Raw genomic sequence first — 57671 nt, forward strand, 5'->3', positions numbered from 1 at the left:
CCCGCGACATTCTCCCCGTCGAGAATGACCTCGGTGGAATCCGGATCATCGGAGATCTCTAACGGAAGGTCGCGTGTGGCGGCGACGACGGCAGCGGTATCCGCCGGGTCAATGCCCGCGCGCAGCACAGCGAGCGTGGCCACACGGTACATTGCGCCAGTGTCGACGTATTTCGCGTCGAGCTGCTTGGCCAAAGCACGGCACGTCGTCGACTTGCCGGTGCCGGATGGCCCGTCGACCGCGAGGATCAGTCCGCCGTCAGGCATATTCACAAGCTTCGCGCTCATTACATATCCACCGCCTTGTAGAGAGCCGTCAGCTCCGAGTCGTTGAGTGCACGCATCGCTCCCGGTTTCAGCTCGCCGAGCTGGACCGTGTGGATCTTCGTCCGCACGAGACGCTGGACCGGGAAGCCCGCTGCTTTGAGCATCCGGCGGACCACGTGCTTGCGGCCTTCGTGGATCTCTAGGCGCACCAACGACTGACCCTGGTAGGTATCCACAATCTGGGCGTAGTCGGCCTTGGCGATGCCGTCGTCAAGCTCTACGCCCTTCTTGAGCTCGCGGACTAGCGGGGGTTTTGCCTCGCCGAGAACAGTGGCGAGGTAGGTCTTGGACACCTCGTACTTCGGGTGCATGAGGCGGTTAGCCAACTCGCCGTCGTTGGTGAGCAGCAACAGACCTTCCGTATCGGCGTCCAGGCGGCCGACGTGGAACAGGCGCTGACCCGACACGATACGGTCTGCGACGAGATCGCCAACGCAAGGACGGCCGAGGTCGTCCTCCATCGTGGTGTGCATGCCGCGCGGCTTGTTCAGTGCGAAGTATTGGTGCTCTTCGTTGACGTTCACGCGCACGCCGTCGACGCGGATGATGTCCACGTTCGGGTCCACGCGCACGCCCTGTTTGCGGATGATCTTGCCGTTGACCTCAATGCGGCCCTCGTCGATCATCACCTCGGAGTGGCGGCGCGATGCCACGCCCGCTTGGGCGAGGACCTTTTGCAGACGGATACCCTCGCTTGTTTTGCGCTTCGGGGTGCTGCTGGGAGCGTCATCGCCGTCGTCGATCGCTTTGCCAAGCGGCGCGACGGGGTCTTCGCGCTCGTCCCACCAGTTATCGGCGAGCGGGTGCGGTTCCTGGCTCTGGTCAGCGTTCTTCGCGGCGTTTTCACGCCTCTTGCTCAAGCTGACATTCTGGTGCTTAGCGGGCTTGGCGTTGGAGAGAAAGAACTTCTCGTCCTTGCTGTTGTCCGGTGTGCCTTCTCGGCGAGCGGGTGGGGTCATGGCTCCCCAAACTACCAGGCCTCTTCGATGGAATCGACTTCCGGAAGAAGCGGCGCCAAGTCGGGCAAGCGGTCGAGCGAATCGATGCCGAGCTGCTCGAGAAACAGTTCGGTAGTGACGTAGCGGTGCGCGCCCGTCGCCTCGTCCGGGTCGACTTCAGCGATGAGTCCGCGGAGAGTCAGTGTTCGGATCACCCCGTCGACGTTGACGCCGCGCACTGCAGCGACCTGCGCGCGGGTGACTGGCTGGCGGTAGGCCACCACGGCGAGTGTTTCCATCGCCGCGCGTGACAGCTTCGTGTGCGCGCCGTCGACGAGAAATGCCTCGACAGCGTCGGCATTCTCCGTCCGCGTGTAAAGGCGCCAGCCTTCTGATGTCTCGCGCACGTCCATGCCTGAACCGCGTTGTTCGAGTTCGTCTGCCCACTGAGTGAGGCACGCCGTGACGTCTGACTCCGCGGCACCTAACGCGCCGGCGATATCCGCGGCGAGCGCGGGAGTGTCAATGACGAGCAGGATCGACTCGACCTGAGAGCGCAACTGACTCACCATCGGCATGGATCCGGATTCAGTCATGATGAAAGCCGTCCTTCCCTACTCCCAGTTCGCGGCGGCGACCACAGCCGGATCGACGTCCTTGCCTGTCCAGGAAATATCGAGCTGCCCCAATGCTTCTTCTTGCTGCGCATCAATAGCGTGCGCTTTGTAGAGTTCCAGCACCGCGAGGAAACGCCCGACCACTTCCATCGAACGCGTGCAATCACGCGTGAGAGCAGTGAACGTCAGCCAGTGCTGCGGCCCAGCGAGCTTGAGCGTGTCCAACAGCTTTCCCGCCTGCTCCGGCACGGAGACCGGCTGGATGTGAAGGTGATCGACTCGGACTTCCTCCGGCGGCTTCGGACGGAACACCGATGCCGCGAGTTCGGCGAAAGAACCAGGCGTGTGCCCCAGCGCGACGGGCGGGAGCACATCAGAGAAGGCCTCTTCCATGCCTACGGCACGCGGATAACGCCGGCGAGCACTCGCCTGCCAACGTTCGAACTGGTCCGCCACTTGCTGGTAGGCGCGGTACTGCAAAAGGCGCGCGAAAAGCAGGTCGCGCGACGACAGGAACTCGAGGTCCTCCTCCTCGTCGTCTCCGTTGCGCGGAAGCAGCCGCTGTGCTTTCAAATTGAGCAGCGTCGCCGCGGTGACGAGGAACTCAGTGATCTCGTCCAGCTCGGCGGTCTCACCCAATTGCTTGACGTAGGCGATGAACTCATCGGTCACTTCCGCCAACGCCACCTCGGTGACATCGAGCTTGTGGGAGCTGATCAAATTCAGCAAGAGATCGTACGGCCCCTCGAAATTATTCAGCACGAGGGTGAACCCGGTGATCTCCGGCTGATACCCCTCGCCCGCAAAGGCGGGGTCGCGCGGATCGATCTTTTCAGCTGTCGTCATACGGTCAGGAGGTGCGCTCGATGACTTCAAGGGCGAGGTTGCGGTACTGTTCCGCGCCGGGCGAATTCGGAGCCCAGGTGATGATGGGCTCGCCGGCCACGGACGTTTCCGGGAAGCGAACCGTGCGGGTGATCACCGTGTCGAAGACCCGGTCGCCGAAGACTTCCACGACGCGGTCCATCACCTCGCGGGCGTGAGTGGTGCGGCGATCGAACATGGTCACCAGAATTCCGACGATGTCCAGGTCGAAATTGATGCGATCGCGCACCTTCTCCACCGTGTCGGTCAACAATGCGAGCCCGCGAAGAGAGAAGTACTCGCATTCCATCGGGATGATGACGCCCTGCGAGCACGCCAGGGCGTTGACGGTGAGAAGCCCGAGCGACGGCTGGCAGTCGATGATGATGAAGTCATATTCCCCGCGCACAGGGCGCAGAGCGCGGCCGAGGGTTTGCTCGCGACCGACTTCATTGACCAACTGGATCTCCGCCGCAGACAGATCGATATTCGCCGGAACCATGTCCAAGCCGGACACATTGGTGTGCTTGATCGCGGCATGGATCGACGAGGTGTTGTCCAGCATGAGGTCGTAGACCGTGACCTGATCCTCGTCGTGGGTGACGTTCAAACCTGCGGACAGTGCGCCCTGCGGGTCAAGGTCGACCAAGAGGACCTTGCGGCCCTGCTCCGCCAAGCACGCACCGAGGTTGATCGAGGACGTTGTCTTGCCCACGCCACCCTTTTGGTTGACCATCGAGATGATGGTCGCGGGGCCGTGCTTGTCCAGAGGTTTGGGCTGCGGGAACTCACGCAATGGCCGACCCGTCAGCCCGACCTCCGGCTCCGAAGCGCTGAAAAGTCCGTCTTCTGTCACCGAGCCACTCCTTCGTTTCCTGCGTCACCCTGCGTCCGCAACGCTGTCAACGCGAACGATGTGCCTTGCTGTTGATGGTCATCTTACACGGCTGTCATTCGCCCGCAGTCACGAACGCGGATGCGAGGAGGTCCACACTTCACGCAAGTTTTCTGGTGTGACGTGGGTGTATATCTGAGTCGTCGTCACAGAGGCGTGACCGAGCAACTCCTGGACTGTGCGCACGTCGGCACCCCCCTCCAACAAGTGCGTGGCAAAGGAGTGGCGCATCGTGTGCGGGGAGATCTCTTTGTCGAGGCCTGCTCGTGACGCAGCGTCCTTGATGATCGTCCACGCACTCTGCCGCGACAGCGCACCGCCGCGCTTGTTCAGGAACACGGCGTGGGACTTCCCCGCCGACAACGCCGGGCGTCCACGGACGAGATACGCCTCGAGAGCACGCTGCGCGGCGCCGCCTACCGGAACCACACGCTGTTTGTCGCCTTTACCGGTGACTTTGATGAAGTCGCGGGTCTCAGCAATATCGTCCACGACTAAGGCGAGCACTTCAGAGATCCGGGCACCGGTCGCGTAGAGGATTTCAAGCAGCGCCTTGTCGCGCAGTTGGGTGGGGGTCTCGTCGGGGCAGGCGTCGAGAAGCGTGCCCACTTCGTCGATGCTGAGCGTGTCCGGAAGCTTCTCTCCGAGCTTCGGCGGGGACACGCCCGCGGCGACATCGGCTGCCACCACTCCCTCGCTCACCGCGAATTTGTGCAGGCCGCGCGCAACAACGAGGGCACGGCTTGCCGACGACGCCGCCAGCCCCTTTTTTCCGTCTCCCCCGCGCCGCAGATCTGCGACATAGTCTTCGAGATCCGTCGATGCGACCTCGCCAAGGTCTGTTTTGCCGGTGTCTGCGAGCCAATCGAGATACCTCTCGACATCGCGGCGGTAATTGCTCAGCGTATTGGCGGACACGCCCCGCTCAACAGCGAGGTGATCGAGCCACAGCTGGCCGACTGTTCGTGCGTCCACACTGGAGACTTTCTATTTGATCTTCTTCATGTCGGGCGTGATCCCTTCCGCGCGACGACGCGTCGGCATGTGCGTGGGACGCAGTTCGAAAGGCGTCTCCGTGCTGCGTGCTTCTGCCCTACCTGCGAGCACCTCGGAGGCGGACAAGATGCCCGCGATGGCGATCGAGTTCGCGATACGGCCATTCATGACATCGGCGCGTGCCTCATCGAGCGGCACCCACGCAAAACCCATGTCGGCCTCTTCCTCTTCGGCCTCCGGGCGGTCGGTCTCGGTGAGATCTGTGGCCAAGAAAACGCGCACTGCTTCTTCCGCGAACCCGGGCGAGGTGACCAAGTCGACGAGCACCGACCACGTCCCCGCCTTCAGGCCCGCCTCCTCGACGAGTTCACGCTGAGCGGTCACGAGTGCGTCTTCACCGTCAAAATCGAGCAGGCCTGCGGGCAACTCCCAGAGCCGGCAGCCGACGGTGTGGCGGTATTGCTCCACCATCGCGATGCGTTCGTTGGCGTCGACGGCGACCACAGCGACGGCACCGAAGTGTTCCACCACTTCGCGGGTCGCGGTTGACCCGCCTGGCATGGTGACGCTGTCGCGGCGGAGGGCGAGAATCGGGGCGTCGATAAGCAGCTCCGAGTCCGTCACCTCGAAACGGTGCCGCTGCGAATCGGACATTGGTGCGGAATCAGACATGGTGCCCACGATAGCGACGAGGTCAGTTCCCGGGACGCGACTCCGGCTTTGGAGCGGGCATATCCGCATTCGCATTCGACGCAGAGCCGTACGCGCCGGAACCGCCGTTGATCTGCTCCGCGAGTGCGAGCACAGTCGAGATCCGGCCCGTCTCGGACTCGAGAGAGTCAACGGTAGAAACCTTGGACTTTTCGTCCGAACGCAGCTGCGCCAGCGACCCCTTCTCGGCGGCGGCGCCACGGCGGCCGGCAAGCACAACAGCATCGCCCTTGGAATCGAGTGCGCGCGCGAAATCAGCCATCACGGTCGCGGAGTAGACGCTGCTTTCGTCCTTATTGCCCTCCGCCTCTTCCTCGTTAAGCGTTCCGCCGGTGACCAGGATGATGCCCTGGACCGGCGTGATCGTCCCGTCGGCGTACTCGATGAATCCGGCATCGCGCAGCGCCTGCAGCACCACGGCACGGTCATCGACGGTGGCGAGCGGCTGATCGCCCTTGGGGTCGAACATCAACGCCGCGCCGAGCGACTCACCGGCGTGCACACCCGGCTCCTGGTTGTCGACGGACAACTGCGCGCCCGCTGGCAACGTCGTGGCTATAATGGAGCGCAGTTCATCTGCACCTTCAGGGGACAAGAATTTATCGGTCAGCGTGATCTGGCCCGACGCGACGCCGCCGGCCTGCTTCGCCAACCAACTGGTCACTTCGACATCGTCAGCGTTGGCGTCCGGGGTACGGATCACCATGAACGGGCGCTGATCGAGCGCACCTTCGACGATCTTCGTCGACGTGTTACCGAGCAGAGCGTTCGCCGCATCCACCTGACGCTGGGACTCCTCGTCGGTGGCAGTCTTCTTCCCGCCGTCGCTAGACGAACTTCCCGTGATGTGGTTGAAGCTGTTGTCGGCGATCGGCGCCATCGACGGGGCGACGACGAGCGCGCCCAAAGCGATACCGGCTGCGATGCCCCACGCGAGGCCGCTTGCCACCAAACCCGGTGCTCCGGTCTTCTTCTTCGGCATGATGAAGCGATTCCTCCCCTTTTAGCGCGAGAACAAGTTCTGGACGGTCAGTGCGAAGTTATTCCAGGTGTCGATGAGGTTGTCCACGAAGGAACCGTTGCCCATCAGACCGACAATGAGGATCACCGTGGCTACGGCGACCAGCAATCCGAGGATCGCCCACGCCCAAGCGATGCCCCTGCCGGAGGAGGACTTTTCGTAGAGATTCTCGATCACTCGCGAATCCACGATGCGATTGCCCGCCTTCAAACGGGTGAGCATCGCCGCGGGCGTAGCGTCTTCGTCACCGGCGAAGATGCGGTCCAGATCCAGGTTGTCACCCGCGGTGACGATGGTCTCCGCATCATGGAAGACCGCGAGCAAGATGGCGAGATCCGTGGGCGAATCCGTCGCTGCCGGGAACGTCACGGCACCGACGCCCAAATCCTGGATCCGCTCCAAACCTGCGGCGTGGCCGTCCGGGTCTGCCGGAAGAATCACGCGGGCATCGCCGCGCAGATTGTCGTTGGAGATATCTGCCGGATCGCCCACGATGAAATCGCAAGAGTAGCCCGCATCCAGCAGGGTGTCGGCGGCTGCGCCAACACCGATAATGACCGGCTGGAACTCGCGGATGAAATTGCGCATGGTCTCGATGCGCTCCCGGGTATCACCAGTCGGGCTGACGATGAGGACCTTCCGTCCCGCGATGGCATCGCCGAGCTCGGGCACGCCGACGCCGTCGACAAGCAACGGCGATTCAGAATGAATGAACTCGATGGAGTTGCCGAAATAGGCTTCCATGTGGTCGACCAGGTGCTGCTGCGATTCGTCGAAAGCGCTGTCGACCGTTGCACGGTCGAGCGCGTCAGCCTGCGCGATCGCTTTCTTGCCCGCGCGCACCTCGCCGTCCGCGGTCACGGAGCCCTTCTTGCCGTCACGGAAAGAACCGCGCGTGGCAGCGCCGGCGTTTTCCAACAGCGGAATTCCTGCGTCAAGAAGCAGCTGCGGACCATAATTGGGAATATTTCCGGAGGAGAACTTCGCTATATTCACCACCGCGCCAGGACGCTTTTCCACCAGCGCCTGAGCTTCGCGACGGCTCATGTCAGGCGCGTCGACGATCGCGATATCGCCATCGTTGAATTTGCGCATGCCTTTGCCCTGCGGGGTGCAATCGCGCAGGGAACCGGTGATGGTCTCGGAGATCGCCGTTTTATCAGCAACCTTCTTGGCCGGCTGCTTTTCCGGTGCGTCTGCCTTGGAGGCGGTCACCTTCGTGCTGGTGGACGTGCTTCCGGAAGAGGACGCCTTCGTGCCGTTCTTCTCGGCGGAGGGAGTACGGGAAGTTGAGCTCATGGGTCATGATTCTGCCCGTCGGAGCAGGATATTCGGTGAAGGCGCGCGGAACAGGCGACAGAATTCACAGCACCCGACACTCCGCCGGAGACTAGGCGCGGAACGCCTCCACATCGGCGCGAGCTTTCTCCAGAAGCTCAGCAGCGTGGGCGCGGCCCGATGCGGAGTCATCCATGCCGGCGAGCATCCGGGCGAGTTCGTCGACACGTTCGTCGCCGTGCAGCTCTTTCACGCCGGATGTCACCGTCTCGTCGCCCACATTCTTGGCCACGTGCAAGTGGTTGTCGGCGTAGGCCGCGACCTGCGGGAGGTGCGTCACCACGATCACCTGGTTGTTCAGGGCGAGGCGGGCAAGGCGGCGACCAATCTCCACCGCTGCCCGTCCACCGACTCCGGCGTCGACTTCGTCGAAGACTAAGGTCGCGCCACCACGTTGCGCGGAGAGAATCACCTCGAGCGCCAGCATGACGCGCGAAAGCTCGCCGCCGGACGCGCTCGACGCGAGCGGCTGCGGTTCAAGAGAATCATTAGGGGCGAGGCGTAACTCAACTGCATCAGCGCCGTTGCGGTCGTAGTCCTGCTTATCGACGTTGACGGTGATCCGTGCTTTCGGCATGGCAAGACCGCGCAACTCTTCGGTCACGGCTGTGCTGAGCTTATCTGCCGCCGCAGTGCGGGCCTTGGTCAGTTTCTTCGCCCGCGACACCATGGCTTTGTTGTGCTCGGCGACCTTCTTTTTCAGTTGGTCAAGGGCCTCGGCGGAGGTGTCGATCGATTCAAGTCGGGCCTGCGCCTTGTCGCGCCACTTCAGTACGCCGGCGATATCCGGCGCATACTTTCGGGTCAAGCCTTTAAGTTCCTGCTGGCGCTGCAGGAGACGCTCGAGCTCCTCCGGGTCACTGGGCAATTCGGACAGGTACATGCCCAATTCACCGGACACGGAGGAGAGGACCGAGGCGACGTCGCTGAGCTGCTCCCCCAGCGCGCGCAGTTGCTGGTCACTCGACCCGGTCAATGCCGCTGCAGCCCGGCCGACGAGATCGGAAGCGGTGTCCTCGTCGGCGCTGAATTCGCCGACGGCGTCTGCGCCGTCAATCGCGACGATCGCTTCTTGGGCTGCCTCACGTAAAGCGTCGACATCCTGAAGGCGGTTGACCGATGCGACCAATTCAGAGTCCTCGCCGACCTCCGGGGCGACCTCGTCGATCTCGCCCACAGCGAAGGTGAGCCGGTCGACTTCTTGGGCGAGCTCCCGGCGCTTTGTCACCCGCTCCTCGAGGTCTTTCGATGCTTTCCGCCACGCGGTGAACGATTCGCGGTAGCTCTCCTTGAGCGGCCCGATCTTCGGGTCGTAGGAGTCCAGTGCAGCAAGCTGCTCTGCTGGTGAGAGCAAGCGCAACTGGTCGTTCTGGCCGTGAATCGTCAACAGTTCGCCGGTGAATTCGCTCAATGTCGCCGCCGGCACCGTACGTCCGCCGAGGTGCGCGCGGGAACGGCCAGTGGCTTTCACTGTGCGTGCAGCCAAGTATTCGCCGTTCTCGTCGGCGGCGGCTCCGGTGTCGTCGATAAGCGTTGCGATCTTTTCGCGCGACTTTTCGTCCAGCGCGTCGGCGTTGAATGCTCCCTCAACTCCCGCCTGCTGTGCTCCCGTGCGCACTTTCGACGCATCGGCGCGCCCGCCGGTGAGCAGACGCAAACCGGTGACCACCATGGTTTTGCCCGCACCGGTCTCGCCGGTGAGCACGTTGAGGCCGCGGGCGAATTCGACATGCGAATGCGGGATAACGCCGAGGTTGTCGATCGAAATTTCTACGAGCATGCAGACCTTTGAGCTTGTCGGGCGTGAACAATGTGTCAGTGCGCTTCGCGCCTGGTGACAGAATCAGAATACGAGTTATCGTCCTTGACCACGGGGCCGCGCCAACCATTGACCGGCAAGTGCAGCTTGCGCACGAGACGGTCGGTGAACGGGCTGTCGTCGAGACGCACGAGGCGCACCGGGCGGTGGCCGTGGACGACCTCCAGGCGGGAGCCCGGCGGCATGTCCACCTGGCGGATTCCGTCGGCGACGACCTTCGCGTGCGTGGTGGTGATCAGCGATTCCACCGCGACCGTCGACTGCGGCGAGACCACGAGCGGCGTGGTGAACAGCGCGTGCGCATTATTGGGCACGACCAAAATGGCGTCGAGCTCTGGCCACAGGATCGGGCCGCCGGCGGAGAATGCGTAGGCTGTCGAACCTGTCGGAGTGGAGATGAGCACACCGTCGCAGCCGAACGAGCTCACCGGGCGGAAGTCGACCTCCAAGATCGCGTCGAGAACGCCACTGCGGTCGATATTTTCCAGGCTGGCCTCGTTGAGCGCCCAGCTTTCCCCCACGAGGTCATTATTGGAATCGTGGACGGTCAGGTCGATGGTCATGCGGTCGACGACGCGATAACTACGGTCGATCACCCGCCGGATAGCTGTCTCCAGGCTGTCTTCCTCCCATTCGGCGAGGAAGCCGATGTGGCCCAGGTTGATGCCCAGCACAGGCACATCTTGTTCGCGCGCCATGCCTGCGGCGCCGAGGAAAGTGCCGTCCCCGCCGAGGACGAGCACCAGCTCGCAGTCCTTCGCGGCGACCGGTCCCGGGTCGACGGTGTCCAGCCCCGCCAGGGCCGGGTAGTTATCGGTGAACGGGACATCGCGGTCGCCGAGCAGGCGCACCGTCAGACCTGCTTCCAACAGGAGCTCGGTCGCGCGGTTCGCTGACGCGATATTGCCTTCGCGGCGGGTGTGCGGAACGAGAAGGACAATGCGGTCGCTGTTGTTGGCGGCGCCTGCTTCCTCGGCACCGCCAGCGTCGTGAACGACTTCTGCGGCCATTAGTTTTCCGGTCCTTCCTCTACTGCCCGGTGAATGATCCGGGCTAGTTCAGCGTCGCTCGGGGCGCTTGCGCCACCGTCGCGGACGAGCCATAGGAAGTATTCTACGTTCCCGCTCGGCCCGGGAAGCGGGGATGCGGTCGCTGCTCTGCAGCTAAGACCCAGCTCGAGCGCCTTCCTCGCGACATCGAGCGTGACCTCTTCGCGCAATTCCGGCGACCGCACCACACCGCCGCTGCCGAGCCGGTCCTTGCCCACCTCGAATTGCGGTTTAACCATGGGCAAAAGGTCCGCACCATCGCTCATGCACTCCGCGATCGCGGGCAGCACGAGTTCGAGAGAGATGAACGACAGGTCGCCGACCATCAGATCAGCGGGCCCGTCCATAAGCTCCGGGGTGAGGTGCCGGATATTCGTGCGGTCGAGCACTTTCACCCGCTCGTCGTTTTGCAAACGCCACACGAGCTGCCCGTAGCCGACATCCACGGCAACGACCTCGCGCGCGTCGCGACGCAGCAGCACATCAGTGAAACCGCCCGTCGACGCCCCGGCATCCAACGCCCGCTTGCCGCTCACCTTGAGACCTTGCGGCTCAAACGCTTCCAACGCGCCAAGCAATTTATGCGCGCCGCGCGATGCCCAATCATCGTTGTCGTCTTTCGCGACTTTGATCGACGCATCCGGCTCGACGATCGTGGCGGGCTTTTTGGCCACGAATCCGCCGACTTCAACGCGTCCCGCCTTGATCCACTCCACGGCCTGCTCGCGGGAGCGCGCGATTTTGCGGCGGACGAGCTCGGCGTCAAGTCTTCTTCTTGCTGGTGGCATGCGCTACTCCCCGTCCTGTAGGGCCGATGCGAGCACGCCGTACGCCGCTTCGTAGCGCGCCAAATCCACCGCTAGTTCGTCGGTGACGGCCATCTCTTCGCCGTTTTCATCTCGTTCCACGAGGTGGGGATCATCGGTGAGCGCTGCCGCGTACTGTTCGCGCACATCATCGACGGAAACGGACGGCGTGCGCGGATCGTGCGGCTTCGGTGCGGACGGTTTCATATCGCTTACCACCAGGCCTGGGTAGCGGCACGCGCAACATCGGAAGCAGGCTTGACGACGACTGAACAGTTGTCTCCCCCGTCCGCCCACACGACAGAGAGAACTGTGCGCAGGGCCTGAAGCGGATTCGAGGACTCAGTGCCGCCGTCGAGTGTGACCTCGTCGCCGTTGCGCGTCGCGGTGAATCCGCCCTGCGGTGCTGGGCGGAGTTCGTCCACGTCCACGTCGTCACTGAGCACGCTCAGGTCTTCGGCGATGAACCTCGGCCGCTGAGCTGGCGGTGCTGCGATGAGCGCCAGCGGACCAGACACGCCGGTGAGCACGTGGAGCGTATCCATCTTCGCGGCGACACCGCCTGCGATATCGGTATCCAAACGGTCCCCGACGGCCAAGGGGCGGGATGAAGAGAGATTCGCCTTCGCGAGCTCGAACATCGCGGGCTCTGGTTTGCCCGCCACCTGCGGAGTCACGCCGGTAGCGCTCGTCACTGCCGCGACCATCGAGCCGTTGCCGACCATGAGTCCGCGGTCCATCGGCAGTGTCGTGTCGAGGTTACTCGCGATATATTTCGCACCCTGTGCAATGGCGAGAGCTGCTTCGGAGAGTTGGCGCCAACCGTTGTCCGGCGAATGACCGTGCACAACGACCTTGGGGTACTCATCTGCAGAATCCACCGGAACGAAGCCGGCTTCTTGGACCAGTTCCGCGAACGAGGGCGCGCCGATCACGAGAATCTTCTCGCCGGGTTGGGCATGTTTCGCAGCCAACTGCACAGCGGCCTGCGCGGAGGTCAGCACGTCTGCCGATTCGCTTGCCAGCCCCATCGCAGTCAGCTTCGCAGCGACTTCCGACGGCGGCCGGGACGCGTTGTTGGTGATGTAGGCGGCAGATAGACCGGCATCCTTGGCCGCAGTGACAGCCTCCACTGCATTCGGGATCGCGTTGCCTCCAGCCCAAACGGTGCCGTCCAGGTCGAGCAATAATGCGTCGTAAAGCTGCGTGATTCTCACAGCAGGTCTCTCCCCTTCGTCAGCGCTACTTGAATTCCTTCAGGCGGTCGGCTGCGTCGGTCAGCTTGTCGGAATCGACCTTAGCCACGTGCTCGAACCACTGCTTGGCCTCGTCGGTGCGGCCAACCTGCGCGAGCGCGTCAGCGTACGCATAGGACAGGCGGATGTGCTCGAAGCTGTCGCCCTTCATCGTCGGATTGAGCTGCTGCAGCGTCGCCAACGCCGATTCGTGCTGGCCCATATCGTGGCGCGCGCCAGCCATGACGATGGCGAGCTCGATCGTCGAATCCTCGTCAAGCTCGCGCGCCTCTGGGCTGCGACCGATCTCGAGGGCCTTTTCCGGGCGGCCGAGACCGCGCTCCGCATCCGCCATGACGGCGAGCAGACCCGGGCCGCCACTCATGCGGCGTGCAGCGCGCAGTTCGGAAAGCGCTTCCTTCCACTCCCCTGCGTGGTACGCGGCGATGCCCGCTGCCTCACGCACGACACCGACGCGGCCAGCCCGGTTCTTCGCTGCGCGGGCGTGGCTGAGCGCCAGCTTCGGATCGTCCGCCATCCAGGTCGCCGCCATGATCATGTGCTTGGCCACGCGGTCGGCATTGTCCTTCGACAGAACACGCAGATCCTGCAGCACCGATGGGTCCAGATCCGCGACATCGATATCGTCCGGGATTGCCGGCTCGTTTTCTTTCTGAGCCATGCGGTCCTCGCGGAAGCCCTGGCGGTACGGGTTGGAGCGGTCGTGGCGCACCTTGTTGCCGCCGCGGCGGTCATCGCGCCGGCCATCACGGCGCCCGTCCCGCTTGTCGCCACCATGTCGGCGGTCGCGGCGATCGTCCCGATCCCGGCCTTGGCCGCGGTCACGGTCACGGCCGGAGCCGCGGTCACGGTCACGGCCGGAACCGCCGCCATTTCCACGGCGGTCGTTATCACGGTTGTCGTAGCTCATGCGTTCCACGTCCTCCCTAAATGCCTGATCGGTCGATTAATTGGCGATCTTCACGCCGGCGAAATTCTTCTTACCGCGGCGCAACACGAGCCACTGGCCGTGCAGCAAATCGTCTGAACCCGGCTCCCAGTCCTCGGACTCGATGCGGGCGTTGTTGGCGTATGCGCCACCCTCCTTGATAGCGCGGCGGGCAGCGCCCTTCGAATCGACCAGGCCGGTGCCGACCATGAGATCGACAATCGTGCGAGGAGCACCCGGCTCAACAGTGAAGACGTCAGTCTCAGAAACTGCGGCAGCAAGTGTCGGCTCGTCGAGCTCGGAGAGCTCAGCGCGGCCGAAGAGCGCCTGGGAGGCGAGCTCCACTGCCTTGGTCGCCTCGGGGCCGTGGACGAGGTCGGTCATCTCGCGCGCCAGACGCTTCTGAGCTTCGCGCTTGAATGGACGCTCTGCGACCTCGGTCTCGAGCTCGTCCAGCTCCTCCTTGGTCAGGAACGTGAACCAGCGCAGGTAGCGGATCACATCGGCATCGGCGGTGTTGACGAAGTACTGGTACCACCGGTACGGACTAGTCATCTCCGGGTCGAGCCACAGCGAGCCACCGCCGGTGGACTTGCCGAATTTCTTGCCCTCGGAATCCGTCACCAGTGGCACGGTGAGAGCGTGAACAGCCTCACCGTCCATGCGGCGGTTCAAGTCCACGCCCGCGACGAGGTTGCCCCACTGGTCCGAACCGCCGACCTGCAGCGTGCAGTCCATGCGGCGGCGCAGCTGCACGTAGTCGTTGGCCTGCAGCAGCATGTAGGAGAATTCCGAGTAGGAAATGCCGTCGTTGTCCAGACGGCGCTTGACGGTGTCACGCGAGAGCATCGTCGCCAACGAGAAGTGCTTGCCCACATCGCGCAGAAAGTCCACCACGGTCATGTCGTTGATCCAGTCGGCGTTGTTGACCAGGGTGGCGGCGTTATCGCCGTCGAAGTCGACGAAGCGTTTCAGCTGGCCGGAGATGCGGCCGGCCCAGTCGCTGACGGTGTCGGCGGAGTTCATGGTGCGCTCACCCACGTCGCGCGGATCACCGATCATGCCGGTGGCACCGCCGGCCAGCACGATCGGGCGGTGGCCCGCCTCCTGGAATCGACGCAGCATCAGCAGCGGAACAAGGTGCCCGGCGTGCAGTGACGGCCCCGTCGGGTCGAAACCGGCGTACAGAGTGATCGGCTGCTTCGTCGCCTCGTTGAGTGCGTCCAAATCAGTGGACTGATTGATCAGTCCGCGCCACTGCAGTTCATCGATGATCGTTGCGCTGTCAGCCATAAAGCAGTTCCTTCAAGCCTCGTTCACTAAGGGGGTGGGTATTCACTATTCGGATTGGTGTGCCGCGAGAAAGCTAGGCGGCGGGGTACGGCTGCGCTTCGTCGGTAAGCAGCACCGGGATGCCATCGTCGATGCGGTACGCGACACCGAGCCGGCGATTGACCAGCAATTGCTCCTCGGAAAGATATTCCAAAGGTCCCTTGTCCTGCGGGCAGGCAAGGATATCGAGAAGCTGCGGGTCAAGCGTCGGAGTGTCGGCCGTCATGGTCGTTCATCGTACCCTGCTTAGGTGTCCTCGAGGCCCGGTAGGTCGCCGAAGGCCTCCCGCAGCGTGCGAGCCTGCGAATCCATCGCCCGCAGATTCTGGTCGAGAATGCCCTGCCTGACTTTGTCCGCCGCCGACGTCAGCGTGCCCAGCGATCCGGACATGACCTTCACCGCCTCCGGGCTGCGGTACTGCGGTGCATCGAGGTAGGTCGTGACCACTTCCGGCAGATAAATATTGATGATGTCCCAGATATTCTGCTGGTGCTGCGGGGCCGAGTTGAGGTCGTCCCAATTTCTCAACACGAAGCGCAGGGTTTTATCCAGCTCCCGCGCCTGCGGGCCGACAGGTTTCGGCGGGCGCACGTCGTACAGCGGTTTCAAAGCCTCGGTGAGCTTTCCATCCAATTCCACCGGCGCCGGCAGCATTGGCGTGCTGCTCGCCCCGAGCTGCTTTCGCTCGGGTGACGGCGTCAACGCGACTCCTGCTCCCCACGCCGCTGCTGCCGCGACTGGCCACAGGAAGCCGAGCCCGATGGCGAGGTGCAGCACAATCACTACGACCGCAAGGGTCATTCCGACCAGGTTCTTGCGGGAGGTGAAAAAGCTCCCGCCACTTCCCTGACCGCTGTCCGAAGGGGACGTATAAGGGCTACTGGTAACCACGGATCTCCTTGAATGCGTCGCTCAAATCGCCGTTGATCGCGTCGAAGACGGCACCACCGGTGACGTCGGCAAGCTCCTGCATTTGGTCTGTCTGCGCCTCACCGTAGAGGATGACGAAGACTGGGATGCTTCCCTTGCCATTTGTTGCCGCGGCGTAATCCTTCTTGAATTGGTCGAAGGAGCGTCCCGCAGTCATCGCGCCGTCGCTGAGCAGAACAATCGAGCTGATGCCGGAAGCCGGGTCGGTCTTTTCGGTGACCTCCATGAGAGTGTCGTAAATATTGGTCCTGCCAGATGCCTTCAGGTCGTCGACATAGGTCTGGAATTTCTGCTTCGCCGCAGCATCAGTGGTGCTGAAAGTGCCCGTGACCGGCTCATGCGGAGTGTCGGAGAAGGACTGGAACGTGACCTGCTCCCCGTCACGAAGCGCGACGTTGCCGGTGTCCGTCGACGCAGAACCGTCGATGAAGGACGTCATGATCTGCTTCAGCGAATCCAGGCGCTCGCCCTCCATCGAACCGGAGGTATCCAGAACGAACGAGGTCGTGCCACGGCGGCGGTATTCGTTGTTGTACCGCTGCACCAGCGCGGCGACCGTATCCTGGCTCGCCGGGAACGGGAGCTCAATCACGGTCTGGTCGCCGAGCTCCGCCGGTAGATTGTCGACATCTCCCACCGGACGTCGGAAGGAATCGGCGATCTCCTGCTGGTGATCCAACATCCAGTCAGCCAACGCCTTGACCTGGTCCTGCGCACCTTCGTGCTTCGGATGAGTCAACGTGGACAGCGGGTAATCAGCGGAAACAACACCGTCAGCGGGCACGATCACCTCGATGGCCGCACCGTCCTTGCGCATCTGGTGCAGGGTCGACTCATAGTTCACGATCGCGTCGGCCTTGTCGGGGTCCGCTTGGAAAGACTCAGCGAGCCAACCGGAGGAACCGGAGACCATCGATTGCGCCTGGAAGAGCTCGTGCAGACGTGGGCCGACCTTGGCGATGTCTTCGTCCGAGAGCGCCGAGCCGGTATCGGCCATCGCGGTCGCCACAGACACCAGCGCCGAGAAGCCGGAATTCGATGCCGACGGGTCCGTCATGCCGAAGGTGAACTTACCCTCGCGCGCGGCATCGGCGAATTCGCCCCACGTCGGCTGCTTTTTGTCCCAGCCGAGTTCTTTCGCTTTCGACTCCTGCACGCCGAAGGCGACAGGGCTCGTCGCGATCTTGGTCTCGTCGGCGAGCGCACCGCGGGCGCCGATCAGATCCATGTAGCGGTTCGTGGCCAGCCACGTCGCGTCGATAGCGTTGTCGTATTTGCCGTGTTTGAGGTCCTGCGAGTTCTGCAAGGTACCGGCCGGGAACTCGAGACTGATCGGGAAGCCGAGCTCCTCCGACGCCTGCTGAACAAGCGGCTCGAGATCCTTTAGCTCAGTAGCGGCGAGGATGCTCAGTTCTTCCCCGCTGCCGCTACCTTTACCGCCGCCGCCGAAGCCACCGAAGCCACCCCCACCGTTGCCGTCGCCGCTGCCGGTCAGCCCGCAAGCAGTGAGCACAGCTCCGGTCAGAAGTGTCAACAGCAGTGCTAGTAGTTTTTTCATTTCTCCTGCTCCTCCTGGTTGCGGGGCGGAACGGTGCCGTAGCGCATGCCCACGCCTTCGATGAGTGATTCAAGTCGGTCGTAATTGGGCGGATCCACCGACGAGACGTAATTGGACGGCGGTGGCAGTTGTTTCTCTTCCAATGCCGTGGTCAGGTAATCGTTACTGGACGGGCGGAAGCCGTGCTTGGCAGCGAGCTTCTGCAGCTGCTCATCGGTAGACAGCAGCCGGCCGAGCTCTTTGCCTTCCGCGCTGATGCCGACGAGCCCGTGGTTGGCCAGCACCGTCGGATCGAGCTGCAGCAGCACCATGTCGTCTTTGATGCGCGAATTCGGCTTCATTTTCTCGCCGAGGAATTGCGCCTCATAAACCAGGACCATGGGCGCTGATCCCATACCTTGGCTCAGGTAGTCGTTGAACGGCCCGGCAGAAGACGACTGGGTGTAGCCCTGGCCGGTGAAATATGGCGAAATCTGTTCGGTTAGCCATTTCACGTCGTTGGCTTTGTCCGGTTCGCGCTCACCGAATTGCCACGCGAGGATGGACAGGAACATCGCCGCCGAGTTAGAAGTGCGGATATCCGTCGTGGAGATCTGCACATTGCGCGGCGAGGGGAAGGTGTCGCCGAGATCGCGCCAGCGCTTCCCTTCCTTGGTCAGGTCGATATAGGCGTTGACGTCCAGAATGTAGCTGTCACCCTCGCGGCGCACCACACCTGCGCCTTCGAGCAGTTCCGCAATCGGCTGAAATGTCGCTACCGCCATCGGGGAGAAGAACGGGTAGTCGGTGGAATAGCCGGAGCCTTGGTCGGTGACTTTCTGCGTCGCCGGGCTCGACGACGGGAAGACGAAGTCCTGGTCTTCCAGCTCCACCTCAGTGGCGATCCGGCGCGAACCGGCGGTATCGATATTGACAGTGAAGCCGAGCTCCGCCAGACGCTCCACAACTTCCGGGTCCTCGAAGTACTCGCGTTTCTCGGAACCGATTACCCCGTGAATCTCTTTTGTGCCTTTGGCACCGAGGCCTCCCTCAGCGCCGCCGTCACCGCCACCGAATCCGGGGATCACGCCCCGTCCCATGAGGACCGCCACAATAGCGACGATCGCCAAAATTATGCCGACGATGACGGAGCATCCGCGCCCACTGCTGTTGGAGCTTCCAGTGGCCTGTTGTGTGGTCATGGAAACAGTTTAAGGTGCCGTTCAGCCCCGCGCAGTGAAACTGACGGTAGCTAGGCGCCGCGCACGGGAGTCTGTGCCCAAGCGCGCGCCGCGGCATTGGCGTCGTCGACACGCTTGCGCTGCTCCGCGACGCGAACAGCAGCGGTTCCGCCACGCGTGGAACGGGATGCCACGGCACCATCGATCGTGAGTACCTCACGCACATCAGGGGTGAGACGCTTATCGACGCCGGCGAGCTCCTCATCCGTCAGATCCACCAAATCCACCCCGCGGGCCTCCGCTATGCGGACACACGCGCCGGATGCTTCGTGCGCCTCGCGGAACGGCACGCCCTGGCGGACCATCCACTCGGCTAGGTCCGTCGCCAAGGTGAAGCCCGCTGGCGCGAGTTCGCGCATGCGGTCTTCGTGGAATGTCAGCGTGGACACCAGGCCCGTCATCGCCGGAAGAAGGATGCGGAGCTGGTTGACCGAATCGACGATCGGCTCCTTGTCCTCTTGCAGGTCACGGTTGTAGGCCAGTGGCAGGGCCTTGAACGTGGATAACAGGCCGGTCAGGTTGCCGATAAGGCGGCCTGTCTTACCACGTGCGAGCTCCGGGACATCCGGATTCTTCTTCTGGGGCATGATTGACGAGCCGGTGGACCAGGCGTCGTCAAGCGTGACGTAGCCGAATTCCGGCGTGGACCACGCGATGATCTCCTCGGCCAGGCGGGAGATGTCCACGGCGATCTGGGCGAGCACGAACGCGCCCTCGGAGACGAAATCGCGTGAGGACGTGCCATCGAGGGAGTTATCGGTGGCAGAGTCGAAACCGAGTTCCTCCGCGATCGCCTCAGGGTCGAGCTGCAGCGACGAACCCGCGAGCGCACCGGAACCGTACGGCGAGACAGCGACGCGCTTATCCAGGTCGCGGATGCGCTCCAGGTCGCGCAGCAGCGGCTGGGCGTGCGCCAGCAGTGAGTGCGCGAGCAGGATCGGCTGCGCCGCCTGAAAGTGGGTCTTGCCCGGCATGATGGCATCCGGGTGTGCAGCAGCCTGGTTGGAAAGAGCCTCAACCAAATCAGTCACGTCAGCCGCAACGTCGCGGAATGCATCGCGCACCCACATGCGGAACATCGCGGCGACCTGGTCGTTGCGGGAACGACCCGCGCGCAGGCGGCCGCCAAGCTCCGGACCGACGCGGTCGATCAGGCCGCGCTCCATCGCGCCGTGCACATCCTCGTCGGTCGGCAGTGGGCGGAAGGAGCCGTCAGCGACATCGCGGCCGAGCTGCTCGAGCCCGTCGAGCATCGCTTCAAGATCGGAATCGGTCAGAAGGCCCGCGCGGTTGAGCACCGTGGCGTGCGCCTTGGAGGCCAGCACGTCGTACGGGGCCAGAATCCAGTCGAAGTGGGTGGACACCGACAGGGCGAACATCGCCTCCGACGGGCCGCCGGAGAAACGTCCGCCCCACAGTGCGCCTTCGTTCGTGCCGTGCTGCTTCATCTTTACTTCTCCTGGGCAGCTGCGTTAGCTGCTGCCCTGTCGCGCTTGTTGGCGATCTGGGAGGACAGGCCGTGAAGCTTGACAAAGCCCTTGGCGTGAGTCTGGTCGAAGGTGTCGCCGGTGTCGTAGGTGGCCAGGTTGAAGTCGTACAACGAGTGGTTGGAGCGACGGCCGTTGACAGTGATGGAGCCGGCGTGCAGCACCATGCGGATATCACCGGTGACGTGCTCCTGGGTGGACTCGATGAAGGCATCCAGGGAGCGCTTCAGCGGGGCGAACCAGAGGCCGTCGTAGACCTCCTCGGACCAGCGGGCGTCGATAAGCCTCTTGTAACGGGCGAGCTCGCGCTCAACCGTGACATCCTCGAGCGCCTCGTGCGCGGTGATGAGTGCGACTGCGCCCGGTGCCTCGTAAACCTCGCGGGACTTGATGCCCACCAAACGGTCCTCGACCATGTCCAGACGGCCGATGCCCTGGGCGCCGGCGCGACGGTTCATCTCTTCGATGGCCTCGAGGACAGTGACCTTGCGGCCGTCGATCGCGACGGGCTTGCCGGACTCGAAGGAAATGATGACCTCGTCCGGAGCGTTGCCCAGCGCCGGGTCCTCCGTGTAGGCGTAGAGGTCCTTTGTCGGCGGGTTCCACAGATCCTCGAGGAAGCCGGTTTCGACGGCGCGGCCCCACACATTCTGGTCGATGGAGAACGGCGATGCCGCGGACTGCTCAATCGGCAGATCCTTGCCCTCGGCGTACTCGATGGCCTTGTCGCGGGTCCACGCGTAATCGCGGGCCGGAGCGATGATCTCCAGATCCGGGTCCTGGTTGACGAAGCCGACTTCGAAGCGGACCTGATCGTTGCCCTTACCGGTGCAGCCGTGCGCGACGTGCGTGCCACCGTGCTCCTTGGCTGCGTCGACGAGGTGCTTGACGATCAGCGGGCGGGAGATCGCGGAGACCAGCGGGTACTGCTTCATGTACATGCCGTTCGCCTTGATGGTCGGCAGGCAGTATTCCTCGGCAAACTCGTCGCGGGCATCCACGACGATCGACTCGACAGCGCCGCAATCCAGCGCGCGCTGGCGCACAGACTCCAGGTCCTCGCCGCCCTGTCCCAGGTCGAGGGAGACAGCGACGACCTCGCCGCCGGTCATTTCAGCCAGGTACGGGATGGCCACGGAGGTGTCCAGGCCGCCGGAATACGCGAGAACAACGCGGTTGGTCATGACAGTCAATGCTCCTTAATTCAGCAGTGTGAAGTTTCAGGTCTAAGAATTCAGTTATCTAGCGTGGGGTTTCCAGCTAGTCGTCATCGCTGGGCTCGTTTTGCACCTCGCCCATGAATTCAGCGGCGAGGTCGGCGCCAGTGAGCGGTTCGCGCGCGAGAACGAACACCGTATCGTCGCCCGCGATTGTGCCCACGACTTTTTCTAGTGCCACTCGGTCAATGTAGCTTGCCAGGTACTGTGCCGCGCCCGCAGGGGTGCGCAGCACGGCGATATTGCCGGTGTGGTCGATGGACACGACGAGCTCCGCGAGCATGCGGCGCAGCTTGTCGCGCGGGCCTTTCGGGGAAGCCTGGAAGGACTGGGCTTCCTCCCCCACCGCGTAGTACGAGCGCCCACCACCCGTGGGGCGCACCTTGCGTGCCCCGAGTTCGTCGAGGTCGCGCGACAACGTCGCCTGGGTGATGTCGATGCCCTCGTCCAGCAGCAGCTCCGACAGCTGCACCTGCGACGACACGCGTGTGTGATCGAGAATGGCCAGGATCTTCGCCTGGCGCACGGCGCGTGAATTCGGTGTTGTCATCGTGTCTCCTCCACACACTCGTTCAGCGTCGCCTCAAGTGCGGCGACAGCGCGGTCAAGCTCCTCGTCCGTGATCGTCAGCGGCGGAGTCAGGCGCAGCACATTATCCGTCGGCGCATTCAGAATCACGCCATGCTTCAAGCCGACGCGCACCGCGTCTTTCGCCACCGGCGCCGACAAGACGACGCCCAGCATCAACCCGCGGCCGCGCACATGGTCGACGCCAGCAAGCTTATCGACGGCTCCTGCCAGCCCCTCGCCCTTCTCCTTCACCGCCACGCAGAATGCGTCGTCGACGATATCCAGCACCGCATTGGCTGCCGCGCAGGCGATGGGATTACCGCCGAATGTCGTGCCATGCGCGCCGGGGGTGAACAGCGCCGCTGTTTTCGCGTTGGCGACCACCGCACCGATCGGCATGCCGCCAGCCAGGCCCTTCGCCATGGTGACGATGTCGGGCTGCACACCCGCTTGCGTGAACGCGAAGAAATCTCCGGTGCGGCCGACGCCGGTCTGCACCTCATCGACGACCATGAGAATCCCATGCTCGTCGCACAATGCGCGGACATCGTTAAGGAAGCCCTCCGGCGCCGGAATCACTCCCACTTCGCCCTGGATCGGTTCCATAAAGATCGCCGCGACATCGCCCGCATGCTTGTCGACGAGCTCGCGCACATGCCCGATATCGCCGTAAGCGTAGTACTCAACTCCCGGCACTAACGGCGCGAAAGGCTCCCTTTTCCCGGACTGGCCAGTGAGCGAGAGCGCGCCCATCGTCCGGCCGTGGAAGCCGTTCTCGGCCGCTAGCACTGTCGTCCGTCCGGTCAAGCGGGAGAGCTTGAATGCCGCCTCATTCGCTTCACCGCCGGAATTGCAGAAGAAGACTTTGGCCTCCGGGTCACCGAACTTCTCGCGCAGCCGCGCCGCCGCAGTCAAAGCCGCATCCGACCCGAAGAAATTCGAGATGTGTCCGAGCTGGCTCACCTGCGTCGACACTGCGTCGATAAGTGCTGGATGTCCGTGGCCCAGCGAGTTGACCGCAATGCCGGCCAGCATGTCGACGTAATCGTTGCCGTCAGCGTCTGTCACCGTCGCGCCGTTCCCCTTGACGAGGTGGAGCTGCGGTGTGCCGTACGTATTCATGAACACGTCGGTCCACTTATTCAGCGCATCCTGGTTGCTCATCACTGCGGATCATCCTTCCTGAACACAGTTCCGTCCGGATAGTTCTCTTTCTCATAATCGTCCGGCAGCACCATTGTGCCCACGCCGCCCATGGTGAGCAGCTCCAGGAGCACCGAGTGCGGTATCCGCCCGTCAATGACATGCGCTGCGTTGACTCCGCTTTCCACCGCAGTCATGCAGGCTTCCATCTTCGGGATCATGCCCGAATCCAGATCCGGCACCATGCGGGCGAGCTGACTGAACGTGATCTTGGACAGCAGCGAATCCTTATTCGGCCAGTCGGTGTAGAGGCCCTCTACGTTGGTGAGCACGACGAGACGTTCTGCTTTGAGCGCCGCGGCGAGCGCACCCGCCGCCGAGTCTGCATTGACGTTGTACACATTGCCGTCATTGCCCGGGGCGATGCTGGACACCACTGGAATGCGGCCTGCCACGATGATGTCCATGACAGCCGACGGGTTCACGTCGACAATCTCACCGACCAGACCGATGTCCTTCTTCTCACCGTCGACCTCGACGTAGCGCTTCTGCGCCGTGAACAGACCGGCGTCTTCGCCGGAGGTGCCTACCGCATACGGACCATGCGAGTTGATGCGCCCCAACAGGTCGCGGCCGACCTGGCCGAAGAGCACCATGCGCACGACATCGAGGATCTCTGGCGTGGTCACGCGGAAGCCACCGATGAACTCGCCGCCATCGAGTCCCAACTGCCCCAGCATCGCGGTGATCTGCGGGCCTCCACCGTGCACGACGACCGGCTTCGCGCCAACCGTGCGCAAAAAGACCATGTCCGCGGCGAAAGCAGACTTCAAGTCATCGTCGATCATGGCGTTGCCGCCGTATTTCACCACGACGATCTTGTCGCGGTAGTGCTGCAGCCACGGCAGCGCCTCAGCGAGGACGTGCGCGCGGTCCTGATTGCTCAAATTCAACAGTGAACCTCCGCTCCTACGTCGAGTATTCCGAGTTGATTTCCACGTACGAGTACGACAGGTCCGTGGTGCGCACACTGGCTCTGCCCGGGCCGCCGGTGCCCAGATCCACGAGCACCTCGACATCTGCCCCGCTCAACTCCACGTCCCGCGCGCCGGGTGCGCCGGTGCTGTCGACGCACACCGGGGTGCCGTTGAAGGAGACAGTGATCTTCTCCGGAACCATCTCCGCATCCGCCATGCCGACGGCGGCGAGCACGCGCCCCCAGTTCGGGTCGGAACCGAACATGGCGCATTTGACCAAATTGTCGCGCCCGATGGTGCGCGCGGCGTTGAGGGCCTGAACGTTGTCTGCGGTGCCTTCCACGGTGATGACGACACGCTTGGTCACGCCTTCCGCATCAGCTTGCAACTGGCGGGAGAGTTCCTCGCACAGCTCGATGACCGCCTGGGTGAACTCCTGGGAGCTCGGCTGCACACCCGATGCGCCCGACGACATCGCAATGACTGTGTCGTTGGTGGAGGTCGCACCGTCAATATCGAGTGTGTTGAAGGTTTCTCCGGCCGCTTCACGCAGAGCCGAATCCAGCACAGCGGAACTCACCACAGCGTCGGTGGTGATGCATGCGAGCATGGTCGCCAGCGACGGCGCCATCATGCCCACGCCCTTCGCCATGCCACCGACACTCCATCCATCGCGTGTGACGATGGCTTCCTTAGACACCAGGTCCGTCGTCAGGATCGCCTCCGCCGCGAGATGACCGTGATCGCCCAGGTTCTCCCCCAGCTTCGAAATGCCGGAGCGGATCGTCTCCATCGGGAGCAGATCGCCGATCAGGCCCGTGGAACACACCGCGACCTCAGTTGGTTTCACACCGAGCTCACGCGCCGTGGCCTCTTGCATCTCCACTGCGTCCCGGTCGCCCTGTGCGCCATTGCAGGCATTCGCATTGCCGGAGTTGTAAACCACGGCGGAAAGCGAGCCGTTATTCAGTGCGTTGCGAGTGACCTTGACGGGGGCCGCAACGACCTTGTTTCGGGTAGTCACCGCAGCCGCGTCAAAGCGCGGGCCATTGTTGACCACCAACGCCATATCCGGCTTGCCAGATTGCTTGATTCCTGCTGTGACTCCAGCCGCCGAGAACCCGGCGGGGGCTGTCACACCTGTCGTAGCCATGTCACATTCCTTTACTTAAAAATAAGCCGCGCGATGAAAGGCATCGACCCGTCTATGGCGCTACCGCCGCCAGGGGAAGACCGTCCGTTTCGTTGAAACCGAGGGCGAGGTTCATGCACTGCACCGCTGCCCCGCCGGTCCCCTTGGTGAGGTTGTCGATCACTGACGTGACCAGCAGAACACCAGCCGATTCATCGACCTCGACCTGCATCAGGCACATATTCGTTCCTACGATGTGCTGGGTCTGCGGCTGGCGCCCCTGCGGCAGCAGTCGCACGAATGGTTCGCCCGCGTAGAACTCCTCGTAGGCAGCACGCGCATTCTCCTCAGTCACGCCCGGTTTCAACGGCGCGGTGATGGTGGAGAGAATGCCGCGCGTCATCGGCGCCAGCACTGGGGTGAAGCTCACCGACACTTCCTCGTCGGTCACCTCGGAGAGGTTTTGCACCATCTCCGGGGTGTGGCGGTGCTTGCCGGCGGTTTTGTACGCCTTCACCGATCCCATCGTCTCAGCGCCAAGCAGGTCCACGTTGGCCTTCTTCCCCGCACCGGACACACCGGTCACCGAGACGATACTGAACGACGGCTCAACCAAGCCGCGGGCAGCCGCGGGCAGCGCTGCGAGCGTCGCGCCGGTGGGAAAGCACCCGGGGATGGCGATCCGTTTGGCACTCGCAATCTCCTCGCGGTGGCCCGGCATTTCCGGAATTCCGTAGGGCCAAAAACCGGCGTGATCGGATCCGTAATATGCAGTCCAGTCTTCCGCGTTTCGGAGCCGGAAATCCGCGGCGCAGTCCAGCACGAGCGTGGACTCCGGCAATGCAGCACCGATTTCAGCGGAGAACCCGTGAGGCAGTCCAAGGAAGACGACATCGTGTGCGCCCAGCACCTCGACGGTGGTCTCCTCGATCACGCGGTCAGCCAGTTGCGGAACGTGCGGAAGCACGTCAGCAGCTAATTGACCGGCATTTGAGTTTCCGGTCAACGAACCGATTTCAAAGGTTCCATCGAGAAAGCGCGGGTGCCCGACGAGCAGGCGGAGAATTTCCCCGCCCGCGTAACCGGTGGCGCCTGCGACTGCGACTTTGATGGTCATAGCGTCAGGCTACACAGCACCCGCGCCCTTTGCAAATAATTCAGCGCAAATAATTTTATGCGCGCATCTCTGCTCCGAATTCCTTCTTCGCTGCCTCTGCTGCGGCAAGCCGGCCTTCGGATGCTTCGTCCTCGGTGAGGGTGCGATCCGGTGCGCGGAACACGAGCCCGAATGCGAGCGACTTCTTTCCTTCACCCAGGGACTCGGAGCGGTAGACGTCGAAAAGCGTCACGCCCTCGATGAGGTCGCCGGCATTGTTCTCTAGCGTGCGGCGCACAGACTCAGCCGGGATCTCCTCGTCCACGACCAGCGCGACATCCTGATGCAGCGCCGGGAAGGACGACAGCACCGGCGCAGGAAGCTTCTCCGCCAACGGCAGTGCGGTCAGGTCGATCTCCATCGCGCACGTGCGTGCGGGAAGACCCATTGCCTCAAGCACCTGCGGGTGAAGCTCACCGGCGTGGCCGACCACGAGGTCGCCGCCCTCGACCGCCACAGACAGTGCGGCACAACGGCCGGGGTGCCACGGCAATTCCTCGGCGGAAGAGATCTGGAGGTCGACTCCCGCGGCCCGCGCGACGACCTGTGCGGACTCGACGGCATCCGACCATGTGTAGGCGCGCCCGTCACCCCACGGACCTTCGAGCTCCGTATTGCCCGTCGCCACAGTCGCGGCGTGAAGGTGCTGCAGCGGCAGCGAAGCGATGAGCTCTTCGATCTCGGCATCAGCCGGACGCTGAGCGACGCTCGGCATCGGCGAAGAAGCAGCCAACTTGTAAGCGACCTGTGCGACGGAGAACAGCGACAGGTCGTTGCGTCCACGTGCGACATTGCGGCCGACCGCTTCAAGCATTGCCGGCAGAAGCGTCGTCGCCAAGACGCCATAGTCAGCGTCGAGCGGGTTCTGCACCGTGACAACGCGGCGACGGTCGTCGTCGGCCTCCAGACCCCAGGTGTCGAGCACCGTATTGGACATGAACGGCGTCGGGATGACCTCCGCGTAGCCGGAGTAAGCCAGCGAGTGCGTGACAGCACGGCGACGGCGTTGCAGCGGCGACAGGCCACGGCCTCCGCGCGGGGTCGGCAGCTCAAGCGGAATTTCGTCGAGACCCTCAAGTCGGACGATCTCTTCGATCAACTCCACCGGCTCGTTCAGGTCGGTGCGCCACGTCGGCGGAGTCACGGAAAGAACGGTCTCGCCATTTTCCTCGGTCTGCTCGACAGAGCAGCCGACCTCCTCGAGGCGCTTGACCACGGTCTCAACCGAGTAATCCACACCGATCAGCTCCGACGGCTGCGCCGCGCGCAGGCGGATCGCGTCGGGCTGCGGTGCATCGCCGACGATCGTGCGCTTGTCGGTGACAGTTCCGCCCGCAATCGAAACGAGCAGCGCGCATGCCAGATCCAGGGCTACCTCGACGAGGGCGGGGTCGACGCCACGCTCGAAGCGTCGAGAAGCTTCCGAGCTCAACTTGTGGTGGCGTACAGAACGCGCGACGGTAAGTGCATCCCACGTCGCGGCCTCGAAGAAGACGTCGGTGGTGTCGTCACCGATCTCGGAGGTCGTGCCGCCCATGATCGCGGCGAGCGACTGGATGCCATTGTCATCGGAAATGACCACATCACCCGGGGTGAGCGTGTGCTTGACGTGGTCAAGGGTCTCGAATTCTTCGCCACCGGAAGCATTGTGCACCCGCAGACCGCCAGCGATCTTATCCGCGTCAAAGGCGTGCATCGGCTGGCCGAGCAGCAGCATGATGTAGTTGGTCACGTCGGTCGCGGCGTTGACAGAACGGATGCCAGCGAGCATGAGCGCACGCTTCATCCAGAACGGCGCCTGCGCAGCCGGGTCGATGCCTTCGACCTTGCGAACACCGAAACGCAGCGCCTTCGTCGATTCTTCGACGGTGATCGGCAGAGCGTCGCCTGTGGGCTCCGGCACGGCAGACAGATCAATGCCGCTTATCGACGGCTCCTCCGCCACGTCCGTGTACTCCAACCCGAAGGCCGAAGCCACTTCCCTGCCCAAACCGCGTGCGGAAAGAGCGTAGCCGCGGTCCGGCGTGACATTGACCTCGAAGATCGTGTCGTCGAAGCCACCGAGCACCTCGCGGGCATCCTGGCCCGGTTCGCCCGCGCCCTCCGGCAGAACGATGATGCCGTCGCTCTTGGAGGTGAAGCCGAGCTCTGCCTCGGAGGCCATCATTCCGTTAGAGATGTGGTCGTAGGTCTTGCGCGCGGAGATCTCGAAGCCGCCCGGCAGCACAGCGCCCGGCAGGGACACGACCACGAGGTCATTGAGCTTGAAATTACGCGCACCGCAGATGATGCCCTGCAGCTCGCCGGTGCCGTTGGCATCGCCGACGTTGACCTGGCAGTAGCGGATCGGCTTTTTGAAGTCAGTGAGCTCCTCGATCTCCTCGACCCGGCCGACAACGAGCGGGCCTGTCGTTTCAGGCAGCGGCTCGTAGCCTTCGGTTTCGAAACCGACGCGCACGAAGCCGGCATCGAGCTCCTCCGGGCTCACGGACCAGCCAGGGTTACCGGCGTTGTTCAGCAGGGACGTCAACCATTTTTGAGAAATCAGCATTTTCTACTCTCCTTCAACCTTCCCTGTTACGCCTGAACACCGAATGGCAGCGTGAAGCGGACATCACCTTCGACCATGTCCCGCATGTCCGTCAGCCCGTTGCGGAACTGCAGCGTGCGCTCAATGCCCATGCCGAATGCGAAGCCGGCGTACTCCTCCGGGTCGATGCCAACAGCACGGAGAACATTCGGGTTGACCATGCCGCAGCCGCCCCACTCGATCCAGCCAGCGCCGCCCTTCTTATTCGGGAACCACACGTCCACCTCCGCGGACGGCTCAGTGAACGGGAAGTAGTTGGTGCGGATGCGCGTCTTGGTCTCCGGGCCGAACAGCACCTTCGCCAGGTGGTCGAGCGTGCCGCGCAAGTGCGCCATCGTCAGGCCCTTGTCCACGGCGAGACCTTCAACCTGGTGGAAAACCGGGGTGTGCGTAGCGTCGAGCTCGTCAGTGCGGAACACACGTCCCGGGCACGCAATGTAGATCGGCAGATCACGCTCAAGCATCGTGCGCACCTGAACCGGCGAGGTGTGGGTACGCATGACCTGGCGGGAGCCTTCCTCGCCAACGTAGAACGTGTCCTGCAGGGTGCGCGCCGGGTGATCCGGGATGAAGTTCAGCGCGTCGAAGTTGAAGTACTCAGCCTCAACCTCCGGGCCTTCGGCGACTTCCCAACCCATGCCGACGAAGATGTCGGCGATCTGTTCGCTCAGCGTCGTGATCGGGTGCATCGCGCCAGCCTGCGCACGCGACGTCGGCAACGTGACATCGACCTTCTCCTCGCGCAGCTGCTGCTCGCGGTGCTCCGCCTCGCGCTCGGCGTGCAGCTCGCTGTAACGCTTCTCCGCACGGCCGCGCGCCATGTTCACGAAACGTCCGGCGTCCTTGCGCTGGTCCTTCGGGATCGAACCGAGCGACTTACGCGCCTGCATGATCGGCGACTGCTCGCCGAGGTGTTCGCGCTTGACCTCCTCCAACGATGCCAGGTCCGGCGCCGCCTCAAACGCCTCGATCGCCGCGTCAGCCGCCGCGTTCAGGTTCTCTTCGGTCAGTTCGATTTCCGGTGTGGGGTTGCTCTGATCAGCCACGCTACCGTTCACCCGCGCCTTTCCAGACAGACGATTTCAAAACGCTCACCAGCATACCCGTGCGCTCAAGCTTCCCTGCGCCGAGGCCGTTACGAACGTAGCACTGAAAATCTACTGCGACTCATCTCTCCTCACAGCCCGCAAGGCAGTCAGTAGTTCCTCAACGTGGCGTGAGAGGTCGATCAATTCCCCTTTCCCCATCTTCCCTCCAACTGCATTCGCCCACTTGTGCTGACGCGGCCGGAGTGCTGCGAGGGCAGCTTTGCCTACAGGAGTGAGCGCAAGCAGTTGCGATCGTTTATGGGTTGGGTTCCGCTGCCACTGGGCCGTTCCGGCTTCGACGGCAACGTCGGCCAGTCTTTGTACACTTTGACGTGCATTTCCTAACCGACGGGCGATCTCCGCGACCGTCAATGGTTCGTTGATAATCAAGCCCAGAACCTTCCACATCGCTGGCGACAACCTCGTACCGTTCGTGATGGACGTTGCTGCGTCCTCCAGTTCCGCAGCGACCTCGAAGAGGGGCAGGACCAGGTCTGTGAGCGTGTCCCCCTCAGGCGTTCTGCCAGGCATCCATAAACTCCGGGAATGTCTCAGGATCGCCCAAGTAAAGCTTCTCCCATAAGTCGATGAGCTCAGCGGAGAGCAGATCAATCTCGCGTAGAACAGCGGCGGTAAACTGTACCGGGTAAATGCCGGACGCTGTGATCACTTCCCTATCGCTTACCACAGGCGCATCCAAGTAGTTGTCGGCCCCTAGATAACCGGTCCCGACCAGAAATTCTGGCGCATTGGAGGTGTGCTGGCGATGATCAAGCACTCCAGCCCGCGCAAGTGCGAGCGTTCCGCCGCAAATGGCGGCAATTGGAACTCTGCGCCGTTCGCACTCACGGACTATCTCTAGCAGCGGCTCATGGCCCGAACTATAAGTGTCCCCTCCCGGGATGACAAGGATACTTAACTGGTCAAGGTCAAGTTCCTCGAGATCGACATCTGGCTTGAGAGGCAGGCCGCCGAGAGTGTGAGCGGGTTCCACTCCATCTCCGACGAATCGGATCTCGCCGATCCCCGGTTTCGCTTGCCGGGCCCTAGCGACAAGTGTTGTGAGGTAGGAAAACTCCCAGTCGGCCATGGTGTCAGTGGCGTAACAAGCTAGCAACTTAGTCATATTTGACAGCATACTGTCATTTTTGTCCCGGGCGCTAGCCCCCTTACACAAGAGCGACGATCAGGGTTTAGTCCCCCAGCGCCTTCACCGACTCCCACAGGCAGATCGATGCGGCGGTGGACAGGTTCAGCGATTCGGCGGAGCCCTGGATCGGGATCGAAACGGTGTGGTCGGCTGCCTCAAGCACGTCCTCGGGCAGTCCGTGGGCTTCGTTGCCGAACAGCCACGCGGTGGGCTGGTTCAGCGCATCACCGGAATCGGCAAGGTTCACCTCGCCGTGCATGGTGGTCGCGAACGTCGATAAGCCTGCTGCCCGCAGTTGGCCGAGCACTCCCTTGATGTCGCGCTCCCGGGCAACCGGCACATGAAAGAGCGAACCAGCCGAGGATCGCACAACCTTCGGAGACTCCGGGTCGACGGTATCGCCGGCGAAGACGACAGCATCGGCGCCCAGCGCGTCCACGAGCCGAATGATCGTGCCAGCGTTGCCCGGGTCGTTCGTCTCCACGCACACCGCGACAAGCTTCGGGCGTCCCTTCAAAATCGCGCCGAGCGTCCACGTCACAGGCTTGCACACCGCGAAAATCCCCGTCGTGTGCACCGTGTCCGTCAGCGTCTGCGCGGCCTTGTCCGTGATCGCGTGCGTGAACACATCCATGTATCCCGCCGCCGTCACCACGTCCGCGAAACGGTCCGCCGCCGCCTCCGTCACGAACAAATCCGTCGCAGCACCCGTCGCCACAGCCGCTTCGACGGAGTTCTCCCCTTCCGCCAAAAAAGCTTTCGCTTTACGACGCCCAGCCGCCCTATTCAACTTCCCCGCGTTGACCACCCGAGGAGTGCGTTCAGTGAAAGGCTGAGAGAAATCGAGGCTCATGCTGACCCAGCGTATAAGCAGCATCACGCAAGCGCTATTACGCTATCCGTGTGACATCGTTGCGCCAGTGGATCAAGGCGTTCCCCGAGTCGCCGGCACCACGCCGGTGGTTTTTCGCGGGGAGCGCCCTTGTCGTGTGCGCTGTTCTCGCAGTTTTGGGACTCCTCCTGGCCGGTGCCCCTGTAGAAGCCAGCGCCACAGCTCTCCGGGTAGGAGTTCTCGTCATTGCGGTGTGCACACTAATTAGCCCACTTCCTTCTACCATTGCGTTTGCTGTTTTATTGCAGGTTGCGGCAACAAATACAGAGTTGCAAAGCCCAGTAGTCTTTTTCGGCACACTCGCCGTGGCAACGAACCTTTCTCTCTGTTTGAGTCCTGCGGCCAGCGGACTATGCGCAGTTGCCCTTTGGTATCTCGCGCTCACACGAGTGAGCGCTGGGGAATTTATCCCCGATGATGTTGAACCCAGTGCGATCCTTGGTGCTTTCATCATCGTGGTGTGGACTGGCGGACTAGTCATCCGCGAAACCTTGATCAACAAAAGAAGAGACTCGGAGAAATTTCAGCAGCAGATTGAGGACGAGCGCGACCGTGCAGTTAAAGCACTCCACGGATCCGTCGCTGCGTCGCTCACCTCCGTGGTTCTTCGCAGCGAGTCAATGGCAATGAACGCACCGGAAAACTCCCGGCAGGATTCTCTCCTTATCGCCGAAGACGCGCGCCGAGCCATGCGCGAAGTCCGAGAACTGATCCGTTTCATGCGAACCAACGACGAATCTGAATTCGCATCGGATGATTATCAAGGCTCGTCGGACCTGCTCAATCACCTTTTGATTATCGTCGGCAAGATTCGCAGCCACGGATTCTCCGTCATCGAGTCCGGAATCAACGAGGCTGTCCTATCAGGAATTCAGATCCAAAATGGTTACGCCGTATTCAGAGAGTTGCAGACGAACATCCTGAAGTATGCTGACCAAACCAAACCAATCATCGTTGCTGCTGTTCGCGACGAAGAAGTCGTGACCATTGCGATCCAGAACACCGTCGCCGATTATGCACCAGATGTGGCCATGACAACAGAGATCGGTCTCACTGAAGCAGTTAAACTGGTAAAGCGGGACGGCGGAACCTTGTCCTTCTCCAAGGTCGACTCCACCTGGAGAAGCGAGCTCACGTTCCCTCTCGCAAAACGCGGCAACAGCAAGGAACGAAAGTAGATTTCACCAGGTCGCACTAGTGTACTTTCGTACCGTCTTTTCGAATCATCGCCTAAAAGCTTGTTCTCAGCTTCTTACGGATTCATAATCGTTGGAGCTACTAGAAGTACTTTTTCTACCTCTGCCATTTCTCCGAAAGGAAACATCATGAAGAAGATCTCCGCGCTTACTGCGTCTGTCCTCGCCACCGCTGCTCTCATCCTTGCGCCGTCCGCACATGCGGAAGAGACCGCGCCTATCACGTCGGAGCAGATTCAGGCAGATAACGCCGCCGTCGAGGGCGAGTCCGATGCCCCGGCTCTCTCCTTCTACACCGGCGCAATGGGCGACATGCTGAATTGCGGTGGCTACATCGGTCGACTGTGGTGCAAGAAGTAGTTCGAAGTAGATCTTCATCTTTGATTTTTCTTTAGGTTTTCATGAGCAGCGGTATCGACAAGCACATCCGAGTCTTCCTCGTCGACGACGACCCGCTCGTGCGCGATGTCCTGAACCGCTACCTCACTTCTGCTGACGGCATCGATGTCGTCGGCACAGCATCGAGTGGCCCGGAGGCCCTCGAGCTCATCGACCCAGAGGAGATCGACCTCGTTCTCTCGGATGTCTACATGCCCGAGATGGACGGGCCGACCCTGCTCGGTCGCCTCAATCAACTTCCGAAGACGCCGGCCTTTCTCGCGATCACCTCGCTGGAGAACGACCGGAAGATGCTCGATGTTCTGGCCCAGGGTGGGCGCGGATACATCCTGAAGAGCCAGCCGCCGGAAGAGATCGTTCTTTCTGTGCGCCAAGCCGTCACCGGCGGAACAGTCGTGTCCCCCGCCGCGATGACGAAACTCGTGCGCTATATCTCTCCCGAAGAGACGCCCGTCGAATCCGCACCACAACAGCGGACCTACCCCGACGGCATCACCGACGGTGAAATCGATGTCTTGGAGCTCCTCTGCGAAGGGTTGAGCAATTCCGATATCGCACGCCGTCTCAACTACTCCGAGTCGACGGTGAAAAAGCACGTTTCGCATTTGCTCACTCTCTACGGAGTGTCATCGCGTCTCGATCTCGTCGTGCACGTTCTCGGCGGCAAATAACTCACCCGCATTCACGGGCCGACTTCTACTTACACTTTCGTTCCTTTCCGCAGGTCGCTCTGCAGCCGCGCGGAACGAAAGTCTCTGACCTGCAAACTTAGGTACCAAGAGGCTTGTTTTTCCTTGTTTGTGCTCTGTGCACGGCTTAGGTTGAACGTCATCAGCGTCCAACCGATCACTGACAACGATCACAGCCGGGGGACCACCCCGGTACGCGCTGCCGAAGTATTCAACACGAGAAAGGAAGAACCTGTCATGGCCCGCTACACCCGCCGTGCAGCTGCTGCCGCACTCGCAGCACTGATGACCGCAACCGCCGCTGCAAACCCCGCAACCGCTGCAACCCTCGAAGAGTCCGCCCCGGAGACCCCGGCAACCAACGCCAAGCTGCCGATCATCCACACCTACCGTGGCAGCGACCACCTCAAGGCAAACGTCCTCAACCCGCGCCCGGTCTGCAACTCCACCGAGGACTACCGCACCGTCGTCTACAAGGTGACCGACAACTTCCTGCCGGTTGGCACCATCTCCACCACCAACCTGTCCGACAAGGACATCCCGCTGCAGCAGGAGCTGTCCCGCACCCAGAACATCTCCGCAAGCATCAACGGCTCCAAGACCGAGACCCTCGAGCTCGGCGGCCAGGCTTCCAAGAAGGGCATGCAGGGCAGCATCGGCTACTCCCTCGCTAAGTCCCTCGGCTGGGATGTCTCCGGTTCCCTGAGCTGGACCGTCGGCCAGCAGATCGGCCCGTACGACGTCCCGGCTGGCAACACCGGCGAGGCATCCTACGGTTTCCGCACCGTCACCATGACCGGCACCCAGCAGCGTTGCAAGCCGAACGGCACCTGGGCTACCCCGACCGCTTGGGTCGCCAACATGCCGGTCAAGAACGAAGTCCGCGTCAAGAACTACGACACCCCGGCTGATTCCTGGGCACCGAACAAGGGCGCACAGGTCACCGAGCCGGTCGACAACCCGAACCCGGCATACCACTCCGACGTGGAGAAGATGAACGAGGGCGAGACGCTCGACGACGTCAACAAGGTCAAGGACAACGACTCCGAGGACGTCACCAACAAGAAGATCGACGTGAACGCTCCGAAGCCGGAGGCTGACAAGGACGCTAAGGCTGACAAGGACGCTAAGGCTGACAAGGAGAACAAGAACGCCAAGGCGGACAAGGACACTACCGTCGAGGCTGTCGCCGACGCTGAGACCAAGAAGGTCGAGGACTCCAACAAGCCGGCAGCTGATGCCCAGAAGCTCGACATCGAGCCGTACTTCACCACCTCCAGCTCCAAGGCTGAGGGCTTCGCAGGCTCCGTCGCTCTGCGCGCTAAGAACGTCGGCACCGACCGCTACTGGGGCGAGTTCCCGGCGATCACCTTCCGTGTCGAGGTCCGCACCGAGGACGGCCCGAAGGGCGTCGACCGCCTGATCACCACCACCAAGGCTAACGGCGCTCACATCCGCGACATGGGCTACAACCACGACAAGGGCGTGCGCACCTTCGAGGTCACCCTGTCCAACCCGGTCAACGCTGGTGACGACGTCCTGCTCGGCGCCTTCTCCTTCGGCGACGGCAACACCAAGGAAGGCCGCCTGTCCAACTACATGACGGTCACCCAGACCGGTCGTCTCGCCGGCGACAACTCCACCGGCAACGACCAGAACGTTGACTCCCGCAAGGCCACCGTCAACGACTTCGGCAAGCCGCACAACGGCCTGTTCTAAGGCGCTGATCTAAGGGGAGCTCCACCCCGCGAAGATTGCTTCAACCTGTCCGCACGCACTGCGTGTGGGCAGGTTTTCGCGTTATTGATGGCTAGTCGTCCGCTACGGGAGTCCGGTCCAAAATCTCGGCGATGGCCGTAGCGGGCACGACTGTCTTTTTCGCGTCTAAGTGGATGAGCTCGCCCATGGCTTCTGTCCATTCCGCAACTACGACCCGGTGGCCCTTCATCGTCGTTTCAATCAGGCCTCCGTCGACATTTCCTCCGGCGACAATCACGAGCACAAAAGCGATGTCCCCATCGTTGACGAACCGCGCCGCTTCCGCCAGAGCATTGATCGAGCGGTGGCGGGACAGCTCCTTCAGACCGAGGTTGTGATCCACAAACGTGCCCTGCTGCGTCACACTCAAAGTGCCGTTCCAATATTTAATGTCCGCGACGACGACTCCGCCACGGGTGGAGATAATCTCGCCCACCTGAAGGGATTTCTCCTTCTCGGCTTGCTCGATCAGAGAGCCCAGAAAACGGTTCCTTTCCCGCGCCTGAGGAGTAGAGAAATCCAAACCGGAGAAGATGACCGGTTTGACCGCCCGCAATTCATTTTCCCGCACCCGCGTCAACGAAGAGCTTTTCCCCGGGCGGATATCGACATCGTGGGCAATCTGCACCTCGAATGGAAGCGCATTCTCCAGATCCAACCCGACCTGCTGTCGGCGGTAGAACGCCTCAGCGTACGTCTTCATGTGCGGGTCAGCATCAAGCCCGTTGAATGTTCCGCGCCGAGCTTGCTTCACCAGCGGACTCAATTTCTCGACGCTTTGTGCATTCCGTGCGCGCTTTTTCATCCGCCAGAATTGGAACCGCAGAATGAAGCCGAGGGCGACAATCGTGACCACAGCCATGAATCCACGAGAAAGCCAGTGCCCCCACCCGGCGTCGACGATAAAAGCAATGAGATTCACTATCAGCGCGAAAGAAGCCCACAGCCCAAAAACGGCGAGATGGTATTTGACGTTGAAGCGCAGAGACGCTTGTGCGGCTTCAATGCGGCGCCACTTCTCGGCAGGATCCGCCGGGTCGAATCGCTCCGGATCCCGCGAGGAGGCCTGCACCGCGCGCTCAAAGAAAAACCACGCACCAGCCGACGGCGGTTTCCCTACGCGCAACGCCATGAGTGCCCAGTCTTTCCCGCCGCCACTTAAAAATCGCTAATCGGCCCGCCCCACGGCAGCACGCTGAGCCGAGCACAGACAATTACAGCACAACGCCCCGCTGTCCCGGGGCGAAACCGGGAGCAACGGGGCGTCGATAAGCGAAAAGCTCTTAGGCGGCCTTCGGAGCGTTGACATCCTCCGGCAGAGCGTTCTTTGCGACCTCGCAGATAGCGGAGAACGCAGCGAAGTCGTTCACAGCCAGGTCAGCGAGGATCTTGCGGTCCACCTCGACCTCGGCCAGCTTCAGGCCGTGGATGAGACGGTTGTAGGTGATGTCGTTCATGCGGGCAGCAGCATTGATGCGCTGGATCCACAGCTTGCGGAACTCAGACTTGCGGGCGCGACGATCGCGGTACGCGTAGGTCTGGGAGTGCAGCCACTGCTCCTTCGCCTTGCGGTACAGGCGGGAACGCTGGCCGCGGTAGCCCTTAGCGGACTTCAGAATGTCGCGACGCTTCTTCTTGGCGTTAACTGAGCGCTTAACACGTGCCACAGTGATACTTCCTTACTTGTGAGAGATGTAGGTGTTTATTTCTGAAGGCAGGCGCTCTTTTAAGCCTTGCCGAGGAGACGCTTGGTGCGCTTGACGTCGCCCTTAGCGACGTCAGTGGTGCCGGAGAGCTTACGACGACGCTTCGCCGACAGCTTCTCGTTCAGGTGGCGCTTACCAGCCTGCTCGCGGCGCAGCTTGCCGGAACCGGTGACCTTGATGCGCTTTGCGGTGCCCTTGTGGGTCTTCTGCTTCATAGTGGTAAATCCTTTAGCTTTACTCGTTACGCCGGCTGGGCCAGCGGAACTCTACTTCTTACCCTTGCGAACGGGCCCAAGAACCATGGTCATGTTGCGGCCATCCTGCTTCGGACGGGACTCGACCTGGCCGACCTCCTGGATGTCCTCGGCGAGGCGCTCCAGCAGGCGGTAGCCCAGCTCCGGACGCGACTGCTCGCGGCCGCGGAACATGATGGTCACCTTGACCTTGTTGCCCTTCTCCAAGAAGCGCTCAACATTGCTCTTCTTCGTCTGGTAGTCGTGCTCATCGATCTTCGGGCGGAACTTCTGTTCCTTGACCACCGTCTGCTGCTGGTTCTTACGGGACTCGCGGGCCTTCTGGGCCTGCTCGTACTTGTACTTGCCGTAGTCCATGATCTTGCACACCGGCGGCTTCGCGTTCGGCGCGACCTCGACCAGATCGAGGTCGGCTTCGTACGCGAGCTTGCGTGCATCATCGGTACGGACAATTCCAACCTGCTCGCCGGACGGGCCGACAAGACGAACTTCCGGAACGCGGATGCGTTCGTTGATCCGAGCTTCAGCGCTGATGAGAACTCCTAGGGGTGAGAAAGACGTGTGCTGTTCGCTACCGAATCGCTTGTGCAGCGCTCCCTCACAACAAAAACCCACGTTCCATCAGCTTTGCTGTGGGACGTGGGAGTTTATCCTCAACACGGCAGTCAGCGCACAACGCGTGCGTTTCGTACCGTTGTTTTGACCCTTAGCCTTCCATCACTGGCGGCATCAGGTGGGAGAAACTCCACTTGCAACCCGCGCGCTTTGCGGCGCGTCAGGCGGTAGTGCGTTAAAGGATAGCACCCTTGTGTCGCTGATCAAAATCTTCGTAAATTTCTCGGTGAGCCGGGAACCTTTTGCCCCACTCGCACCGTCTAACAGATACATATTTAACTGCGAGGAGGATCATGAATATCAACGACCAGCGCATCGCGCACATCAAGCACTCACTAGCTGAGTTGCGCTCCACCACAGTCCACGCGCAACAGCTTATCGACGACATCTCTCTCACCCTCACCCACCTCAACTCCCCCGTCACACCTGATCATCCCGGCGGCGGTGCTCCACCCGGCCCACCACGTCCACCTACTCCACCGGGCCCTCGGGGCCCAGTCGTTCCCCCTTCCCAACAGGGCGGCTCAACTTCGCTGAAGGTCTTGAGGGGCGGGCCACGTCCTGCTCACCCCGGTCCCGGTCCGGCTGGTCACGCTCCTACCCAAGGTCCCGCTGTCCCTGGCCAGGGTCCCGCCGGGCCCGCCGGCCCACGTCCGGTGGGCCGCCCACTTCCCGGTCACGCGGTTCCACGGCAAGATCTGCCACCTAACCCTTACCGGCCGCCGCAGGTGGGTCCACCGCCGCAGGGTCCGCGTCCAGGTCCGCGCCCGCGGCCACAGCAGGGTCCGCCGCAGGGCCCACCGCCGCGGGGTCCTCAGCAGGGCCCGCCGCCACAGGGTCCGCGTCCGGGTCCGCATCAGGGCCAACCGCAACAGGGTTCTCGTCCGGCTCCCCGCCCGAGACCGCAGCAGGGTCCACCGCCGCAGGGTCCACCGCCGCGGGGTCCGCAGCAAGGTCCGCCGCCACAGGGTCCGCGTCCGGGTCCACAGCAGGGCCCACCGCAACAGGGTCCTCGCCCGGTTCCGCCGGTAAACCCGAAGCAACATCCGCAACAGGGTCGGCAGGAAGGTCCTACGCAGCAGGGCCGGCAGGAAGGTCCTTCGCGGCAGGGTCCGCAGGAAGGCCCTTCGCAACAGGGTCCTCGCCCGGTTTCGCCGGTGACCCCGGACCAACAGCCGCAGCAAAGTCCGCCTCCACAAGGCGTTCAATTAGCTCCGCAGCCAGCTCCTCCGCATAGCCAGCCGCCCGTGTTCGCTCCCTGGCAGCCGCTCAAACCTGTGGCCCCGCCTTTGACCACCGAACAGAAGGTCATTCGCGCGGCGGCCGTGCTCGGTTCGATCATCACATTCATCGGCGCGTGCTTCGGTGTCGCCCTCGCTATCCAGTCCGGGCTCCTCGGCCCTATCGGGCGGACCGTGGGTGCGTTCCTCCTCGCGCTCGTGCTCCTCGGTATCGGCATCAGGATCGATCTCCGCCGAGGCGCACAGCCGGGTGTCACTGCTCTCTATGTGACGTCGTACCTAATCATCGTCGCCGACTTGCTTTATATGACCGGCTCGCAGCAGTGGCTATCATTCACTGGCTTATGTTTCGCGAGCGTGACAGTGTGGACAGCATTCCTTGCGCTAGCCATGTGGCGGAGGAACCTGTGGCTCGTGCTGAACATGTGCATTGCATATTTCTTCTATGGAGTCCCGATTTTCGACGGGGACGTCATCAATGTCCTCGCCTTCGTCCCGCCGTTGTTAGCTCTGGCCTTAACGTGGTTCTTTCCTTCGGATAGGACTCCAAAACTAGCGCTGTCCACTCGATTTGCCACGGGCATTTTGATGTTCCGCGACCTCGTGGTGCTTTCGTTTCTTTCCTCGTTGGACTATGACGTGACATTCGCGAGCCTTGTCGTTTACGTCGGGGTCTTTCTTTTCATTATTGGCGAGCGCTATTTCCCGATCCGACTTACAGGGCAAACTGAACGCATTTCGATGGCCGTCCTCGCTCCTGTCATCCTGATTGTCACTTCCTACTTCGTGATCGGACAGGTATCCCTGTGGATACCCGTAGCGGTCACGTTCGCCGCGACGGTTACCGTCGCAGTGCTCTGGTTCGACGTCAAAGACCAAGAGCAAATGCGCCTTGGCAATATTTTCCTTGCTTCGTGGCTGGGGTTTTTCGCGTTCACGTTCTTGCCGGTCGTCCTTCGCGCTTCGGGCCCCTACTCACGCCACGGCAGTACGCAAGCGACCGGGGTTGTCCTCTTCCTTCTCGCATTCGCCGCGGTACTGGTACTACTGCGCCTTCGCCCTCTTCTGCTCCGCGTTCCGCTTCTCTCAGCTTGGTTAACCAGCCTTTTGTTCATCACCGCATATCTGCTCCCGGGCACTTTGAGTCCAAAATTTGCGCGCGCGACAACAGTTGAAAACCTAATTGTCGGGTTGGCCCTGCTCGCTTTCCTTGTTTTCGCAGCCATCCACATCTGGAAGTGGCGCGAGATCGAAACTATCGAAAGAAGAGTCTTTGCCGGCGCGGCTCTTTGGTTCTCCACCATTGCTGTCGTAACGGCGTCCACAGCCCTCGGCGAACTCATCTCCCCGAGCTGTCTCCGCAGCATTTTCCAGGGCACCTCGGATGAACCCGATAACGTATGTCCCTCCCCGCAGGGGTATGAAGTCGGTTTCTTTGTGGGCCACATGATCATTTCGATCTCCTTGATGGCCCTTGCATCCTGGTTGCTGATCAAAAGTCCGAAGCCAGGCTCTGACTCGAAGGCCGCGCGCGTTACCGGCCTCGTCTTCGCGGGCGTTGCGACAGGAAAACTCGTCCTATTCGATATGGCCTCGCTCAACGGTGTCCCGCGCGTCATCGCATTCGTGGTTTGCGGTCTTCTGCTCATCGCGGTGGCTGTGCTCGGGGCGCAGCGTAACAGTAACGGCGGACACGCTCCCGGCCCGAGCGGTAGCTTCCCCCCGTTCATGGACGGTGCTCCGATTCCACCGGTTGGCCCCGCCGGAGAGCCACAACCTGTTGGTGCCCCGGCTCCCGTCGACTCTCACGGCCAGCACGCCCCGATCCAGGTGAGCACCGAGCCCGGGCCTGAAGTGCAAAACGAGCAGCAGCCCGCACCGGAACCAGTGCAGCAACAGCCGGATCAAACTCCCGAACAGAAGCCTCCGCAGCAGCCCGCACCGGAACCGGAGCAGCAAGAGCCGCAGGAATCCGCGACAAAGAACAACCCCGCAGACAAGCAGGACGGTCAGCCGAGCTAGCTGGGCGGGGCTACTTCCCCGGAAGGACGTCGGCGAGGAAGTGACCGGTGAAAGAACCGTCGACCTTCGCGACGTCCTCCGGGGTGCCCTGGGCAACAACGGTTCCGCCGCCGGAGCCACCCTCGGGACCCATGTCGATGATCCAGTCAGCGCACTTGATCACATCGAGGTTGTGCTCGATGACCAGCACTGAGTTGCCCTTGTCGACCAGGCCATTGAGGACGTGCATCAGTTTGCGGATGTCCTCGAAGTGCAGGCCGGTCGTCGGCTCATCAAGAATGTAGATGGTGCGACCGTTGGAGCGCTTCTGCAGTTCGGCGGCCAGCTTCACGCGCTGGGCTTCGCCACCGGACAGAGTCGTGGCGGACTGGCCGAGGCGGACGTAGCCCAGGCCGACGTCGCAAAGCGTTTGCAGATAGCGGTGAATCGAGGTGATGGGCTCGAAGAATTCGGTGGCCTCGCTGATGGGCATGTCGAGGACCTCGGAGATGTTCTTGCCCTTGTAGTGCACCTCGAGCGTCTCACGGTTGTAGCGCGCGCCGCCGCACACCTCGCACGGAACGTAGACGTCCGGGAGGAAGTTCATCTCAATCTTGATGGTCCCGTCGCCGCGGCACGCCTCACAGCGACCGCCCTTCACATTGAACGAGAAGCGCCCAGCTTTGTACCCGCGGACTTTCGCCTCCTGCGTCTCAGCGAACAGGGTGCGGATCTTGTCGAAAACGCCCGTGTACGTCGCTGGATTCGACCGCGGGGTACGGCCGATCGGCGACTGGTCGACCTGCACGAGCTTGTCTAGGTGCTCGAGCCCGTCGACCTTCTTCACGCGTCCCGGAACCTGGCGGGCACCGTTGAGGCGGTTCTGGAGAGTCTTCGCCAGAATCTGATTCACCAGCGTCGACTTGCCGGATCCAGACACGCCCGTCACGGCAGTCAGCACGCCGAGCGGCACATTCACGGAGACATTATCGAGGTTGTTCTCGCGCGCACCGACGATCTTCAGCATTCGTTGCTTATCGACGCCGCGCCTTTCCCCCGGCACCTCAATCTCCTTGCGGCCCGACAGGTAATCGCCGGTGAGCGAGTTCTTCGCTTTCTCGATGCCTTTCGGCTCGCCCTGGTAAACGATTTCGCCGCCGTATTCACCGGCGAGGGGGCCAACGTCGACAAGCCAGTCGGAGGCGCGGATGGTGTCCTCGTCGTGCTCGACCACGACGAGGGTGTTGCCGATGTCCCGCAGCTTCTGCAGCGTGGCAATCAGCCGCTGGTTATCGCGCTGGTGCAGGCCGATCGACGGCTCATCCAGCACGTAGAGAACACCCGCAAGGCCAGATCCGATCTGTGTGGCCAAGCGGATGCGCTGCGCTTCGCCGCCAGACAGGGTTCCCGCGGAACGCGACAGAGTCAGGTAGTTCAGGCCGACATCAAGCAGGAAGTGCAGGCGCGCCTGAATCTCACGCAGGACGGCACCGGCAATCATCTCCTCGCGGTAGCCCAGGACCAGGTTGTCCAGGTACTCCGAAGCGTCCTCGATGGACAGCTCCGTCAACCCTGCGATGGACTTCTCGCCGTGGGTAGTGGAATCCAAGCGCACCGCGAGAATCTCCGGCTTCAGACGCGTGCCCTTGCACGTCGGGCACGCCACTTCACGGGTGTACGCGAGGTAGCGCTCCTTGGCGTGCTCGGATTCAGACTGCTCGATCTTGCGCTGCAAATACCCCTTCACGCCTTCAAAGGCGGAGGTGAAAGAACGTTGCCGGCCGTAGCGGTTCTTGTAGCGGACGGAGACTTTGGTTGACGTGCCGTCGATAAGCGCCTTGCGGTGCTTCGAGGGCAAAGACGACAACGGCTCGTGCGGATCGAAGCCCTCCGCCTTCGCCAACGCGACGACGAGCTTTTCGAAATACCCCTTATTCGGCGAGGAATTCCACGGCTGAAACGCATCGACCGCGGGCGCATCCGGGTCGGGAATCACGAGGTCCTCGTCGATCTCGGAACGCGTACCTAGGCCGTCGCATGCCGGGCACGCGCCGAACGGCGAGTTGAAGGAGAACGCGCGCGGCTCGTACTCCTCGACCGACAGCTTGTGGCCATTCGGGCAGGCAGTCTTCTCGGAGAAGACCTCGACGCGCGCCGGGTCGTCCTGCTCGTGCTCGACCCAGTCGAAGGCGACGAGCCCGTCGGCGAGCTTCAGCGCCGTCTCGACAGAATCCGTGAGGCGCTGCTTCTGGCTCTCTTTAACGGTCAAACGGTCGACCACCACGTCGATATTGTGCTTGACCTGCTTTTCCAGCTTCGGCGGATCAGACAGCTGATGCGTCTCGCCGTCGACGGTGACGCGCGCGTAGCCCTGCGCCGACAGGTCCGCGAACAAGTCCACGAACTCGCCCTTGCGTTTGCGCACGATCGGTGCGAGCACCTGGAATTTCGTGCGCTCCGGCTGCTCCATGACGCGGTCGACGATCTGCTGTGGCGTCTGGCGCTCAATCACCGCGTCGCACACTGGGCAGTGCGGCGTGCCAGCGCGCGAATACAGCAGACGCAGATAGTCGTAGATCTCCGTGATTGTGCCCACCGTGGAGCGCGGGTTGCGGTTCGTCGACTTCTGGTCAATGGACACGGCTGGACTAAGCCCGTCGATGTACTCGACATCCGGCTTGTCCATCTGCCCTAAGAACATGCGCGCGTACGAGCTCAGCGACTCGACGTAGCGCCGCTGCCCTTCCGCGAAGATCGTGTCGAAGGCCAGCGACGACTTGCCGGAACCCGACAGCCCCGTGAACACCACCATCTTGTCGCGTGGCAGCTCCACGTCGACACCTTTGAGGTTGTGCTCGCGCGCACCGCGCACCGTCAATTTCTCAGCCACGTTCAGTCCTTCCCACGGCGTCTCTTCGAACAAACCTACCAACACCATTCCAACTACTCTTGGGTGCCATGAATTCCCTCAAGCTGCACCACGTTTCCGTGTCCAGCATGGACAACAATTGCTACCTCATCAGTTCAGGTGACCAGGGCTTGCTTATCGACGCCGCCGCCGAGCCCTCCACCCTTCTTTCCATGGCCGAATCCGCCGGGGTGCAGATCACCGACGTGCTGACGACGCACCGTCACTGGGACCACGTCGGCGCCCTGGAAGAGGTGCTCGCCAAGACTGGCGCGACGCACTGGGCCTCCCACCTCGACGCCCCTGCCCTACCTGTTCCACCGGATGAGGAGCTCAACGAAGGCGACGAGCTTTCGTTTGCCGGCCACAAACTTCCCGTCCACATCCTCCGCGGGCACACCCCCGGCGGCGCCGCAGTCGTCGCGGAGATCGACGGTGAAATCAATCTGTTTGTCGGCGACTCCCTCTTCCCCGGTGGCGTCGGCAAGACCCACAGCGAAGGTGATTTCGTGCGCCTGTTCAACGACGTCAAGGAACGGCTTTTCGACGTCTATCCCGATTCCGCCATCGTCAGGCCCGGCCACGGCGATCCCACCACTCTCGGCACCGAACGCCCCAACCTGGATGCCTGGTGGTCACGCCGCTGGTGAAAATTCCAGCACCACTGACCCTCCACAATGTCTACAGTGGAGGGGGAACATCCGCTGAATGAAGTAAGGAAAAAGTGAGTATGATCCGCAAACTTGCTCGTCCGATGCTCGCCTCTGTGTACATCGCAGACGGCGTGAAGACGGTGACGAATGCGTCCGAGTACGCAGGCGATGCCGAGCGTGTCGTCGACACCATTAAGTCCGTGCTGCCCAGCCAGTACGCGCAGTACATCCCGTCTGACCCGGAGACCGTAGCCAAGATCAACGGTGGCCTGAAGATTGGCGCCGGCAGCACCTTCGCCCTGGGCAAGGCTCCGCGCCTGTCTGCTGGTCTGCTCGCCGCCTCCACCGTGGGCACCCTGCTGGGCCGCAATGCTTTCTGGGAGGCCAAGAACGAGGACGACAAGCAGCGTCGTCGCAACGGCGCGATGACCAACGTCGCTCTCCTCGGCGGTGTCCTGCTCGCTAGCGCGGACACCGAGGGCAAGCCGGGCCTGGCATGGCGCGCGCAGGATGCTGCGAAGCGCGGCAAGAAGAATATCCAGCAGGCACTGCCGACCCAGTCCGAGACCGACAAGGCCAAGAAGAAGGCTTCCGAGTGGTTCCAGGACACCGCTGAGACCGTCTCCGAGCGTGCTCAGGAAGTCGCCGACCAGGTCACCGACTACGTCGACGACAACAAGGACGACTGGAAGAAGACCGCCACCAAGTTCGCCGACAAGGCAGCTGACCGCGCATCTTCCCTCGCAGACGAAGCCACCAACTGGGCCGAGGACACCTACAAGGACGCCAAGCCGTCCAAGATCGAGAAGTTCAAGACCAAGCGCAAGGTCAAGGGCCTCGTGGGCGACCTGCAGGACAATGTCGAGGGCGGCCTCGACGACCTGCTCCCCTCCAAGATCGAGAAGTTCAAGGCGAAGCGCAAGGTCAACAGCGTTGTCAGCGATCTGCAGGACAAACTCGACGATCTGGGCCCCTCCGAGTGGGAGAAGTTCAAGGGCAAGCGCAAGGTGAACAAGGCTGCCGACAAGGCACAGGACAAGGCTCAAAACGCCATCGACGTCCTGCAGGAGGCCTTCGAGAAGCTCGACGCTTCCCCGTCCTGGTGGCAGAAGCGCAAGTGGAAGAAGAAGGCTAAGAAGGCCGAGAAGAAGGCCAACAAGTTCGTGAAGAAGGCAGAGAAGAAGCTCAGCTAAGCCTGGCGTTCACTGACCTTCAGCGTTCGGGCCCCGCGGCAGGGAATACTCCCTGTCCCGGGGCCGTTCGTTATTTGGGAACGCACAACCCGCGGTGAAAGGAGATTCAGGTTGCCGCAGATGGGATCAGCGCCGGACACACGTGCCGAAGAGCAACGCCACGTGGACACGCTCTTCGCGCATTTGGACCTTGAAGTCGCCACGGCCAGCGCTCGGTTGGAGGAAGTCCAGGGCGCCGTCGACCCTGATAACCCGGACGCGGACGCTCTCGTGCGCCGCGAGACCGAGTACCACGCGCTCAACGCGAAGCTCGACGATCTCAATGTCGCGGAAACCGGCCTCGTCTTCGGACGCATCGACATTGCCGACGACGACCCTGAAAACCCCGTCCCCAGCCGAGGCGACCTGGACCGTCGCTATATCGGACGCATGGGCATCGATGACCGCGCGGACAACTACCGCACTCTCCTGCTCGACTGGCGCGCACCCATGGCTCGCCCTTATTACTTGGCGACGACGGCGCATCCGGAAGGCGTCGAAAAGCGCCGCAATATCCGCATGCGCGGCCGCACGGTCGAAGCTGTCGACGATGAAATCCTCTCCGGCGACCACGCCGACACAGCAACCCGCACCACCGACGTCGGCAGCGAAGCAGCTCTGTTGCGCGCGATGAATTCGCCCCGCACCGGCCACATGCAGTCGATCGTGGAGACCATCCAGCGCGAGCAAGACGAGATCATCCGCGACCCGACGCGCGGCGTCCTCGTCGTGGGCGGCGGCCCCGGCACCGGCAAGACAGCTGTGGCGCTGCACCGCGTGGCATATTTGCTGTACACGTGGCGCGAACAGTTGGCCCGCACGGGCGTGCTCGTCGTCGGCCCGAACCGGACATTCCTGGACTACATCTCCCGCGTCCTGCCGGAACTCGGCGAGACGGGCGTGGTGCTCAGCACCGTCGCCGACCTCGTCCCCGGCATCACGCCGACTGGCTCGGACTCGCTCGTCGCACGTGAAGTCAAGGGAACCGAAGACATGGCGATCATCCTCAAACGTGCCGTGCAGAACCTCCAGACGGTTCCCGAGAACAATATTGATCTGCGCATCGACGGCATTGACATCGCCGTCACGCCCGCCATGATCACCGCCGCACGCACTCGTGCACGCCGCTCGCGCAAGCCGCACAACGAGGCACGCGCGTATTTCGCCGATCACCTCACCCAGCTCATCGCGGAGGCGCTCGCAGAGAGAATCGGTGCGGATCCCCTGGGCGGGACCAACCTTCTTTCAGAGGCAGACGTCGACCAGTTGCACGACGATCTGGCGGAGGAAGGGCAGGTTGAGAGGATCGTCGACACGCATTTTCCTGAACTCGACGCTCCTGCCGTTCTCGCTGGTCTCCTGGGTTCGCGCGACGCGATCGCGGCCGCCGCGCACGACTACGACGACCTCACGCGCGACGCGTTGTTCCGCACCGACGGGTGGGCTTTCACGCCCGCGGACACAGCGCTTATCGACGAGCTCTTCACCCTCACCGGCCTTCCCACCCCCTCGGACGAAGCCGAAAAAGCCGACAAAAAGTGGCGGGAACTCGTCGCGGACGCCGAAGACGCGCTGGACATCCTTGCCTCTTCCGCCAACACCGATACCGACGACGAATTCGAAGCCGAAGTGCTCTCCGCCCACGACATTATCGACGCTGAGACCCTAGCCAGCCGCCAACGCGAAACCGACGTCCGCTCCACCGCTGAGCGCGCGCGAGCCGATCTGAGCTGGGCGTATGGCCACGTCATTGTCGACGAAGCCCAAGAACTCACGCCCATGGAATGGCGCATGGTGTTCCGGCGCTGCCCGTCTCGGTGGATGACTCTGGTGGGCGATCCCGCGCAAACCTCCTCGCCCGCTGGTGTGGAGACCTGGGCCGAAACCCTCTCCCCCTTCATTGGCGACCGGTTCCGCTTCCATGAGCTCACCGTCAACTACCGCACTCCCGCCGAGATCATGGAATACGCTCACGATATCCTCGCCGAAATCGACCCCGGCGCTGCTCCTGCCGTGACCGTCCGCTCCACCGGCGAACCCGTGCGCCTGCTCCCCGCAGGAACCGATCCAGGAGCTGTCCGCGCCGAACTCGAGTCGCGGGGCGGGCTGACCGCTGTTGTGACCGTCGATAACGTCGGCACCGTCAAGGGACTCGAATACGACCACGTCGTCGTGGTGGATCCCGACACCATCATCAACGCCTCGCCCCAGGGGTGGCAGGACCTCTACGTCGCAGTCACGCGCGCGACGCAGACCCTGACGCTCATCGGTTAGCGCGCATCCTTTTCCCAGTTCGGCTCGGCTACAGCCGGCGAAACGCGCGGGATAAGCGCGCGGCTGTACTCGCCGACGCGCGGGGCTAGCTAGGCGACGGTGTGAACGATCATCACGTCGCAATCCGACTGGCGGGCGACATCAGCAGGCACGGAACCGAGCAGACGGCCCGTCAGGGAGTTGATGCCGCGGTTGCCCACGACGAGCAGCTCGGCGTCGAAATCGGTGACGATGCTCATCAAAGCTTCAACGGGAGTGCCGGGGCGCACTGCGGTCTCGACGTTGTCCAGGCCAGTCTCCTTCGCGCGCTCGACTGCGGAGGACAGGTTCTCGCGCGCAGTGTCGTCGCCGAGGATGGTGTTGGAATCCTGGCGCAGAGCGGACGAGACCTCTTCTTCGGACTCGTAGTAGGCGCAACCGATGACGAGCTTGGCACCGAATGCTCCAGCGAGCTCGGCAGCGCGCTCAACGGCGAGCAGGGAGGACGCAGATCCGTCCGTACCGACAACGACGGTGTTGTAGTTCATAGCCATGGTGCACCTTCCGGATTGACACGTTGTCCTCGCCTTTCGTGGTCCGGCTGCGCCGTGTTCCCGAAGGCGGTACTCCAGGCCACTATATACCGGCTTCTTTCACACCGCGGAGCTCCTTGCGCAGATCGGCGATCTCGTCGCGCAGTCGCCCGGCCAGCTCGAATTTCAGCTCGCGGGCGGCGCTGGTCATCTGGGTGGTGAGGTCGTCGATAAGCTGTTGAATCTCGTCTTGTGCCATGGACGATGTGTCGCGACCTTCGAGCATGGATGTCTCGCTGGAGCTGGACGCTTCCTCGTCGTCGCTGCGCTCGTAGACCTCGTCAAGGATGTCCGCGATCTTCTTGCGCAGCGGCTGCGGGTCGATGCCGTGCTCTTCGTTGTAGGCGATCTGCTTAGCGCGGCGGCGTTCGGTCTCGTCGATGGCGGCCTGCATGGATTCGGTGATGTCGTCGCCGTACATGATGACCTCGCCGGAGACGTTGCGGGCGGCACGGCCGATCGTCTGAATGAGCGATTTCGTGGAGCGGAGGAAGCCTTCTTTGTCGGCGTCGAGAATGGCAACGAGGGAGACTTCGGGCAGGTCGAGACCCTCGCGAAGGAGGTTGATGCCCACGAGCACGTCGAATTCGCCGAGACGCAGCTGGCGCAACAGCTCCACGCGCTGCAGCGTGTCGATATCCGAGTGCAGGTACCGCACCTTGATTCCGTTGTCGAGGAAGTAGTCGGTGAGGTCCTCCGCCATGCGCTTGGTCAAGGTGGTGACCAAGACTCGCTCGTCCTTCTCGGTGCGCTCGCGGATCTCGTGGATGAGGTCGTCGATCTGGCCCTTTGTCGGGCGGACGGACACCTTCGGGTCGACCAAGCCGGTCGGGCGAATGACCTGCTCGACGAATTCTCCGCCGGCGGCTTCGAGCTCGTAGTCGCCCGGCGTTGCCGACATGTAGACGGTCTGGCCGACGCGATCCTCGAATTCGTCGAAGGTCAGCGGGCGGTTGTCCACCGCCGACGGGAGGCGGAACCCGAATTCGACGAGGTTGCGCTTGCGGGACATGTCGCCTTCGTACATGCCGCCGATCTGCGGGACGGTGACGTGGGACTCGTCAATGATGGTGAGGAAATCTTCCGGGAAATAGTCGATCAGCGTCGCCGGTGCAGACCCCGCCTCACGGCCGTCGATGTGGCGCGAGTAGTTCTCGATGCCGGAGCAGAACCCCACCTGCTGAATCATCTCGAGGTCGTATTCGGTGCGCATGCGCAACCGCTGCGCTTCAAGCAGCTTGCCGCGGTTCTCCAGATCCTCCAGGCGGTCGGCGAGCTCTTCCTTGATCGCCTCGATGGCCTTTTCCATGCGCTCCTCAGTCGCCACATAGTGCGTCGCCGGGAAGATCCGCAGCTCGTCGCGCTGCTCGAGCACGTCACCGGTGAGCGGGTGGATGTAGTACAGCGAGTCGACCTCGTCGCCGAAGAACTCCACGCGCACAGCGACTTCCTCGTAGGCCGGGATGATATCCACGGTGTCACCTTTCACACGGAAGGTGCCACGCTTGAAGTCGACGTCGTTGCGCTCGTATTGGACGTCGACAAGCAGGCGCAGGAAACGGTCGCGCTCGATCTCCTCGCCGACGCGCAACAGCAACGAACGGTCGAGGTACGACTGCGGCGTGCCCAGGCCGTAAATGCACGACACGGAGGAAACAACGACCACGTCGCGTCGGCTGAGCAACGCTGACGTCGCCGAGTGGCGGAGACGCTCGACATCGTCGTTGATCGACGAGTCCTTCTCGATATAGGTGTCCGTCTGCGCGATATACGCCTCAGGTTGGTAGTAGTCGTAGTACGAGACGAAATACTCGACGGCGTTATTCGGCAGCAGTTCGCGCAGCTCGGTAGCCAGCTGCGCCGCGAGCGTCTTATTCGGCGCCATCACCAGCGTCGGGCGTTGCTGCTGCTCGATCAGCCACGCCGCGGTCGCCGATTTACCAGTACCGGTCGCACCCATGAGCACGACATCGGGCTCCCCCGCGCGCAGACGCTTATCCAGCTCGGCGATCGCTTTCGGCTGGTCGCCCGACGGCTCAAATTCGGACTCGACCTTGAAGAGCTTCTCGGTGCGCTCCACCTCCCCCACCGGGCGGAATTCAGAGTGCGACAAAACGGGGTGCTCAGCAGCAAAAGCCATGCACGCCAGTCTAGGTCAGTTTCGCTTTTCGCTTATCGACGCCCCGCGCCAGTTGCGACGCCCTTCGTCCCCCAGTCAAAATGTTGCGACTTACTTTCAGCTGCACTTAAGGTTGTGTGTATGGTCCTCCGACATTCGCACACCGCAGCTCGCGCCGCCATCACGGCGGCGGGACTACGGCACGCGGATGTGGCTTCATATTTGGGGATCGACGCCAGCAAGCTCTCCAAGTCGCTCTCAGGGGTACGGCGCTTCAACGACGCCGAACTGGAGCGCTTGGCGGAGATCACCGGTGTCACCGTGGACAGCCTGAAGCCGCTGTCTCACTCCGATCACGACTCGGCTGCTCACTCGCGTGAGGCCGAGTGGGCTGCCCGTCGCCGCGCCATTGCCGCAGCCGCATGGCCGCTGTTCGCCGCGAACGGCTACCAGGCGGTCAAGGTCGCTGACATTGCGCGGGAGGCAGGAGTGTCCAGCTCCGCTGTGCACTACTACTTCCGCTCCAAGAATGATGTCTTCCTCGCCACTCTCGATCTCTGCTCGGAGCAGGCGGCAGAAAGGAGGGCAGGGGTGGCGTCGATAAGCGATCCTGCCCAGCGTCTCGTGCGCTTCGCGCAAATCCAGCTCGACGGTTCGGCGGAAGCCACCCGCGAGTGGACGACGTGGGCGCAATTTTGGGCATCGTCACCGATGTTCGACGACGCGAAAAAAGCGACCGCCCTGGCGTACAGCCGCTGGGACGAGCAACTGCGCGCCATCGTGCTCGAGGGCATGGCGTCCGGCCAATTCGCCGTCGACGAGCCCGACGAGATGTTGGGCGCAGTCACGGCGATGATCGACGGACTCGGTGTGCGCATGCTCACCGGTGCCTTGTCCGCCAGCGACGCCGCAGCCGCAGTGACGGACTATCTGAATACGTGGATGACAGCGCCTGCTGTCTCTGTGAAGGAGAACGCATAGACATGGTTGAACTTTCGCGCCGGCAGTTGCTCGGCGCCGCGGCGGTGGCAGGATCAGCGACCGCGTTCGCGGCGTGCTCGCCGACGCTGCCGACTGAAAACATCGACACGTCGGGCCCGCCGCGCAAAGGCGGCACGCTGCGCGTCGGACTCGTGGGCGGCTCTACCGCCGACACCGTAGACGCGCACATTCCCGCCAGTGCCAGCGACGCCGCACGTGTGGTCAATCTGTACGAGCCCCTCGTTCGCCGCGGCTACGAATACGAGCTGGAAAACCGCCTCGCCGAGAGCCTCGAGCCGAATGAAGACGCGACCGAGTGGACCATCCGGCTGCGTGAGGGCGTGAAATTCTCCGACGGCCGACCGGTGCGCCCTGAGGATGTGATTGCCACCTACGAACGCGTCGCCGACCCGGACGACCCGAAGAACGGCGCGGGCTCCATCGCGCACATCGAGGCGATGAACGTCGTCGACGACCGCACGCTGACGATCTCCCTATCGCGCCCCGATGCGACCTTGACGGAGGCGCTCGCCGAGTACCAGATGGGCATCGTCCCTGAAGACTACGATCCGGAGAACCCGATCGGTGCCGGCCCTTTCAAGCTGGTCAATTTCTCCGCTGGCCGCGAGACCATCATGGAGCGCAACGAGCACTACTACCTCGGCCCCGCCAACCTGGATCGCGTCGAGGTCGTCGACTTCTACCAGGAAGACGCGATGCTCAACGCGCTCCTGTCATCGCAGGTCGACGGCATCGGCGCGCTCAACCACGCGCTTGTCCGTGTCATCGAAGCGGACCCGCGCATGCACGTCGTCAGCTCCGAATCAGGCATGTGGCTCCCCTTCACCATGCGCGTCGACCATGAGCCTTTCGACGACGAACGCGTCCGCCAGGCCATGCGCCTCGCGTGCGCGCGTCCGGGCTTGGTCGACCAAGTCTTCTCCGGCGAAGGTCAGGTCGGCAACGACATGTTCGCGCTCTACGACCCCGCGTACCCGCACGAATTCCCCCAGCGCGAGCAAAACATCGAAGAAGCAAAGAAATTGCTTGCCGACGCCGGCTACCCCGACGGCATCGACGTCACCCTCGCCACCTCTGAGATCGCCTCCGGTGCTGTCCGCGCCGCGCAGGTATTCACGGAGCAGGTGCGCGACGCCGGCATCCGCGTGAAGATCGACCAAGTCGACTCCACCACCTTCTGGGCCGACGGCAACTACCTGTCCTACCCCTTCTCCCAGACCTTCTACTACACACGCAACTTCCTCGAGCAGGTCAACCGCTGCGCGACCGAGGAAGCGCCGTTCAACGAAACGCACTGGGTCGACGACGAGTTCACTGCCCGCGTCGAAGCCGCCCGCGGCATTGTCGACGACCGCGAGCGCGGCAAAGAGATCAAGGAGCTCCAGCGCGAGTTCTACGACCGCGGCGGCTACATCATCTGGGGCTTTCCCAACCAGGTGGATGCGTACCACAACTACGTGGTCGGAGCGCGACCCCACACAAGTGGCGTGGCGTTGTCCCAGGCGTTGTTCTACGACATGTGGATTGCGGAGGCATAGACAATGGGCAAACTCATCGCTCGCCGACTCGGCTTGAGCATCTTCATCCTTCTCGCAGTGTCGGTGATCATTTTCTGCGCCACGCTGCTTCTGCCAGGCGACCCCGCCCGCGCCATCCTGGGTCAACAGGCCACACCGGAGCGCATCGCCGCGCTGGAAGCCGAAATGAACCTGGACAAAAACCCCGTCGAGCGCTACTTCCTATGGCTCGGCGGAGTGCTGACCGGCAACTTCGGCACATCCACCACCACTGGCGGACCAGTCTCCGAACTCCTCGGTGAGCCCCTGGTCAACTCCTTAGTGCTAATGGTGCTGGCTGCCCTCGTCGCGATCCCGCTCGGCATTCTCGTGGGCATCTACGCCGCCTGGTGGCGCGGGTTCCGACGCGACCGCGCCATCACGTGGGTCACGCTGATCCTCGCTGCGATGCCGGAGTTCGTCATCGGTATCTTGCTCGTCACCGTGTTCGCGACCTCGGTCTTCCAGGCCCTGCCGGCTGTGACGATGTCGCAACCGGGCGCGTCGGTGTGGTCGTATCCGTCGCAGCTCGTTTTGCCGACGCTGACCTTGGCGCTCGTCGTCAGTCCATATATTGCGCGCATGACCCGCGCCACGATGATCGAGACCCTCGACTCCGGCTACGTCGAAATGGCCCGCCTCAAAGGCGTGCCTGAGCGGCGCGTCATTTTCCGCCACGCACTCCCCCACGCCATTGGCCCCATCGCACAGGTCGTCGCGATCCAGCTCGCATGGCTTGCCGGCGGCATCGTCGTCGTCGAGTACTTGTTCCGCTACCCGGGCCTCGGCGTCGCCATGATCGACGCCGTCAACTACCGCGACGTCCAAGTTGTCCAGGCAGTCACCCTCCTCATCGCCGCCGTCTACGTCGTGGTCAACCTGCTTGCCGACGTCATCGGCATCATGGCCAACCCGAAGCTAAGGAGCAACTAATGACCCAGCCACACAACCCTGGCTCCGAGTCCGTAGAGTCGCTCGAGCCAACGGAAACGCTGCGAGCTGATAAGGCAGCGGCGACCGAACCCGCTGCCACCGACGTTCGCACGGGCGACGAGCTCAAAGCCTCCCTGTCCAAACCTGACCCGCTGCTCAAGCGCATCTGGGCACAGCCGGAGGGCAAGGTCGGCATGGTGCTTACTGGCGCAGTGCTCCTCGTCACGCTCGTCGGCTACTTCTTCGCCGAACAGCTCACCGGCTACTCCACCACCGAGTTCTTGGGCCTGCCTTTTGTGTCTGACGGGGTCTTCGGCACCGACAACCTCGGGCGTTCCGTCGCCTCACGCTTTGTCGGCGGCGGCCTGATTCTGCTCATCACGGCTTTCCTGGCGACGGTGCTGGGCATGGTCGTGGGCACGGTCCTCGGCATGATCGCCGGCTACACAGGCGGCGTGACCGACGCTGTAATCATGCGCATCAACGACGTCTTGCTGGCATTCCCGCAGCTGATCTTCGCCATGCTGGCGATCGTGATTTTCGGGCCGTCCGCCACTGTCCTGGTGCTCGTGATCGGGTTGACCCATGCGCCGCGTATCGCCCGCGTGGCTCGCTCGGCAACGCAGTCGGTCACCAACGAGGACTACATCCGCGCCGCCCAGATGTACTCGGTGCCGCATTGGAAGATCCTCACCCAGGAAATCCTGCCGAATATCACCGGCCCGCTGTCCGTCGAGGCAGGTCTGCGCTTGACGTACTCCATCGGTTCGATCGCCTCCCTGTCCTTCCTGGGCCTCGGCATCCAGCCGCCTGCCGCGGACTGGGGCCTCATGATCAATGAGAACCGCATCGCCCTGTCCATTCAGCCGTGGGGCGTGGTCCTGCCGGTCATCGCCATCGCGATCTTGACCATCGGCACGAACATGCTTGCCGACGCCACTGCCCGCGCCACCGCCTCCACCGCCACCCCCGTCAAACGCACCGGCGAAACGACCCCGAGCGAGCGCCACGACAAGGTTCAGCCCATCATCAATGAAGACACCCGCAGCCGAACCACCAAGGCTGCCCCGAAGGAGAACGCATGACCACCTCGATTAATGCGGATGGCAAGGGGCCGAAGAAGGAGTCGCTATGGGCGTCGACAGGCCGCCAAAGCGAGTACGTGCCTCCCGTGCGTAACGACGACACCCTCGTTCTGCGCATCCGCGATCTCCGCCTGGCGACGTACAGCGGCACCGAGATCCTCCACGGCGTCGACATCGACCTGTACCGGGGCGAAATCGTCGGCCTGGTCGGCGAATCCGGCTCCGGCAAGACCACCGCGGGCCTCGCTGCTTTGGGCCATGTCCGCACCGGTTTGAGGATCACCGACGGCACCGTCACCCTGCATTCCCGCGACGGGAAGACCACCGACGTCCTCTCCCTGAGCGAGGACGTGGTCCGCGAGATGCGCGGCACCCGCGTCGCATACATCCCGCAGGACCCGGCTCTCAGCCTCAACCCGGCGATGCGCGTCGGCGACCAGATCCGCGAAGTTCTCGACATCCACAACTACGGTTCCAACTCGTCTGAGCGCGCCGAACGCGTCCGCGAAGTCATGCGCGACGTCGATCTGCCCGACACCGACGAGTACCTGGCGCGCTGGCCGCACCAGCTCTCGGGCGGGCAGCAGCAGCGCGTGGGCATCGCCATGGCATTCGCCATGTACCCCGATGTGTTGATTCTCGACGAACCGACCACCGGCCTCGACGTGACCACCCAGAACCATGTCCTGAAAACGATCCGCACCATGACGATGAAGAACGACGTCGCCTCGCTCTACATCACCCACGACCTGGCTGTCGTCGGCGAGCTCGTCGACCGCGTCATCGTGATGCTTCGCGGCGATATCGTCGAGGAAGGCCCCTACAACGCAGTCCTCTACAACCCGAAGCACGCCTACACCCGCAAACTGCTCGGCGCGATCCCCGACTTGGAGGGCGACAAGGACATCGCGGGCAACGACCGTTGGGACAACTCCTGGGCCGAAGTCCACGGCGACCCCGAGGCATCCGCTGACACCCCGCTCCTCCAAGTCCGCGACCTCGAAATGGCGTACGGCGACAACAAGGTGCTGCACGGCATCGACCTCGCCATCGAGGCCGGCGAATCCACGCTGCTGCTCGGTGAATCCGGCTCCGGCAAGACCACTCTCGCGCGCTCGATCGCCGGACTCAACCCCGGCTACACCGGCGACGTGCTGCTGCGCGGCAAAGAACTCGCGCATTCGAGCCGCGACCGCACCCTCGAGCACCGCAAGGACGTGCAGTACATCTTCCAGTCGCCGTTCTCGTCGCTGAATCCGCGGCGCACGATCGGCGAATCGATGAGCGTCCCGCTCGTCATGGCGGGCGAGCTGTCCCGCGATGAGCAGCGCGACATCGTCGAGGAAACCCTCGAAGCTGTGCAGCTGGACCGGAGTTTCTACGACCGGCGCCCGGGCGATTTGTCGGGCGGCGAACGCCAGCGCGCCGCAATCGGCCGCGCCCTCGTCAACGCCCCGTCGGTCCTGGTGTGC

Annotated in this window: 53 protein-coding genes (2 of these 53 cut by a window edge); 13 read left to right on the forward strand and 40 right to left on the reverse strand. The window is 62.7% G+C overall.

The annotated features are described in order from the left end of the window. The 32 genes from cmk to J5Y21_RS01470 form a co-directional block, all read right to left on the reverse strand. Positions 1 to 287: the start of a (d)CMP kinase gene (gene cmk, locus J5Y21_RS01315; protein WP_210571978.1), read on the reverse strand. The gene continues 415 nt to the left of window position 1, outside the view; the window shows 287 of its 702 coding nt (coding positions 1-287); it begins with the start codon at positions 285 to 287; the stop codon falls past the left edge of the window. After that, the gene (locus J5Y21_RS01320; protein ID WP_210571979.1) at positions 287 to 1285 is read right to left on the reverse strand and encodes a pseudouridine synthase; all 999 of its coding nucleotides are present in this window, start codon (positions 1283 to 1285) and stop codon (positions 287 to 289) included. The genes cmk and J5Y21_RS01320 overlap by 1 nt, the downstream gene beginning before the upstream one ends. Positions 1286 to 1296: 11 nt before the next feature. Beyond that, positions 1297 to 1860, reverse strand: coding sequence for an SMC-Scp complex subunit ScpB (gene scpB, locus J5Y21_RS01325; RefSeq protein WP_210571986.1), 564 nt, complete (start codon positions 1858 to 1860; stop codon positions 1297 to 1299). Between the two features lie 18 nt (positions 1861 to 1878). Then, on the reverse strand, positions 1879 to 2727 hold the full coding sequence (locus J5Y21_RS01330; RefSeq protein ID WP_210571990.1) for a segregation/condensation protein A: 849 nt from the start codon (positions 2725 to 2727) through the stop codon (positions 1879 to 1881). 4 nt (positions 2728 to 2731) lie between these two features. Next, a complete protein-coding gene (locus tag J5Y21_RS01335; RefSeq protein WP_210571991.1) occupies positions 2732 to 3601 on the reverse strand; it encodes a ParA family protein in 870 nt (289 codons plus the stop codon). Positions 3602 to 3709: 108 nt separating this feature from the next. Further along, on the reverse strand, positions 3710 to 4615 hold the full coding sequence (gene xerD, locus J5Y21_RS01340) for a site-specific tyrosine recombinase XerD (protein ID WP_210571993.1): 906 nt from the start codon (positions 4613 to 4615) through the stop codon (positions 3710 to 3712). A gap of 12 nt (positions 4616 to 4627) precedes the next feature. Further along, a complete protein-coding gene (locus tag J5Y21_RS01345; protein WP_246874834.1) occupies positions 4628 to 5308 on the reverse strand; it encodes an NUDIX hydrolase in 681 nt (226 codons plus the stop codon). Between the two features lie 22 nt (positions 5309 to 5330). Continuing rightward, entirely contained in the window at positions 5331 to 6329 is a 999-nt protein-coding gene (locus J5Y21_RS01350; RefSeq protein WP_210571994.1) for a copper transporter, read from the reverse strand. 21 nt (positions 6330 to 6350) lie between these two features. Further along, positions 6351 to 7667, reverse strand: coding sequence for a putative cytokinetic ring protein SteA (steA, locus tag J5Y21_RS01355; protein ID WP_246874835.1), 1317 nt, complete (start codon positions 7665 to 7667; stop codon positions 6351 to 6353). 91 nt (positions 7668 to 7758) lie between these two features. Then, positions 7759 to 9486 (reverse strand): DNA repair protein RecN, encoded by a 1728-nt coding sequence (gene recN, locus J5Y21_RS01360; protein WP_210571995.1) that lies wholly within the window; start codon positions 9484 to 9486, stop codon positions 7759 to 7761. 35 nt (positions 9487 to 9521) lie between these two features. Continuing rightward, positions 9522 to 10535: an NAD kinase gene (locus tag J5Y21_RS01365; protein WP_210571999.1), complete on the reverse strand. Its 1014-nt coding sequence runs from the start codon at positions 10533 to 10535 to the stop codon at positions 9522 to 9524. Continuing rightward, a complete protein-coding gene (locus J5Y21_RS01370) occupies positions 10535 to 11362 on the reverse strand; it encodes a TlyA family RNA methyltransferase (protein ID WP_210572007.1) in 828 nt (275 codons plus the stop codon). Before J5Y21_RS01370 ends, J5Y21_RS01365 begins: the two co-directional genes overlap by 1 nt. 3 nt (positions 11363 to 11365) lie before the next feature. Further along, a complete protein-coding gene (locus J5Y21_RS01375) occupies positions 11366 to 11587 on the reverse strand; it encodes a hypothetical protein (protein WP_210572008.1) in 222 nt (73 codons plus the stop codon). A gap of 5 nt (positions 11588 to 11592) precedes the next feature. Next, complete coding sequence (locus J5Y21_RS01380) at positions 11593 to 12597, reverse strand: HAD-IIA family hydrolase (protein WP_210572010.1); 1005 nt, start codon at positions 12595 to 12597, stop codon at positions 11593 to 11595. Positions 12598 to 12622: 25 nt separating this feature from the next. Further along, positions 12623 to 13555: a hypothetical protein gene (locus tag J5Y21_RS01385; protein ID WP_349236902.1), complete on the reverse strand. Its 933-nt coding sequence runs from the start codon at positions 13553 to 13555 to the stop codon at positions 12623 to 12625. Positions 13556 to 13582: 27 nt separating this feature from the next. Then, positions 13583 to 14857 carry a tyrosine--tRNA ligase gene (gene tyrS / locus J5Y21_RS01390; protein ID WP_210572014.1) on the reverse strand — a complete coding sequence of 425 codons (1275 nt, stop codon included), beginning with the start codon at positions 14855 to 14857 and terminating at the stop codon, positions 13583 to 13585. 73 nt (positions 14858 to 14930) lie between these two features. After that, on the reverse strand, positions 14931 to 15122 hold the full coding sequence (locus J5Y21_RS01395) for a Trm112 family protein (RefSeq protein ID WP_210572016.1): 192 nt from the start codon (positions 15120 to 15122) through the stop codon (positions 14931 to 14933). Between the two features lie 20 nt (positions 15123 to 15142). Next, positions 15143 to 15697, reverse strand: a complete 555-nt coding sequence (locus tag J5Y21_RS01400; RefSeq protein WP_246874836.1) for a hypothetical protein — start codon at positions 15695 to 15697, stop codon at positions 15143 to 15145. A gap of 76 nt (positions 15698 to 15773) precedes the next feature. Then, complete coding sequence (locus tag J5Y21_RS01405; protein ID WP_210572020.1) at positions 15774 to 17384, reverse strand: VWA domain-containing protein; 1611 nt, start codon at positions 17382 to 17384, stop codon at positions 15774 to 15776. Then, on the reverse strand, positions 17381 to 18565 hold the full coding sequence (locus J5Y21_RS01410; protein ID WP_210572022.1) for a hypothetical protein: 1185 nt from the start codon (positions 18563 to 18565) through the stop codon (positions 17381 to 17383). The genes J5Y21_RS01405 and J5Y21_RS01410 overlap by 4 nt, the downstream gene beginning before the upstream one ends. A gap of 50 nt (positions 18566 to 18615) precedes the next feature. Continuing rightward, a complete protein-coding gene (gene argH, locus J5Y21_RS01415) occupies positions 18616 to 20052 on the reverse strand; it encodes an argininosuccinate lyase (protein WP_210572023.1) in 1437 nt (478 codons plus the stop codon). Positions 20053 to 20054: 2 nt separating this feature from the next. Next, positions 20055 to 21275 carry an argininosuccinate synthase gene (locus J5Y21_RS01420; RefSeq protein ID WP_210572028.1) on the reverse strand — a complete coding sequence of 407 codons (1221 nt, stop codon included), beginning with the start codon at positions 21273 to 21275 and terminating at the stop codon, positions 20055 to 20057. Positions 21276 to 21351: 76 nt separating this feature from the next. After that, positions 21352 to 21858 (reverse strand): arginine repressor, encoded by a 507-nt coding sequence (locus J5Y21_RS01425; protein WP_210572034.1) that lies wholly within the window; start codon positions 21856 to 21858, stop codon positions 21352 to 21354. Continuing rightward, complete coding sequence (locus J5Y21_RS01430; RefSeq protein ID WP_210572035.1) at positions 21855 to 23042, reverse strand: acetylornithine transaminase; 1188 nt, start codon at positions 23040 to 23042, stop codon at positions 21855 to 21857. The genes J5Y21_RS01425 and J5Y21_RS01430 overlap by 4 nt, the downstream gene beginning before the upstream one ends. Then, complete coding sequence (gene argB, locus J5Y21_RS01435) at positions 23042 to 23974, reverse strand: acetylglutamate kinase (RefSeq protein ID WP_246874837.1); 933 nt, start codon at positions 23972 to 23974, stop codon at positions 23042 to 23044. The genes J5Y21_RS01430 and argB overlap by 1 nt, the downstream gene beginning before the upstream one ends. 16 nt (positions 23975 to 23990) lie before the next feature. Next, a complete protein-coding gene (gene argJ, locus J5Y21_RS01440; RefSeq protein WP_210572038.1) occupies positions 23991 to 25151 on the reverse strand; it encodes a bifunctional glutamate N-acetyltransferase/amino-acid acetyltransferase ArgJ in 1161 nt (386 codons plus the stop codon). A gap of 52 nt (positions 25152 to 25203) precedes the next feature. Continuing rightward, positions 25204 to 26247: an N-acetyl-gamma-glutamyl-phosphate reductase gene (argC, locus tag J5Y21_RS01445; RefSeq protein ID WP_210572040.1), complete on the reverse strand. Its 1044-nt coding sequence runs from the start codon at positions 26245 to 26247 to the stop codon at positions 25204 to 25206. A gap of 55 nt (positions 26248 to 26302) precedes the next feature. Further along, positions 26303 to 28837, reverse strand: a complete 2535-nt coding sequence (pheT, locus tag J5Y21_RS01450; protein WP_210572042.1) for a phenylalanine--tRNA ligase subunit beta — start codon at positions 28835 to 28837, stop codon at positions 26303 to 26305. 26 nt (positions 28838 to 28863) lie between these two features. After that, positions 28864 to 29922 (reverse strand): phenylalanine--tRNA ligase subunit alpha, encoded by a 1059-nt coding sequence (gene pheS / locus J5Y21_RS01455; RefSeq protein ID WP_349236903.1) that lies wholly within the window; start codon positions 29920 to 29922, stop codon positions 28864 to 28866. 111 nt (positions 29923 to 30033) lie between these two features. Next, on the reverse strand, positions 30034 to 30495 hold the full coding sequence (locus J5Y21_RS01460; RefSeq protein WP_210572047.1) for a MarR family transcriptional regulator: 462 nt from the start codon (positions 30493 to 30495) through the stop codon (positions 30034 to 30036). Then, positions 30476 to 31090 (reverse strand): DJ-1/PfpI family protein, encoded by a 615-nt coding sequence (locus J5Y21_RS01465; protein WP_210572049.1) that lies wholly within the window; start codon positions 31088 to 31090, stop codon positions 30476 to 30478. Before J5Y21_RS01465 ends, J5Y21_RS01460 begins: the two co-directional genes overlap by 20 nt. Before the next feature lie 67 nt (positions 31091 to 31157). Continuing rightward, on the reverse strand, positions 31158 to 31967 hold the full coding sequence (locus J5Y21_RS01470; protein WP_210572051.1) for an RNA methyltransferase: 810 nt from the start codon (positions 31965 to 31967) through the stop codon (positions 31158 to 31160). A gap of 50 nt (positions 31968 to 32017) precedes the next feature. On the opposite strand from J5Y21_RS01470, the gene J5Y21_RS01475 reads away from it, so the two are divergent. The 4 genes from J5Y21_RS01475 (at position 32018) to J5Y21_RS01490 (ending at position 36009) form a co-directional block, all read left to right on the forward strand. Then, a complete protein-coding gene (locus J5Y21_RS01475; RefSeq protein ID WP_210572053.1) occupies positions 32018 to 33184 on the forward strand; it encodes a histidine kinase in 1167 nt (388 codons plus the stop codon). A gap of 147 nt (positions 33185 to 33331) precedes the next feature. Further along, a complete protein-coding gene (locus tag J5Y21_RS01480; protein WP_210572056.1) occupies positions 33332 to 33562 on the forward strand; it encodes a hypothetical protein in 231 nt (76 codons plus the stop codon). A gap of 41 nt (positions 33563 to 33603) precedes the next feature. Beyond that, positions 33604 to 34272 (forward strand): response regulator transcription factor, encoded by a 669-nt coding sequence (locus tag J5Y21_RS01485; protein WP_210572057.1) that lies wholly within the window; start codon positions 33604 to 33606, stop codon positions 34270 to 34272. Positions 34273 to 34527: 255 nt separating this feature from the next. Next, positions 34528 to 36009: a hypothetical protein gene (locus J5Y21_RS01490; protein WP_210572067.1), complete on the forward strand. Its 1482-nt coding sequence runs from the start codon at positions 34528 to 34530 to the stop codon at positions 36007 to 36009. Between the two features lie 91 nt (positions 36010 to 36100). Here J5Y21_RS01490 and J5Y21_RS01495 read toward each other — a convergent pair whose 3' ends face one another. The 5 genes from J5Y21_RS01495 to J5Y21_RS11755 all read right to left on the reverse strand — a co-directional run bounded on the left by J5Y21_RS01495 (position 36101) and on the right by J5Y21_RS11755 (position 39622). Then, complete coding sequence (locus tag J5Y21_RS01495; protein WP_210572069.1) at positions 36101 to 37180, reverse strand: hypothetical protein; 1080 nt, start codon at positions 37178 to 37180, stop codon at positions 36101 to 36103. Positions 37181 to 37331: 151 nt separating this feature from the next. After that, positions 37332 to 37715: a 50S ribosomal protein L20 gene (gene rplT, locus J5Y21_RS01500; RefSeq protein WP_076598499.1), complete on the reverse strand. Its 384-nt coding sequence runs from the start codon at positions 37713 to 37715 to the stop codon at positions 37332 to 37334. A 59-nt stretch (positions 37716 to 37774) separates the two neighbouring features. After that, positions 37775 to 37969, reverse strand: coding sequence for a 50S ribosomal protein L35 (gene rpmI, locus J5Y21_RS01505; protein ID WP_005290299.1), 195 nt, complete (start codon positions 37967 to 37969; stop codon positions 37775 to 37777). 51 nt (positions 37970 to 38020) lie between these two features. Beyond that, positions 38021 to 38599 carry a translation initiation factor IF-3 gene (infC, locus tag J5Y21_RS01510; protein WP_210572271.1) on the reverse strand — a complete coding sequence of 193 codons (579 nt, stop codon included), beginning with the start codon at positions 38597 to 38599 and terminating at the stop codon, positions 38021 to 38023. A gap of 729 nt (positions 38600 to 39328) precedes the next feature. Next, positions 39329 to 39622 (reverse strand): hypothetical protein, encoded by a 294-nt coding sequence (locus J5Y21_RS11755; protein WP_210572071.1) that lies wholly within the window; start codon positions 39620 to 39622, stop codon positions 39329 to 39331. 416 nt (positions 39623 to 40038) lie between these two features. Here J5Y21_RS11755 and J5Y21_RS11820 point away from each other — a divergent pair, with 416 nt between their 5' ends. Continuing rightward, entirely contained in the window at positions 40039 to 41886 is a 1848-nt protein-coding gene (locus J5Y21_RS11820) for a DUF2339 domain-containing protein (protein WP_210572073.1), read from the forward strand. A gap of 10 nt (positions 41887 to 41896) precedes the next feature. Here the strand turns inward: J5Y21_RS11820 and uvrA are convergent, their stop codons facing one another. After that, positions 41897 to 44755 (reverse strand): excinuclease ABC subunit UvrA, encoded by a 2859-nt coding sequence (uvrA, locus tag J5Y21_RS01525; RefSeq protein ID WP_210572081.1) that lies wholly within the window; start codon positions 44753 to 44755, stop codon positions 41897 to 41899. A gap of 68 nt (positions 44756 to 44823) precedes the next feature. On the opposite strand from uvrA, the gene J5Y21_RS01530 reads away from it, so the two are divergent. The 3 genes from J5Y21_RS01530 to J5Y21_RS01540 all read left to right on the forward strand — a co-directional run bounded on the left by J5Y21_RS01530 (position 44824) and on the right by J5Y21_RS01540 (position 48932). Then, the gene (locus J5Y21_RS01530; RefSeq protein WP_246874840.1) at positions 44824 to 45423 is read left to right on the forward strand and encodes an MBL fold metallo-hydrolase; all 600 of its coding nucleotides are present in this window, start codon (positions 44824 to 44826) and stop codon (positions 45421 to 45423) included. Between the two features lie 80 nt (positions 45424 to 45503). Then, complete coding sequence (locus J5Y21_RS01535) at positions 45504 to 46619, forward strand: DoxX family protein (RefSeq protein ID WP_210572084.1); 1116 nt, start codon at positions 45504 to 45506, stop codon at positions 46617 to 46619. Between the two features lie 120 nt (positions 46620 to 46739). Continuing rightward, a complete protein-coding gene (locus J5Y21_RS01540; RefSeq protein ID WP_210572086.1) occupies positions 46740 to 48932 on the forward strand; it encodes an ATP-binding domain-containing protein in 2193 nt (730 codons plus the stop codon). Positions 48933 to 49021: 89 nt separating this feature from the next. Here the strand turns inward: J5Y21_RS01540 and J5Y21_RS01545 are convergent, their stop codons facing one another. Next, a complete protein-coding gene (locus J5Y21_RS01545; protein ID WP_210572088.1) occupies positions 49022 to 49465 on the reverse strand; it encodes a universal stress protein in 444 nt (147 codons plus the stop codon). Between the two features lie 82 nt (positions 49466 to 49547). Continuing rightward, positions 49548 to 51644 carry an excinuclease ABC subunit UvrB gene (gene uvrB, locus J5Y21_RS01550; protein ID WP_210572090.1) on the reverse strand — a complete coding sequence of 699 codons (2097 nt, stop codon included), beginning with the start codon at positions 51642 to 51644 and terminating at the stop codon, positions 49548 to 49550. 120 nt (positions 51645 to 51764) lie between these two features. Here uvrB and J5Y21_RS01555 point away from each other — a divergent pair, with 120 nt between their 5' ends. The 5 genes in view from J5Y21_RS01555 to J5Y21_RS01575 are tightly spaced (at most 3 nt apart) and all read left to right on the forward strand, a layout consistent with a single transcriptional unit that may run on beyond the window. Then, positions 51765 to 52604: a TetR family transcriptional regulator gene (locus J5Y21_RS01555; RefSeq protein ID WP_210572092.1), complete on the forward strand. Its 840-nt coding sequence runs from the start codon at positions 51765 to 51767 to the stop codon at positions 52602 to 52604. A 2-nt stretch (positions 52605 to 52606) separates the two neighbouring features. Further along, positions 52607 to 54163: an ABC transporter substrate-binding protein gene (locus J5Y21_RS01560; RefSeq protein WP_210572094.1), complete on the forward strand. Its 1557-nt coding sequence runs from the start codon at positions 52607 to 52609 to the stop codon at positions 54161 to 54163. 3 nt (positions 54164 to 54166) lie between these two features. Beyond that, entirely contained in the window at positions 54167 to 55114 is a 948-nt protein-coding gene (locus J5Y21_RS01565) for an ABC transporter permease (protein WP_210572096.1), read from the forward strand. Then, a complete protein-coding gene (locus J5Y21_RS01570) occupies positions 55114 to 56199 on the forward strand; it encodes an ABC transporter permease (RefSeq protein WP_210572098.1) in 1086 nt (361 codons plus the stop codon). Before J5Y21_RS01565 ends, J5Y21_RS01570 begins: the two co-directional genes overlap by 1 nt. Beyond that, positions 56196 to 57671, forward strand: partial view of an ABC transporter ATP-binding protein gene (locus J5Y21_RS01575; RefSeq protein ID WP_210572100.1) — the 5' portion only. It continues 252 nt past the right edge of the window; only the first 1476 of its 1728 coding nucleotides appear in the window; the start codon lies at positions 56196 to 56198; the stop codon falls past the right edge of the window. The genes J5Y21_RS01570 and J5Y21_RS01575 overlap by 4 nt, the downstream gene beginning before the upstream one ends.

Origin of the sequence: Corynebacterium sp. Marseille-P3884, assembly GCF_017942225.1 — a bacterium.
Taxonomy (GTDB): domain Bacteria; phylum Actinomycetota; class Actinomycetes; order Mycobacteriales; family Mycobacteriaceae; genus Corynebacterium.

Bases quoted from the DNA above. Each gene is read 5' to 3' on its own strand.
- J5Y21_RS01460 (WP_210572047.1), bottom strand. From the start codon at position 30,495: ATGCCTGGCAGAACGCCTGAGGGGGACACGCTCACAGACCTGGTCCTG.
- rpmI (WP_005290299.1), bottom strand. From the start codon at position 37,969: ATGAAGCAGAAGACCCACAAGGGCACCGCAAAGCGCATCAAGGTCACC.
- J5Y21_RS01420 (WP_210572028.1), bottom strand. From the start codon at position 21,275: ATGACCAACCGCGTTGTTCTCGCGTATTCCGGCGGCCTGGACACCTCC.
- J5Y21_RS01430 (WP_210572035.1), bottom strand. From the start codon at position 23,042: ATGAGCAACCAGGATGCGCTGAATAAGTGGACCGACGTGTTCATGAAT.
- J5Y21_RS01425 (WP_210572034.1), bottom strand. From the start codon at position 21,858: ATGACAACACCGAATTCACGCGCCGTGCGCCAGGCGAAGATCCTGGCC.
- J5Y21_RS01395 (WP_210572016.1), bottom strand. From the start codon at position 15,122: ATGACGGCCGACACTCCGACGCTTGACCCGCAGCTTCTCGATATCCTT.
- J5Y21_RS01490 (WP_210572067.1), top strand. From the start codon at position 34,528: ATGGCCCGCTACACCCGCCGTGCAGCTGCTGCCGCACTCGCAGCACTG.
- argH (WP_210572023.1), bottom strand. From the start codon at position 20,052: ATGAAGCAGCACGGCACGAACGAAGGCGCACTGTGGGGCGGACGTTTC.
- argJ (WP_210572038.1), bottom strand. From the start codon at position 25,151: ATGGCTACGACAGGTGTGACAGCCCCCGCCGGGTTCTCGGCGGCTGGA.
- J5Y21_RS01560 (WP_210572094.1), top strand. From the start codon at position 52,607: ATGGTTGAACTTTCGCGCCGGCAGTTGCTCGGCGCCGCGGCGGTGGCA.
- J5Y21_RS01400 (WP_246874836.1), bottom strand. From the start codon at position 15,697: ATGACCCTTGCGGTCGTAGTGATTGTGCTGCACCTCGCCATCGGGCTC.
- J5Y21_RS01345 (WP_246874834.1), bottom strand. From the start codon at position 5,308: ATGTCTGATTCCGCACCAATGTCCGATTCGCAGCGGCACCGTTTCGAG.
- J5Y21_RS01470 (WP_210572051.1), bottom strand. From the start codon at position 31,967: ATGAGCCTCGATTTCTCTCAGCCTTTCACTGAACGCACTCCTCGGGTG.
- scpB (WP_210571986.1), bottom strand. From the start codon at position 1,860: ATGACTGAATCCGGATCCATGCCGATGGTGAGTCAGTTGCGCTCTCAG.
- J5Y21_RS01555 (WP_210572092.1), top strand. From the start codon at position 51,765: ATGGTCCTCCGACATTCGCACACCGCAGCTCGCGCCGCCATCACGGCG.
- J5Y21_RS01375 (WP_210572008.1), bottom strand. From the start codon at position 11,587: ATGAAACCGTCCGCACCGAAGCCGCACGATCCGCGCACGCCGTCCGTT.
- steA (WP_246874835.1), bottom strand. From the start codon at position 7,667: ATGAGCTCAACTTCCCGTACTCCCTCCGCCGAGAAGAACGGCACGAAG.
- J5Y21_RS01330 (WP_210571990.1), bottom strand. From the start codon at position 2,727: ATGACGACAGCTGAAAAGATCGATCCGCGCGACCCCGCCTTTGCGGGC.
- J5Y21_RS01540 (WP_210572086.1), top strand. From the start codon at position 46,740: ATGGGATCAGCGCCGGACACACGTGCCGAAGAGCAACGCCACGTGGAC.
- tyrS (WP_210572014.1), bottom strand. From the start codon at position 14,857: ATGGCTGACAGCGCAACGATCATCGATGAACTGCAGTGGCGCGGACTG.
- J5Y21_RS01565 (WP_210572096.1), top strand. From the start codon at position 54,167: ATGGGCAAACTCATCGCTCGCCGACTCGGCTTGAGCATCTTCATCCTT.
- J5Y21_RS01465 (WP_210572049.1), bottom strand. From the start codon at position 31,090: ATGACTAAGTTGCTAGCTTGTTACGCCACTGACACCATGGCCGACTGG.
- J5Y21_RS01320 (WP_210571979.1), bottom strand. From the start codon at position 1,285: ATGACCCCACCCGCTCGCCGAGAAGGCACACCGGACAACAGCAAGGAC.
- J5Y21_RS01535 (WP_210572084.1), top strand. From the start codon at position 45,504: ATGATCCGCAAACTTGCTCGTCCGATGCTCGCCTCTGTGTACATCGCA.
- argC (WP_210572040.1), bottom strand. From the start codon at position 26,247: ATGACCATCAAAGTCGCAGTCGCAGGCGCCACCGGTTACGCGGGCGGG.
- J5Y21_RS01480 (WP_210572056.1), top strand. From the start codon at position 33,332: ATGAAGAAGATCTCCGCGCTTACTGCGTCTGTCCTCGCCACCGCTGCT.
- J5Y21_RS01545 (WP_210572088.1), bottom strand. From the start codon at position 49,465: ATGGCTATGAACTACAACACCGTCGTTGTCGGTACGGACGGATCTGCG.
- J5Y21_RS01495 (WP_210572069.1), bottom strand. From the start codon at position 37,180: ATGGCGTTGCGCGTAGGGAAACCGCCGTCGGCTGGTGCGTGGTTTTTC.
- J5Y21_RS01370 (WP_210572007.1), bottom strand. From the start codon at position 11,362: ATGCCACCAGCAAGAAGAAGACTTGACGCCGAGCTCGTCCGCCGCAAA.
- J5Y21_RS01350 (WP_210571994.1), bottom strand. From the start codon at position 6,329: ATGCCGAAGAAGAAGACCGGAGCACCGGGTTTGGTGGCAAGCGGCCTC.
- J5Y21_RS01405 (WP_210572020.1), bottom strand. From the start codon at position 17,384: ATGAAAAAACTACTAGCACTGCTGTTGACACTTCTGACCGGAGCTGTG.
- uvrB (WP_210572090.1), bottom strand. From the start codon at position 51,644: ATGGCTTTTGCTGCTGAGCACCCCGTTTTGTCGCACTCTGAATTCCGC.
- pheT (WP_210572042.1), bottom strand. From the start codon at position 28,837: ATGCTGATTTCTCAAAAATGGTTGACGTCCCTGCTGAACAACGCCGGT.
- J5Y21_RS01485 (WP_210572057.1), top strand. From the start codon at position 33,604: ATGAGCAGCGGTATCGACAAGCACATCCGAGTCTTCCTCGTCGACGAC.
- J5Y21_RS01410 (WP_210572022.1), bottom strand. From the start codon at position 18,565: ATGACCACACAACAGGCCACTGGAAGCTCCAACAGCAGTGGGCGCGGA.
- J5Y21_RS01530 (WP_246874840.1), top strand. From the start codon at position 44,824: ATGAATTCCCTCAAGCTGCACCACGTTTCCGTGTCCAGCATGGACAAC.
- recN (WP_210571995.1), bottom strand. From the start codon at position 9,486: ATGCTCGTAGAAATTTCGATCGACAACCTCGGCGTTATCCCGCATTCG.
- J5Y21_RS01365 (WP_210571999.1), bottom strand. From the start codon at position 10,535: ATGGCCGCAGAAGTCGTTCACGACGCTGGCGGTGCCGAGGAAGCAGGC.
- J5Y21_RS01570 (WP_210572098.1), top strand. From the start codon at position 55,114: ATGACCCAGCCACACAACCCTGGCTCCGAGTCCGTAGAGTCGCTCGAG.